Raw genomic sequence first — 57671 nt, 5'->3', positions numbered from 1 at the left:
GCTTTTGTCCAAACCGAAACTGGCCGGAAATCTCAGGACGGAACTGGTTTAGGTTTACCCATTAGTCAAAAATTTGTGCAACTGATGGGAGGAAATATCACTGTTAGTAGTGTGTTGGGTCAGGGAGCAACTTTTAGATTTGATATCGAGATTGAGCTGGCGGAAGCTACACAAGTTGCGGCTCAGCAGTCGGCTAGACGGTTAATTGGCTTGGAACCTAATCAACCTACCTATCGTATTCTAATCGCTGAGGACAAATGGGAGAGTCGTCTAATTTTAGTTAATCTGATCTCACCCTTAGGGTTTGAGGTTCGCGAAGCCAAAAATGGACAGGAAGCAGTTAGTATGTGGGAAACTTGGCAGCCGCACTTAATCTGGATGGACATGCGGATGCCTGTAATGAATGGTTATGAGGCAACTAAAAAGATTAGAGCTTCTTTCCAGCATCAGAAGACAGTAATTATTGCCCTCACTGCTAGTGTCTTTGATAAACAGCGCTCTGTGGTTTTTTCGGCAGGCTGCGATGACTTTGTTAGCAAGCCTTTTCGGGAGGAGGTTATCTTTGAAAAGATGGCTGAGCATTTGGGGGTGCGCTATCTCTACGAAGAATCTTCTCCAGCTACACTTACCCAATCAGGGTTTCCTCATGAACTTAATAGGGAAGATATTACTGTCATGCCTGCTGAGTGGCTAGCACAGTTCCACAAAGCCGCGACCCAACTTGATGAGAAACAAATGTTCAGTTTGCTTGAGGAAGTTGATCAGGACAATGCCTCAATTTCCGTAGCTTTAGCGGAGTTGCTCTATAACTTTCAGTTCGAGAAGCTAGCAAATTTAACTAAACAAGCTAGAGAGTGAATTCCTGGAAACCCAAGAGCCTGAAATTTGCTTTTAACAAAGTATAAATATTCTGTATTATTTACTTTACAGTGGGAAAAACAAGCCTCGTTGACATCTATCGAGTAACTAAAGTAATTATCTATCTGTGTCCAGCATTTAGTCAATGGCTGTGAGAAGATCTTTGCCAAGGTATTGATTAAGACCAACCCATGGCAAAAGCTTCCAATGATTTTAAAATAATGTGCCTTCTACCAAATACTAGGTCAGGAAAAGAGGAATTGGCGTTTAGCGTTTCTTTCCCGAAGATTGATATTCATTAATTTCGAGCAAATAACACTAGCTAATAATAATTTGAAGACTACTGCAAGAAGGAATAGCCTTCCAGAAAAGTCCATTTAATTAATTTCATGAAGAGCAATCAAGACCCAGAAGTAAAAAATACGATTCTCATTGTTGATGATAAACCAGAAAACCTACGTCTTTTATCCCAAATGTTGACGGATTCAGGATACGAGGTGAAGAGAGCTCTTGACGCTTCAACAGCGTTAATGGGAGTGCTGGCATCCCCGCCCGATCTAATTTTACTTGATATCAGAATGCCGGATATGAATGGCTATGAACTTTGTCAAAGGCTGAAGGAAGTAGAGGAAACACGCGAAATTCCTGTAATTTTCTTGAGCGCCCTCAACGAAGTCTTAGATAAAGTGACAGCCTTTCAGGTGGGAGGAGCAGACTATATTACGAAACCATTTCAGATGCAGGAGGTTTTAGCTCGTGTAGAAAATCAACTAACAATCCGAAGACAAAAAGCACTGCTGCAACAGGAAATTTGTGAACGTCAAAGAACTGAAGAAGCACTGCGATATAGTGTAGAGAAATTGCATGCAACTTCTCTACGTTTGGCAGAAGCTCAAAGACTCGCTCATCTAGGAAATTGGGAATTTGATGTACTAACTGAAAAAATTAGCTGGTCAGAGGAATTATCTCGTATCTTCGGCTTGGATCCGACCAAATCGGCACCGACTTGTGGCGAATATCTTCAGCAGGTTCATCCCGATGATCGAGCTTTGGTGGAGCAAAAAATAAGCAACGCTATCGCCAAGGGTAAATCTTACCAAATAGACCATCGAGTTATACAACCGGATGCTTCAATTCGACATATTGAGTGTAGAGGAGAAGTTATTTTGGATGAGCGAGGACAGGTGAAGAAAGTTTTCGGAACTGCAATAGATATTACCCAGCGTAAACGCGTGGAAGAAGCCTTGCTGGAGTCGGAAGCACGAGCACGGGAAAAAGCAACTCAGTTAGGGTTAACTTTGGATAAATTGAAACGTACCCAAGTTCAACTAATTCAAACTGAGAAAATGTCCAGTCTCGGGCAAATGGTTGCTGGTATCGCCCATGAAATCAACAACCCGGTCAGTTTTATCTATGGTAACATTGCTCCTGCCAGAGAATATTTTCAAGAGTTGATCCGGGTAATTAAGGCTTATCAGCAAGCTTACCCAAATCCTACACCAGAAGTTCAGCAGATCACCCAAGAGATAGAGTGGGATTTTCTGGTGGAAGATTGGCAAAAACTGATGAAGTCTATGCAGGTGGGAGCTGAGCGCATCCATGAAATAGTTTGCTCGCTACGGAGCTTTTCTCGACGCAGTGCATCAGAAATTAAGCTGGTAGATATTCATGAGGGCATCGATAATACCCTACTTATTTTGCGGCACCGATTGCGACCAGAGGGCAATCGTCCTGAGATTCAAGTGATTAAAGAATATCGTCAACTACCTCTGATTAACTGTTATTCCTCTCAGTTAAATCAGGTATTTATGAACCTGCTGAGTAATGCTATTGAGGCATTGGAGGATAATTGGGTAGTTGAAGGTTCCAAGTTAGGAATTATGCCAAAGATTACAATCAGTACTGAGGTAAAGTACCAAGAGAATATTCTCGATGCTGATGAGTGCCTCTGGAATTCTTCGATAGTCGTCATTAAGATTACTGACAACGGCCCGGGGGTGAGTAAGGAATTGCAACAACAAATATTTGACCCGTTTTTTACCACTAAGCCTGTGGGTACTGGTACAGGTTTAGGGCTATCGATCAGCCATCAGATTGTGGTTGAAAAACACGGTGGTCAGCTTAGTTGTTTTTCTGTCCCCGGTCAAGGGACAGAGTTTATTGTGGAGATTCCCCTTAATCAGCAAAAATGAGCAGCTCCACTTAAACACTAGCTGTTGGTGATTGACAATACCCAAGATTTGATCAAAGCATTGACCTGTTCCGGCACTTCATCATGGGGGCAGTGTCCAGCCTGGAGATAGTAATCTGTTAACTGAGGATAGTATTTACGAAACTTTGCTCCGCGTTCTTGGGCATTCATCCAAGGATCTGCTTCTCCCCAGAGTAGTAATAAGGGACAACTCATCTGCTGTAAGAGCACGTCAATTTTTTCTCCTTGAGGCGATTTGAAGACAGAAGCAAATACTTTATCAGCCCCAACATCACTAGAAGGACGATAAATTTCTTCTACTAACTGATCTGTTACCGCACTTTGGTCAAGATAAACTTGCTGTAGAGTTTTGCGAATCATTGAGCGTTGCCGCACATATTGAAATAAGAGAAAACTTGCCCAGGGTTGCCCTAAAATTGACTGAGTTAAGTCCCGTAGAAATTTTTGCCACGGATTTGGCTGAGTGGGTACTTTGGTATCTGTGAAAGGACCAGCACTATTGAGCAGCACCAGACCAACGGCAGATGTAGGGCGCTCAGCAGCTACACACAATGAGGCATAACCACCTAAGGAATTTCCTGCTAATACGGTCGGTTGTTGAATGACATTGGTGATAAAGTCAGATAGCTGGTCTCTCCATAAATCACCACCGTATTGCCAATCTGGTTTCGCTGAACGTCCAAATCCTAGCAGGTCAATTGCCCAAACCTCGAAATCTTTACTGAGTTGGGCGATGTTTTTTCGCCAGTGGTCTGTAGAAGCTCCAAAACCGTGAACCAAAAGCAAGGGCGGACGTCCGGATCCTTTCTCTCCAGCGCGTACATAGTAAATAGATTGACCTCGCCACTGCCAGTAAGTGCCAGCCATGGGGGTATTGGCAGCAGTCGGTGTTGCCTGTGTAGTCACGAGACATGTTAAGTAAAGTTAACTTTATTATCTTAGCCTTGTGAGAATCCCAGGAGATAGTCAGGAGAACCGAACTCCTGCCATCTTCTTAATCAACCTGTGTACCTAGGTTTTTTGCTCCAACTAGACTAATTACAGGTTGAATTTACCCTAGAAAAGTCGCTTCTTTTTCAACTGGAGTTACTAAGAAAATCTCTAAGTCAATAGACTATATTAATCTTCTTATCCGTCTCAGTAGCCGGAACACTTCATACATCGTAATATAATACAGGTAGGATACTGGTAAACATAAACACAAAGCTAGGATATTTACCGGTGTTAATGAGCATTAAAAGTAAACAACTGAAACAGAGAGGGTAGAGCATTGTCTGTCGAGACCATTGAGAAGCGTTCTACAACCCCTAAACATGCGCCTCGCTACCGCGTGTTGCTTCATAATGATGACTTCAACTCCATGGAGTATGTAGTGAATGCCTTGCTAACGACGGTAGCAAGTCTCACTCAACCTCAAGCCGTGAGCATCATGATGGAAGCTCATAGTACAGGAATAGCCTTAGTGATTACCTGTGCTCAAGAGCATGCTGAATTTTACTGTGAAACTTTGAAGAACCATGGTTTAATCAGCACGATGGAACCTGACGAATAATAAGAAGTTTTTCATCAGGCGGTCTGGCTTGCGAAGCTCGCTTCGACTCATGGAAAATTAAAAGATCATCTTTTGGTTTTGCTGCTCAGCAAAATCTAACTTTTTTTGAAACCTAATTTAGCGAAATTAGCCCAATCCCCAGCACCAGTGAGACTGGGCTTTTTTATCTTATTCTTGTTGTTGCTCTGGTTACCGATAGCAGCACCAATTTACTTACTGGGTCGCGACCCAAACTTGGTTACTATCCTGACAATGGGATTATTGTTTGGGGAGTTTCTGCTATTAGTCCCTTGGTGGGGCAAAAAAATCTACCGACGAACTCAACTGCTGAACAGTTATGGTTTGCTGAGAACCAGACAAAATCTTCTAGAACTGCTCCAAGGACTGAGTATTGGTCTGGTGATGACGCTTGCTCTGTTCACCTTAGAAGGTTTGTTTGGTTGGCTGGCATTCCAGAAGCCTCAAGTATTGCTACCACAACTGATTTTAGAAGGATTTGCCAGTGCTCTTGGCATTGGCTTGGCTGAGGAGTTAGTTTTTCGAGGCTGGCTATGGGATGAATTACAACGGGATTATCGCCCCCAGATTGCACTATGGACTGACGCCATCATCTTTGCCGCACTACATTTTCTCAAACCACTCTCAGAGATGATTCGCACCTTACCGACATTCCCCGCTTTGTTGTTGCTAGGACTGACGATGGTTTGGGCAAAGCAGTCATCTCAGGGGCGACTGGGGCTGCCTATTGGTTTACATTCTGGTCTTGTTTGGGGTTATTACCTGATTAATGTTGGGCAGATGGTGCAATATTCTGAACAGGTTTCGCCTTGGATTACTGGAGTTGATGGTAATCCCATTGCTGGGTTAATGGGTTTGCTGTTTTTAGGTTTGCTTGCTCTTGGCATCAAGAGGCGGTCAGCTTAAGAACCGGTACTAGTCCCATCAGTTCTTACCCCTTCTCGATCCGGAGTCAAGCACTCATCGTCGCTACACAAGTCCCGACTAAACAGGCTTGATCCAAATTCGCCCCCTTCAAATTCACCTCATCTAAATCAGCACACAGCAGATTTGCTTTTGTGAAGTTAGCACCAGCGAGATTGGCTCCCCGCAAATCTGCCTCTTCCAAATTGGCCTCACTCAAATTAGCCCCTTGTAAATCTGCTTGAGAAAGGTCTGCTCCCTTGAGATTAGCGCTACTAAGATTAGCTCCCCGCAGGTCAGCACCTCGTAAATCAACTCCTTGTAAGTTGACCCCCATCAGATTTGCACCACTAAGAAAAGCCCCTGTAAAAGAAGCTTGAGACAGTTTTGCTCCCATCAAATTAGCGCCGCGAAGATTGCTTCCCCGTAGATCAGCTTTTGTCAAGTCAGCTTGCATTAAGTTCGCCCCCAGCAAGTTGGCCCGCAAGTCAGCCGACTGGAGTTGGGCCCCGAGGAGGTTGGCACCATCCAAACGAGCACCATTCAGATTAGAACCAGATAAATTTGTCCCCACCAGAGTTGCACCAACCAGATTAACTCTCTCTAACTGGCTACCCGAAAGATTCTCATCTTCTAAGTCTGCTCCTGGCAACTGCTTGAGTTTACCCGCCCGAAGTGCCTCTATATCCATCACCATTTCTAAATCCTAATAACTTATCCGAAAATTCCTCTCATAGTGTAGTACCTGTGCTCCTCTGTTTAGGTAGCGGCGAACCGTTTGCTCAGCTTAGCGAACAGAAGAAAGAAATCCTATGTCAATTGTTTACCATTCCCTCAACCTAGATTTTGGATAGTTGCTCATTGGCTTAAAGAAGTATTCAGTTGTCTCCCTGATCAGCATCTAGTAACCACACTCCCGCAGCAATTTTCGGTGTCTTTGCTCGCAAACTCATACCTTGTTGCATTCCCATTACCATCAGCGCCAAAACTTCTACCAGTTTGGGGTCAAAATCTTCCCTACCTTTTGCTTGACATTCAGTTAGCGCCTGAAGCAGGGGATTCTCCACTGACTGGTCATGTTGATAGGCATTAAGCCGTAGCTGGAAATCTGCTAACAGTGCCAGAATTCTCGACTCTAAAGGAATAGCATCATAAGCTAAACCCTCAGGCTTTCCTGAACCGTTCCAGTTTTCTGTTTGATGGGTGATAATCTCAGCCACCGCCTGTAAGCGGGGCATGATCCTTAAAACCGAGGCTTTAGGCAGTGATCCAGCCTGGAGTACGGCTTCTTTTTGGGCATTTGACTTGGGTGGCATTTGTACCTTGACCCTTTGTAAGGGCGCAAGGCGGTGAAGTAAAGCAGCCAGACGTAAGCGTTTGAGTTGCCATGCTGGTAAATCCAGCAACTGCCCCATTGCCTCAGATAAGGCTGTCACTTCAGCGGCTGCATTAGGATTGATCGCATCTGCCTGGTCGATGAGCTGTGCCATGCGTAAGAAGGCTTGCAGCTCGTTAGAAACTAGGTTGTCATCCAAAGCCTGTTCTTGAGGGAGAAAGGCCTCAGCTAGGTTTTCTCCCACTTGGGATAAATCTTGTTGACCGTTTTTGAGATATTCTACTACGCAGTTAACTACTGCTCCGATATCATCTCTTTCCTTAGTCCCAAAAGCAGCGATTTTCTTCTGAACTTGATTATGTAAGGTTTGTTGCAAGTCTGGGTCGTAGTGACCGATGTGAGCGACTGTCAGCTCTACGGTCTCTTTTACCAATTCTGGCTCGAACGTCCAGAAGCCGTAGAATTTGCGCTCTCTGTCGTTTTCTGGAGGCCCTTTAATTCCATAATCTTCATCGGACAATTCTTGACACAACACCATTGCTGTGTATGTCTCAGACAAAATCATCAAGTGCCATTCCTGAGCCACTGGATCCGATGGTTCTAGACCCACCAAGGCCACGTTTTCCCGCTGACTAGTGGGGTGTTGGGCAAAACTTGTATCAAGTGTTGCCATAATTGCTACTTGAGACGACTTGTTAGCTAATTCACCATAGCGCTCCGCCTCTTCGAGATACCACTTACCTTGCTGGAAGGCCACAATCATCACTGGTGCGCTGTCTGATTCTAGAATGAAGTCTTCTAGAGCATGACAAAGAGAAATTAGTGTGTTTTTGTAGTACACCCCAAAATTCAGAGGTCTTTTGTCTCCTTGATGGGCTGTTTCTAGCTTTTGTAAAATAGAGCCTTCCAGCATGATGTGATTTTAACGAGTTGCGGGTTGACAGATTGTAGGTTGGGGGTTGTAGGAAAAGTAGGTTGTGGGTTGTCTTGCCAGCCTACCCCTCCGGGCAACGCTGTGGAAACAACCTTCTAACCTACCCCTCCAAGGAACGCTTCGCGAACTAACTCTTAACCTATGGCGACTAGTTGTTTGTGATGTTTCTGCTTTGGTTCTACAGGCGCTGCTAAAGCTTCTTCTAAGTCCGCGCAGCCTAATCTTTCTTCAAGAATGTTCATTACTTCACGACCAAAGTCATTGGGGTTTTGCTGCCAAGCTTGGAGGCAAACCTCACCGAAGAAAGAACCTAGTGGTTCCGGATTCCAGAGCAGTTTTTTCGCTGTCCAAGGCATCAGACTCATCGGATCGTAGTCTTGATTGAGCATCTTGTTCTCAAAGGCGTACTTCTCCAGGTGAGTGTGGGGTTGTAAACCAATGAAGAAGATCGCTGGTTCTACTTTGTCGGCACCAAAGATCCGCTCCAACTCACGATGATAAGCGATCGTCTGGCGGATAGTTTCCAACCTCTCGTCTATTACATTAAACGAGTAGTTGACTGATACCAAATCATTGAAGCCAGCAGTTTTTAAATCACGGCAGTTCTGCAAGACTGTGCGTAGGTTGTAACCCATTCGCATTTTCCGTACCAGTTCTTGAGAACCGCTAGTAATGCCGATCTCAAAGTAGTTCATGCCAGTCTTGACCATGAGATCACACAGTTCCGGTGTCAGGTTATCTGCACGGATATAGGCGGCCCAGTGGATATCATTCATGCCGGAGTCAATGATTTTTTGCAATAGTTCAGCTGCGTCGTCAATGAACTTGCGCGCAGGTATGAACTGAGCATCTGTAAACCAGAAATTACGGATTCCTTGGTTATAAAGTTGGCGCATTTCTGCCACAACTTGATCAGCGGGGTTGATTCTTACTTGTTTACCTTCTACTACTGTATATATGCAGTAGCAGCAGTTGTGAGGACAGCCTCGCTTGGTTTGGACACCGATATAAAAGTCATCCTCTTGCAAGTAATACTCAAAGCCTGACCAAATGTTTTTGATATAGCCGTAGTCACAAGCGGTTTTTTCTACCGGATTGGGCCACTCGTGAATCATTTGATCCCGTGGCTTAGTCTCACCTACAACATAACAGCGTTCATCTAAAAACTCTTGGCCCTGAATAATTTTTGCTAATAGTGTCTCTCCTTCCCCCACAGAAACAATGGTACCTGGGGGGAGTTTCTTCTCTAGCTGCTCATAGAAAACACTAACTGCCCCACCACCAACCATGGCTAAGGCTTGTGGGTTGTATTTTTGAGCGCGTTTGAGTCCTCGTTTAATCAATCCCAAATTGCGCCAGAGTTCTGTATAGTAAGCCGCCGCTAAGCGCAGTCCTCCCAGGGCGCCCCGTAACTTTACCCAAGGATTTTTTGCGTAGTAAAACTCAAAGGCGTTTTGCAGAGGATTACCAGCTCTACCACCGACTGGCGCGTAAATTTGAATATCGCGCCAGGAAAACACCAACATTGTCGGTTGGAACTCGTCTACGCTGGCGTCGAGGGCGCGGGCAAAATCCAGGGGAGGAATGGTTCCCAAGTCGAAGATACGTTGCTCCACCTTGGGAAAGAGTTTATGAACGTGGTCAGCTAGGTAGACTACGCCTATGGGAAAGATAGGATTACAAGGAAGGCGAACATAGAGAATTTTCTGTTGCATTGTGAACTTTATATTTAATGATTTCTCTATCCGTCTGTAGGTCTTTCGCTCGCCAGCGAAAAATCTAGGCCCATTGAGGAAGCTCAGCCGGCCTTAGCCAGTCACTTCGATCAATAGGGGTTCTCCAGCATGCTGCCGTTGGTATGACGCTGCTGTAATTTTTGTATATTATGAGATTTTTTTCACATAACTTAACTTTAGCAGATTAGGGACTTACCGTGGCATAATCGCGGAGATTGTTTACAACCTTCAGACAAACCCGGTAAGTTTTCCAGGTCAGCAGGTAACTACTTATCATTGTTTTTTAGCAGGATGAGTCTTATCAGTCATGAAAGTTGAGGCGCAATTGTGATCCTCAATTAATTAATATTTTTATTGTTTTATTTTGTAAGTATTTGTAAGCCTTTACAAAAGTCTTCTCACAGTCAAACAAGGTTAGTAGATGACGAGCCTTATCAAAATGTAACGGAGGGATTAGCCGAGAGACATAAAGGGTTTTAGCATTTTGTTACTAAACTCCCATGACAACTTATCTTGAAAACTAGCGATACCTCAGTAAAAGGAGAAAGCTGACAAGATAAGACATCTTCATAGTTAACAAAAATCAAAAAGTCTCTAGTGAAATTGAGTGATAAACAAAAATTACCAATTTGTACTAGAAAGATAAAATCTACTGCTCATCTGCGATGTGAATTTTCCTTAGAAAAGAAATAAAATAAGGAATCATCGGCTCATGCCTAAATAGTTATTATTGATGTGGCTGATCCCTTAAAGTTGGTAGCGAATTTTACACTAAGCTGGGATCGCAGATGATAACTTTAAGAAAGTAATAACAATTGTTAGCTTCAGTACCCTGGCTGTTATGGCTCAAATACTTGATCCCCTCCCCTCCGATAACAAAGATCGCATACTCTGCTGTTATGTAAACGCCACGAGCAATATCCAGGTTGCTCGAATTACCAATATTCCTGATTGGTATTTTGAACGAGTAGTTTTTCCTGGTCAGCGCTTAGTTTTTGAAGCGCTTCCATCAGGTCTGCTAGAAATTCACACAGGCCTGATGGCAACGGCGATTTTCTCAGATAAGATTCCTTGTGTTCGTTTATCTGTGGAGGAAAAAAAACCACCTTCTAGTGGCGACTCTCTTACTCAACAAGTAACTGAGTCTGTAGCTAGTAAGCAAAGCCTGGGGAAGGTCAATAATAAAAACCGATTAACCTCAGAATTTTTAACATACGCCCATATAAACTAATTCTTTCTCAATTTGAGAGTTTCAGAGGGGTTGCCAAATTTGGCAGTCCCTCTTTTTTATCATTCTTTTATTATTAAGGAGTTAAAAGCTAACACAGCATTTTTTGGTATCAACGCGTGAATCTGCCTTCTTTCATCTGGCTGTGGAAAATTGCCGCTTGGTCAATGGGTCTATCACTATTTGCCTACTTCCTAATGGCCATCTCTGGCATTACTCTGTCCTACTTACGACACTCACAGCATCGACGACCAAGCTGGTTGCGACCTGCGCACTATATCACCGGCTGGGTTATGGTATCTCTTGTTTTACTCCTACTTAGCGTAGGTATTGTCGGCACCCTAGGTCATTTCGGAACTTTAGGACACTCACCACACTTAGTTGCTGGTTTATCTGTGGTCTTTTTGGTTTTGCTTTCAGCGGGGTCTTCTACCCAAATTAGTCTGAAGCGACCTTGGGTGCGCACTATTCATGTAGTTACAAATATAGTTCTGTTGGTCGGATTTATCTGGGTCGGGCTTACAGGTTGGAATGTTGTGCAGAAGTATTTACCTTGAGATAATCTCTAGCAAGTAAACACACCGAGAAAATAACCAGAAAATTTATGAGTTAGAGGCTCCGAAATACTTCTTTGCCAAGGGCAAGTGCAAATTTCCATAAATTCAGGGAACATGGTATTTGCAGATGCAAAATTTCTCCATGGCCCAGGTATGAATAAGTTGACTCAAGTAATTGTAAAAGTGGTTGTAGCTGCCGCTGTTGTGGGTTCAGCAACTGCCTGTGATAGATTTCCCTTCCAGGGTCAGAATCAAAGTGCTAACCAAGTAGAACCCGTTCCGGAAGCTACAGAAACGCAAACAGAAACGCAAGGGGAGTCTACGGCTCCTCAGACAACGATTCAACCGGCTGACGAGCAACCTACTAGCCAGCCTTTTACCCAGGCTCCTAGCGGCGGTCAGAACTCTCCGACAACACCAATTGAGCGTGCTAACCAGTCGTCAGCAGCACCTCGTGAGACTACAACCACAACTCAGCCTTTTGATTCAGAACCTGACCAATCAATAAGAGCACTATGGTAGAGTTCTCCTCTGTTTAGTTACTGAACAGTCCACTTAACAATCTTTTGGGGATTGAAGTTGGGATGATTACAGACGGGAGACTTAGAAAGGTTATCCCGCATATTGATTTTGCCTCAATGAACGCAGCAAGTGACATTCTTATCATCGGCGGCGGTGTCATCGGTTTAGCGATCGCCGTAGAACTTAAACTGCGGGACTTTTCAGTCACCGTGATCAGCCGCGACTATCAACAGGCTTCCACTTTAGCCGCAGCAGGCATGCTGGCTCCTCAGGCAGAAGCAATACCTGCTAGTCCCATGCTGGAATTGTGCCTTAGCTCACGATCTTTGTATTCCGAATGGATTAGTAAGATAGAACAACTGACTGGTGTTGCTACCGGCTACTGGCCCTGCGGCATTCTGGCACCAGTTTATCTCAATCCCGAATCTACAGAACTTAGGCAACCTGAGCAGACTTCTACGGCACTTTGGCTAGATAAAGATACGATTCATTTGTATCAAGCTGGTCTTGGTTCCGATGTTGTTGGTGGATGGTGGTACCCAGAAGATGCTCAGGTAGATAACCGGGCATTAGCCAAGGCATTGCGACTAGCAGCACAGGAACTGGGTGTCAATCTCCGCGAAAGTGTGGAAGTGGAGGCAATTGAGCAGCAAAATCGCCTGGTTTCTCGGCTGAGAACCTCTATTGGTGAATTACAAGCAGACCATTATGTTTTAGCAACTGGTGCCTGGTCTAATCAACTGTTACCACTGCCAGTACGACCAATCAAAGGTCAAATGTTATTGGTGCAAGTGCCAGAAGGTAATCGTCAATCCTTACCTTTACAGCGGGTACTCTTTGGGTCTGAAACCTATTTGGTGCCACGTCGAGATGGGCGAATTTTGATTGGTGCGACTAGTGAAGATGTAGGCTGGCACCCTCACAACACTCCAGCAGGAATGCATACCTTGCTAGGGCGAGCAATGCGGTTGTATCCTCAGTTGCAGGATTGGTCAATTCAGGAGTGCTGGTGGGGATTTCGACCCACAACACCAGATGAATTACCAATTCTTGGCATCAGTCCCTGCGAGAATCTTACCTTGGCGACTGGTCACTACCGCAACGGTATTCTCCTGGCCCCAGTAACAGCCAAGCTATTGGCTGACTTAATTGCTCAACAAAAATCTGACCCATTGCTGAGACATTTTCGCTACGACAGGTTTTACAATAAAACTTCCTCAGCCAAGGATAGTTTCATGCTCAGTCCTGCCCTCAGCTCAACACCAACTCAGACCTGTTTACTCAAAGAACTACCTCAAATTGACCAAATCACTATTGCTGGTCGCACCTTCAATTCTCGGCTAATGACTGGTACTGGTAAGTATAGCAGCATCGAAATGATGCAGCAGAGCATTGCCGCCAGTGGTAGTCAAATTGTCACTGTTGCCGTGCGTCGGGTACAAACGAAAGCACCAGGACACGAAGGGTTGGCAGAGGCGCTGGACTGGACGAAGCTGTGGATGCTGCCCAATACAGCTGGTTGTACAACAGCAGAAGAAGCAGTGCGAGTAGCGCGGTTGGGTCGCGAAATGGCGAAGTTATTGGGTCAAGAAGACAATAACTTTGTCAAGTTGGAAGTGATTCCGGATGCGAAATATTTACTGCCTGACCCTATTGGCACCTTACAAGCAGCAGAGCAACTGGTGAAAGAGGGCTTTGCCGTTTTGCCTTACATTAATGCTGATCCCCTGTTGGCTAAACGCTTAGAAGAAGTTGGGTGTGTAACCGTGATGCCCTTAGGCTCACCGATTGGTTCTGGTCAAGGAATCAAGAATGCCGCGAATATCCAAATTATTATTGAGGAGGCTACTGTGCCAGTAGTGGTAGACGCTGGGATCGGTACACCTAGTGAGGCGGCTTATGCCATGGAATTGGGGGCAGATGCTCTTTTAATTAATAGCGCGATTGCTTTGGCACAAAATCCAGTGGCAATGGGCAAAGCCATGGGCATGGCAGCTGAAGCGGGGCGTCTTGCCTATCGAGCCGGTCGAATTCCTTTAAAAGCTTATGCCAGTGCTAGTTCTCCTCTAACTGGCACCGTTAATTGAGTTGGGGTTAAGCCCCTAAAGCTAGAGATAATGATTACATAACTGCTTGGCTTGAGAGTTTCACTAGTATTGCCAATTGCCTAAGTTTAGCTGAAAGCTGGAGACATCAGTTTTTTTACTGCTTAAGGAATCCTCTCTACCTAGGCGTCAGCCAAGCTGTGTTTTGGGTGGAATTCAGGTTACTTTGCTCGTGTTCCCAGCTTCGCCAGATTAAGTTTAAGCTTCGAGAGTTGTAGCCATCGTATCTCTAGTGGCGATCGCCTTTAGTTGATACTACTATCTCTAGATTTCTCGATCTTCCTACCTTTGAGGGTTAAACCAGCACCCAAAGCACCCAATACGACTAAGCCCAAGGCTGAAGTGGGTTCTGGAACAGCAGCAGCTTCTTCCTGATTATCGTAGCGGCTGGTATCAAGTGCTACGTTGTCAAACTGATGTAGAGGCTCTGTCTGATTCCAACTTACTGCCATGAGGTTGGAGAAATCTGTAAATTCCAATGTCTGGAATCCAAAATTCCCATCCAAAGTAAATCTGGTAGCAACCGTTGTCATGTCCTTTCTGATTCCGAAGAAATCAATTACAGGCTTTCCCTGTTGGCCCATGAACAATTCGGAGAAGTCCATTGAAACCAAATCAAAAGCGCCACGATCTTCCTTCATCAGAGTGGTAATGGCACTAAAGGAGTTGTTGGCTAAAGCGGCAGAACCAGCATAGTTAGGATTTTGCTTACCAAAGCTAGCAAATACATTACCGCGAGAGTCACTGCTGCTGAATATAAAACCATCTTCCTTATAGGTAGCAGTAGGAATCAGGTTTACATATTCATTCGTTTCGAGACTTTGAAAATCAATGACCACCGCTTGTGCTTTCTCTACACCGAGAGAACCCACAGCGATAAATGCCAATCCGGCAACAGCCATTGATAACTTCTTCATAAGAATAGAAGTAGTTATAATGCTCATGACTACAAAAAAGTTAAATTTGACATTAGCGGCAATGCACTGGATTCTTTTAAAGTTAAAATCTGTAAATCTACGCTGATTCCTCGGCAGTGTCTACAAGTTAGGCGGGTCGAAAAAGATCAATTATCTAGATTATTCTTAGCAAACCTCCTACTTTCCTGATCTCCTTAGATATTTCTTTATACTTTTTTTCGTAACTATTGCTGGTTGAGTCCGAACTCTTGCTTTTGCCGCCGCTCTCTCAGGAGAGTTTTTGTTAAATCAATCGGAATTAAACTATTAAGTCAGCTAAAAAATATTCCATTTGTTTAGGGGATTTAGTTGACTATAAAATTCCTTAATAGTTCTCAAGCACAATATAGCACAGCGCCTGTGATAGCAGCAAACCAAGGTAGTTTATTTCACAGGAGCAACATATAAACGCAACTCTAAATCAAGTTTCTATGAATTTATTTTCATTGACTTACTTTTTCAGTAAAAAACCAATACCGATTTGGTTCACCCTTAAACCCTACAACTCCCTGAAAAACGATACTACCAGAGCTGACTAAGTATATAACTCTCCTAAAAGAGATACTAATCATTCTTACAACCTTTGACGCAACTTGCGATTCTCTAGTTCCGCTATTTCAGAGGAAATTTTCTTAGTCAGTAAAGTGGTAGGGGCCAAGAGTAGGGTTTATCTCAACAGAAGATTTAGAGGAATTTTAGTTCAGGAGAGGAAAGTATGTAAATCTCTACGGGTTTAGAGCGTACAATCCCTGCCAATTGGTTAATACCAGCTTATCAGCAACGACAGCTTGCCTAGTTGAGCTAGCTAGTATAAGCCTTGTCTCTAATGACTCAGTTACGCATCTTTATCATAATTGTTATTTTGTGTCAATGATATAAATTACCAAAAACCCCACATTTATTAACAGCATCCTTAGTTACAAAAGTGCTAATTATTTGCTGAAAATAGCAGTTAATAATCTTGGAGTCCTCACCAAGAGCACTTTAATGATCAAGATACTTTACTATCTCAATAAGATCAAAAAAGAAAGATGAGCAAAAATACGACTTTAAGTATGTATCCAACATTACTTTTTATCGAAAGTTTGAGACAAACACAATTTAGGCAAGTTCTAATCTGAGATCACAGAAAAAGCCTTACTAAGCTGCGCAATTGTCCCAGAACTGTTTAGCAACTAATTTTGCCGATAGAGAAGATTTTTAATTGACTCTCCCTCTATAAAAAAATCTGGCGTTGTTGAATCGAGGGATGACGGAGAGGGTACAAGCAAGGAAAATAATTGCGGAATTGCTAGGGATTTTCCGCAATTAGGCAACCGCGCAGTTCAGCATTAAGGAGAGTTTGACCATTCGGGAGCAAGAGTGCGATAGTCGTATTGAGCAGCACCTGGATGACAACTGACGCAGCTAGCAGGTCTAACAGTTTCGGCAAACTCAACTTGTGGGTGTAGCGCTTGGAAATATCGGGATTGCGTCAGGTGATAAGGGGTTGATTCTTCTTCCCCAAGGGGACGGGAAAAGTCCCTTACATAGTTCCAAATCAGTAATACGGAAGGTGCAATAATCGGCTCAACCCGGCTGCCGTAGTGTTCATTTAAATTTAGCAGCAGCTGACGCCAAGTGTCCGAGGGCATCACCTCTGGTGGCAAGGCTGCGTGGCAGGTGCCGCAGTTTTCTAAATACAGTTCTTTTCCTAGCTGGTAGCGAGCCGGAACTGGATCTACTGTACCCGTTGGGGTAGCTTGAGCAACAATTTGCGGTCTGCTAGTAGCTCCCAGAGCCAGCTCTATGCCCCACCCCAGTAAAATACTCCAAAAGACTAGCACCAATAACAAAACTACCGGGGAACGCCTTTGCCGATGTCCTTTGGTTAATTGCTTTGGCTTGCGCCGTTGAATTGTTGGCCTCGCACGCTTGGACATACTTAAAGAAAAAATTTAGGGAATTGGCACAGATTGTAGTAACTGCTGAATAATGGTTTGAGATCGACGCCCTCCTGCTGGAATAAGACGATGAGAAAGTACATGGGGTGCCAGGAATTTGACATCATCTGGAATAGCATAATCTCGACCTTCCAGGAAAGCTAGTGCCTGAGCAGTTCTTTGTAGGGCGAGAGTACCGCGAGGACTGACACCTAATGCTACCTCTTGAGAGTCGCGCGAAGCTCTGACTAAGTTAAGGATGTACTGCTGCAAAGAGATATCCACCTTTACTTGATAGCAAGCATGCCTTAACTCTAAAACTTCTTCGGCAGAGATACAGGGTTTTAGTTCCGCAACCGTCATACCTTGTTGATGCCGTTGTAGCATCTGCAGTTCTTCCTCTTCCGTCGGATAACCTAGACTCAAAGACACCATGAATCGATCCATTTGTGCTTCCGGTAAAGGGAAGGTGCCTTGATACTCCACTGGATTTTGGGTAGCAATCACGAAAAACGGCTGGGGTACTCGACGAGAGACGCCATCCACCGTTATCTGCTGTTCCTCCATTACCTCTAGTAGAGCAGACTGAGTACGGGGTGTTGCCCGATTAATTTCATCTGCTAGTAGGATATTGGTAAACGCTGGACCAGAGAGAAATTCAAACTCACGGCTGCCTTGATTCCAGATGTTAGTACCAGTGATATCTGTCGGTAGCAAATCGGGAGTACACTGAATGCGCTGAAACTTGCCATCAAGGGAACGAGCTAAAGATTTAGCCAATAGGGTTTTGCCGACGCCGGGAACATCCTCTAGTAGTGCATGGCCACCAGCCAGCAGCGCCACGATTACCAGGCGAATGGCATCATCTTTACCAACAATAGTGCGACCAAGATTTTCTCTTAGCTGCTCAATACGTTCTCTCATGAGTGGTAGATACCTTCCCTTTTGCCTACTGCCTCTTAAATATTGCCAAGATCTTGTAAAATGTCGCCCTGAGTAATGTTCTTGCTAAAGAAGGAGTGTTTCACTCAACGATATCTTTTTTTCAGGTTTAATTACTAAAAAAGGCTCTGGCTAAGGCACAATCAGCTTGGATTTGAGATTTGAGGGCATCTAGGGAAGCAAATTTTTGTTCTGGTCGCAAAAACTTCTCTAAGCTTACTGTCACTGTTTTTCCATATAAATCTCCAGACCAATCTAATAGGTGAATTTCTACAGTCAAACAAGTGCCATTAACTGTAGGGCGTTCTCCGATATTCATCACGCCAAGTTGTAAGGATTGTGGTGATGATACTAATGAATCCGCTACGCTTACGCAGTAAACACCTTTTCTGGGCAAAAACTTTTCTGGAGGGAGTTCAAGGTTAGCGGTGGGAAAGCCGATTGTTCTGCCGAGCTGTTGTCCTTTGACTACAACTCCAGTTATGGTGTAGGAGCGCCCTAGAAGCTGATTGGCTTTGCCAATATCGCCCTGCTCTAGAGATTGGCGAATTGCAGAGCTGCTAATACGTTCTCCTAAAGTAGTATGCAAAGGTACAATAATTACATCTACGCCGTAGGAAGCAGCGATCGCTTGCAAGTCAGTTGAGGTACCAGCTCGCCGATGCCCAAAGCGGAAATCTTCTCCCACACTCACGCGTTTGACATCTAGCTGTTGAACCAAAATCTTTTCGACAAACTGCTGCGGACTCAAGGAGGCTAATTCTCGGTCAAAGGGCAAGAGTACTAACTGCTCGACACCAAGGATACTTAACTGTTGCACCTTTTCTAAACTTGGTGTTAGTAACTTGCGAGCAACACCGGAAAAAAACTCGCGCGGGTGAGGATTAAAGGTTGCTACCGTAGCATAAGTTTTACTTATATTGATGTCCGCTGGATTTTCTAAGTTTTCCCTAAAGCTGGCTGAGTTAAATCTTTCCAGGGGGGTTTGCCAACTCAGTAGCGGTGAGCCAGTGGTAATTTCAGGTTTACAGGGCTGCAAAATTGGCTGGATAACCTGCTGATGCCCTCGGTGGACGCCATCAAAATTTCCCAGGGCAACTAAAGTCGGTTTTAAAGCAGTAGATAGAGAAGAGGTGACTTGCACGCTTCACATTTTGACATATTTAAGTTGTCAGCGGCTAGTCAAGATGGTTACTTTCGGTAAAGCTTAATCTAAGGGCAAGGAGCTTATACCGAAATTTTTTCCTCTTCGTCGGGAATTGGATTGGCTGCAGAAGGCTCCAATAGCTGAATTGTCATACCTTCACGAGCAATCAGCGTGTTGGGAAATTGAGCTTGAGCTTCTTCGGAAACTCGATCAAGAAAATTATCGTTATGAAGAGGATCGTGGTGGAAAATGACCAATTGTTTGACTTTAGCTGCTTTAGCGACTCTAACTGCTTGCTGCCAGGTAGAGTGTCCCCAACCTACTTTACTCGAACTTTCTGAGTAATATTCTTCATCAGTGTAAGTGGCGTCGTAAATTATCACGTCAGCATTGCGCGCTAACCACAGAACATTTTGATCTAAGCCATCAGCAAAATGTTCTGTGTCAGTAATATAGGCTGCTGAAAGCCCTCGCCAGTTAACACGGTAGCCAATCGCTTCTCCTGGATGGTTGAGTCGAGTATTTTCCACCGTAATCTCGCCAACGGCGATATTTTCGCCAATTTCCACGTCGTAGAATTTTAAATCAGCTTGCATAACTTGCAAGGGGACTGGAAAATTGGGATGATGCATCTGGTCACTGAGGCGCTGCTTAATTGTCGAACCGTTGGGTGCGATCGCTCCGTAAATGTGGAACTGATTTACCTTAACAAAAGCAGGGACAAAGAAAGGAAAGCCTTGAATGTGATCCCAGTGAGAATGGGTAAAAAACATATGGGCTTCCACCGGCATCTGCGATAACAAAGATTGACCTAGAACCCTTAAACCTGTGCCACCATCAAAAATTAGACGTTCACCACCAACCTTCATTTCTATACAAGGTGTATTACCTCCGTACCTAACAGTGTCTGGTCCTGGACAGGCAATACTTCCTCGGACTCCCCAAAACTGAATTGTGAATAAGTTGTTCTTATTAAACATAATTTTTCCTTCCAGGCATTTTTAGGCAGTCCATCAGTAAGTATTACCAAGTTAGTAAGGTTTGACCGGATCTTTGATTTCTAGCTTTTACTTAAGCAAAATTTCCCTAGTGGAAGATTTTCCAGCCATAGACCAGCGCTTTTTTGCTTGGTATAGCAAATTTTCTCACAACGAAAGTCTAACTAGCAGTGACAAAGGGCAATTGATAAATTCAAGATAAGTCAGTTTCTTAGATTTGAGTGTTTTTCACAACTACTTTTCTGTAGAGGCAATCTATCTATCGTTGTCAACTGCGATAATTTTACAAAGCAATAGCTCCCCTATAAGTTTCGGATTCGTAACTCTCATCAGAGATGCCAATCCCTTTTTGTAGGATGCACGAGTTGAGAGTTATCCAACTCTCGCAGTGCTTATATTTATCAAAAGGTTAACAGTTTTGAGCCAGAGATGTCTTGCCCTTTACAGAACAAAAATACATACCTAAATATTATGTTGTCCTTAACTATTACTCTTAACAATGAGCCGTGACGGCTACCATCGTCAGAAAGGTAAAATTTAAGAAATATTGCTGAAAACGTAAGGACACCATGAAAGCAAACGTCGAAATCTACACCTGGAGCAGTTGTCCCTTTTGTCTGCGTGCAAAAGCCTTGCTCGAAGAAAAGGACACTCTTTTTACTGAATACTGCATTGATGGCGATGAGGAAGCAAGGACTCAGATGGCTCAACGAGCCAGAGGGGGTCGCTCTCTACCGCAGATTTTCATCAATGACCGACACATTGGTGGCTGTGATGATCTATATGCCCTTGAAGCCCAGGGAAAATTAGACCCTCTTCTTCAAGAAGGAGCAGCAGCTAACTGACCTCAGTATATCGTAAGGGACGCTTTTGGCTGCGGCTACTACAATCGGCGGGATAATCGATGGTCTAGCCTTGAAAACTAATCACCTTTTGGCGGTTTAATGGAGAAAACGCTCCGAGCGCTCGTCCAACGATTTAAAGGATTTCCGGCGTGAAATTTGCTTTCATCATTGACCCCATCTCCAAGCTTGACCCTGGCCATGATACTAGTGTTGCTCTTATGGAAGCAGCACAGGCTCTAGGTCATGAAGTTTGGGCGACTCAGGCAGAAAAGTTGAGTGTTGTTAACTCTCAAGCATGGGCTCTTGTGGAGCGAATGCAGCTTAAACCAGCTCAACTGGTTGAGGGACGCTGGATGGTAGATGAGCAGTGGTACGCTATTGCAGAAACTGTATTACGACCACTGGAGGAAATGGATGCTGTTTTCCTGCGGACAGACCCACCAGTGACGATACCTTATCTGTATGCCACTTATATCTTGGATTACGTTAATCCAGACAAAACTCTGGTGATTAATAAGCCATCAGGGCTACGGGCAGCCAACGAAAAAATGTATGCCCTTCAGTTTAAGGAAGTAATTCCAGAGACAATTGTCAGCCAAGATAAGCTCTTTATCCAAAAATTTGTTGAGCAACAAGGGGCAGCAGTTCTCAAACCATTGGGGGGCAAAGCAGGAGAGGGAATTCTCTTTCTAGAACCCAATGACCGCAACTTTAATTCGCTAGTGGAGGTAAGTACATTTCGCGGTCGTGAGCCAGTAATGGTTCAAGCTTATCTGAGTGCTGCCAAAGAGGGAGACAAGAGGATTATTCTACTCAATGGCGAACCAATTGGAGCTGTAAATCGCATTCCTACAGGCAAAGAATTTCGCGGCAACATGGCTGTAGGTGGTAGAGTTGCTGCCACTGAGATTACTCCCCAAGAACAGAAAATCTGCGCTATTGTTGGTCCAAAGCTTAAGCAGGATGGCTTGTATTTTGTTGGCATTGATGTAATTGGGGGCTACCTTACAGAAGTTAATGTAACTAGCCCCACTGGCATCCGCGAGATTGACAGATTAAATAATACTTGCTTGGGTAAAGAAGTAATTGCCTGGGTAGAACAAACCAAACGGATCAATGGCTATTGAATAATGAATAATGATATTGGTGTAGCAATTGTTGGCACAGGGTTTGGCCAAAAAATTCATATTCCTGGCTTTCAGGCTCATCCTCGAACCCAAGTAGCTGCTATTTATCACCGAGATATTGCCAAAGCAAAAGCAATTGCCAATACCTATAATATTCCCCATGCTGGCGATCGCCTTGAAGATCTCCTAGCACTACCAGAGGTTAAAGCTGTAAGCATTTCAACACCGCCATTTCTTCACTATGAAATGGCAAAAAAAGTGCTACAAGCGAGAAAGCATCTCTTGCTGGAAAAACCGATGACCCTTAAAGCAGAGGAGACACGGGAACTCTACCGACTAGCCGCAGATGTGGGTGTGGCGGCGATGCCAGATTTTGAGTTTCGCTTTGTTCCAGCGTGGCAGCTACTAGCAGAATATCTGGCAGAAGGCTATGTGGGACAAAAGCGCCTGGTCAAAATTGACTGGCTAGTATCAAGCCGTGCTGACCCTCAACGTACCTGGAATTGGTATGCTCAAAAAGACAAGGGAGGAGGTGCCTTAGGAGCTGTTGCCTCTCACGCTTTTGATTACATTAATTGGTTGTTTGGCCCAGTGCGTCGCTTATGCGCGCAGTTGAGTACAGCCATTCCAGAACGACCAGACCCCAATATGGGTGGTACATTGAAGCCTGTGGATGCTGATGATACTTGTCTACTAATGCTAGAGTTAGCCGATGGCACTCCCTGTCAATTTTGCCTTAGTTCTGTGGCCTATCAAGGAAGAGGACACTTTGTTGAGGTCTACGGCGACGCTGGTACTTTAGTTTTGGGTAGCGACAATCAAAAGGACTATGTGCATGGGTTTCAGCTTTTGGCAGCACCCGCAGGTAAAGCGTTAGCCCCTGTGGAAATACCCAAACGTCTAGCATTCCCTCAAGTTTATACTGATGGACGTCTGGCACCTTTTATCCGGGTTGTTGACCAATGGGTACAAGGAATTGACACGGGTAACGTCATGACGCCTTCACTACGAGAAGGGGTTTATTCGCAGTTGTTGATGGATTTGACCCATCAATCCCATGAAACAGCTAGCTGGGTAGAAGTACCGAATTTATCAGAGTTTCTCGCTGGTAGCGTTTAGTGTGCTTGACCGCTCAGAAGAGAAAATTGGTGAGGGCAAATGGAAAATGTAAAATTGAGCTTTTAATACCAGAATCTGGCTTATAACCTCAGTTTTTCATTAACCATTTAGCAATGTAACCAGTCTCTTTTATGGTTTAAAAATCAAGAAAATAATCACCTCAAGAAGCACGAATTCCCAGGAAAAAACAAGCTCTCTCAAAAAAATGAGAGAGTTTCATAACCTTAGCTTAATAGCCAGCCTGATACCCAATAAGTTATACTGATTTAAGTTCAGTAAGGCTACATTAAGTGAGTATCTTGTCACCGCTCAATTAAACTCACTTTACCAACTTGTTCTCAAGTCCTGCCGACCGACAATGGCCGTTATGGGAGCGATGACTCTTTAGAAAGACAAGTGCTTCATCAGGGCGAAGACTAATTTGAGGGATATCACCTACGATTAGCACCCATCTGTCTGCTACTAACTGCAACTTCCATCTTTCTGTTTTTTGCTGAGGAAGGATCTGGCACTTATTGTGATGATCACATTGGCACACAAAATTCCAATCCTCTGCTTTACCTAATATCTCCTCGATCATATTTAAGCAAACCAAAATTTAGCTTCGTCTACAGCTTCTAATTTCTTAGAAAAACCTGAAGCAGATCAATCTACTCAGTCTTACTTTTACTGAGTGAACCTTAGAAACTTTTTACAACTGACTAAGTAGGTGGGTGTAGAAAAAAAAGCGAACCGCTCAGACAGCAATAGTAGGACACGGGTGTTTGCTTCCAAATCTACCCCGCAAGCTTTTCAACTCCCGACCAAGAGACCACCGTTGACGCCTGTGCATTCTTCCCAACCTACATCTATCTCAGTTTACAGTCTATCTGTTCAAAAGTATTTGATACTACTTAATTGTTAAAGATCGGCTTTTAGCTACTAGTCTTTCTTTGATGTCAGGAAATATTCTTCTCAATCACCATTTCTCTGAGATCTCCTCAAAAGCTAGTCACGCCCTACTCAATGACCCTATTTTATTGGTATACATTTACTAATTTGGCTAGTAGGATAGGATGATTGAGAAGTAACCCTAAGCATCTTGTATCTTGGGGTTGAAGTGGTTAGAAATGCAAGTTGTGCATTGAGGTAGTCACAACCATACTGTTTTCGCGGCACTTGGGAAATAGAGAGCTTATGCATTCTAACTAGCAGTGCTTTATGCCAGTCGGGTTCGAGTTTGACACATAAGTTTTGATATTTCTCGATCTCACTTCAGGGGTTTGTCAAGGTTCCTGCGTTGCTTGAATGTTAACTATTATTTTTTTCAAAGAGCTAGTGCATTCCCGACATTAGGTTTCTGGGGTACAGCATCTTGGCAGGAACTTACAAAATAGTTCAACTGCCTAACTATCAGTTCTATAGTATTTTTAATATCAGATTTTTCGTCTAGTTAAGACTGATCAAGTCAATAGCTTCGGATGCAATATGTCAACCTTCAAAAAAATTACTCACGTTATCTATGATTTGGACGGTTTACTGCTCGGAACAGAATCTTTACATGCACAGGTTAATCGTCAGATGGCTAGCCGCTACGGCAAAACTTTTGACAATTCAGTTAAATTAAAGATAGCCGGAAGAAACGCCCTAGATTCAGCGCAGATTATCGTTGATATGTTAGAGTTGCCTTTAACTGCCGAGGGCTATCTTGAAGAGAGAAACGCACTGATTTATGAGTTATATCCCCAAGCAAAACCACTTCCAGGTGCGGTTCGCTTAACCCAACATCTCTATCAGTATCAAATTCCTCAAGCAGTAGCAACCAGTTCTGCCCGTCGTCCCTTTGAACTAAAAACTACTCATCATCAGGAATGGTTTGCCTTGTTTGAATGTATTGTGCGAGGTGATGACCCCGCTATTAACCAAGGCAAACCAGCACCTGATACTTTCTTGATTGCCGCACAGCGCCTAGGAACCTTACCTGAGCAGTGTTTAGTGCTTGAAGATTCCTTAGCAGGTATGGAAGCTGCTTTAGCGGCGGGAATGTCCGTCGTTGTTGTTCCTGACCATGAGATGGATAAACAACTATATGGACAAGCTCACCAAGTCCTTAATTCTTTGGCTGACTTTGAGCCGCAGTTGTGGCAGTTGCCAGCATTCGATTAAAACCGAGCAGGAACAGCTCTCACCTATTCTCTGTATTTACACCGTAAGGCGTTGCCTAGTTGGGCGATGATTTGAGCTGTTCGGCGATTTTTTGCCCCCTGATCTCCCTTGTCCCTTGTTCTTCATTTATCTCCTGATGTAGAACGCGCGCCGTGAAATCTTTCCGGGGGGTTTTAGCCCCCAGCTACCTTTAGATTTTAGATATGAGAAAAGAACTTCAGTTGTGACTGCTTGTAAAAACCCAAAACTTTATTGGTGTAAGCAGCAGTTGAACCACTACTGTATTGATTCGGGTCGCCAGTCATCCACCAGGAAGCTGCACGTTGTACGGCGACGGACTCATCATTGCTACTGGCATTGTACTGCTCACCAAGTACATCGCGCATCACACACACCAAAATTGCACGGGCAGTTACAGGACTGGCTTCAAATTGCGTTGGTGTTAGTTCCTTTTCGGTGCATTGTTTAGACCAACGAGGAATATTTTCCGGTTTGATTTGCCACTCACTGTAAAGACCGTCGTTTTCAGTCCCAGTTTGTGGTGCTGCTAGTCGCAGTGCTTCCACCAGTGCCGCTACTTGGGCATCGGAAACCGGGCTGTTGGCTGATGAGCGTGTTCTGGTTTGAGGCTTGGGAGCTGCCGGCTGTTCCGAGGGTTGGGCTGCTGTTGGCTGAGAGGGAGTGTCAGGCTGCTGAGTCCCTGCACTGTTACGCTGTTGCTGGTAGAATTGCGCAACTTTCTGGATATAAGATCGGGTGTAATCATTAGGTGGGTTACTATAGCGACTAGCATCACCAGTCATCCACCAGGAAGCTGCACGCTGCACTGCAACAGACTCATTGTTACCACTGGCACTGTACTGATCCTTAAAGACATTACGCATCACGCATACGAGAATTTCACGGGCGGTTATTGGGCGAGCTTCAAACTGCCTGGGCGTAAGTTCCTGTCCAATACATTGTTTAGACCAACGGGGGATATTCTCCGGCTTGATTTGCCAATCACTATACAAACCGTCGTTCTCAGTGCCAGTTTGCGGTGCCGCTAATCGTAGTGCTTCTACAAGTGCGGCTACTTGGGCATCAGACACTTGCTGGGCTTTGACGGGCATTGTCCAAAGGCTAGCGCTGAGTACCGCGCCTCCGAGCAATAACCTGATAGCTTGTTTGACTAACTTTGAACTCATTAGCAGTCCTCAGTTGTAATCTCTTTTAACAGAATTGTTAACCGACATTTAAATTATTACTCTCTTCAAAGTATGTCATGCTATCCGCTGCTATCAACATCTGGGGAAATTTAGTATTTGCTGAAAGTTGATCAGGTGAGCTCAAATACGCGGCTAATGTCAACTAGGGAGTCATCGATGGTACGAGTTAAGCAGCTCATTTTTCCAGAGAAGACATATTATAAAGACGGTGACACGCTCGCTACCAAGCCATGGACACTTGCGCCATGCTATCAGTAGATCATCAACCATATCCCATCTCAACCACCCTTGACGCCAGTAAAGCCTGCACGAGAGGAGTACAAAAACATGCGCGATCAGTTCCAAAGACCTCAGATTACCAACATCACTTCTTGGTTGCTCAGAAATATGATGCTGCTCACCACAAGCGGTGCTGTATTAGCGACATTGTTTTTCAGCATTGGCGTTTGGCGTTCTGGAGCCCGCTTTTTTGACGGAATTAATCAGATTTTCAATGCACCACCAGCAAAACCGCAAGTTGATGTACGCTCCGTGGTAGTTAATCAAGTTCGTGGAGTGAGTGAGCTGACGACTTCTGTTTTTAGCATGGAGGCGGTTGTTCCTACTAGTCAGGAGAGAAGATTAGGAGGCTATTCTGTTGGTAGAACAACACTGCTCTATATTGCTTATGGTGAGGTGCGGGCTGGTGTTGACTTGGGAGAATTAAAACCCGAAAACGTGAGGGTACTCGGTGATACTGTTGAGCTCCGGCTACCAGCGCCTCGTATGCTTGATAGCAAGATTGACGTAACTCGTTCTCAGGTATACGATTATGACCGAGGTTTTCTGAGTTTTGGCCCTGATGTAGCGCCTCAATTGCAAATCTTAGCCCAACAAGAAACGCTCAAAAAAATTACTGCTGCTGCCTGTCGAGAGGGTTTGCTAGAAAAGGCAAATGACCGAGCGCAGATTGTGATCACACAATTATTAAATACTACAGGTTATAAGCAAGTCAACGTGACGACTCAAGCACCTCCACCGGGTACTTGTGCTTCACCAGGAACACAGGAACAAAGTTTAGGTGTAGGGCAGCCTGGAATTTAAAAATTAACACTTTAGCATTCAACCTGGTGATGTCATCCTCGTAACTCAAGCAATTTATCAAAGAAAGAACTTTGATGAGGTTGTAGTTATGACAACCAATTTTAAACACATATTACAGCACTTTGAAGCAACGATATGTGTTTGAAATTGGCAAGAAGCTCTCAAGGATTTTACTTAGAAACTCAGCCCTGGAACTTTGATTAAAAGGTGACTGTTTCTTAGATAGCTTATCATGTTTGATTATCTCTCCGGTGCCAACCTATTCAACCATTGCACTACCTCAGCAATTGGTTGCTTGGGGTCAAAGAACTGCAAAGGAATGTTGTTAAGAGGTTGAGCAGTAATCACACAAATTGCCCCATCAAACTTACTCAAAGCCTCTAGGAATTTCTTGCTAAACCCTACTCCACCTTGCTGGATGGATGTACTGTCATGGAAGAGTAAAATGACACGTTTATCACTCTCTAAGAGATCCCAATAAGCTTGTAGTTCTGTCATTGTTTTAGGTATACCATCATCACACCTCAGGCAGCCGCCCTTAACCATTTCTGTATAAATTTTGGCGGCAGGATTATCACGATCAATAAACTTACTGCCATCTATACAAATTAGTTGAATATTTTCGCTCAAGCTGGGATAGTTGCGAAGTGCAACTGCCAGACTCTGAGGTAATTCCGCAGGGTTAAGGTTGTGGTTTAAGGTGGTGAAACCAACAATAGTGGTTTCTATTAAATCTGGTGAATAATCAGAAATATCTTGAGTATGCCAAGCCTGATAAAAGTCTGGATAGCTCATAGTTTGGGCGCAGTACCAGATGAGTTCGTAACACTGATAAAATCGCTGAGCTTCATTTTTATATATTTCATCCGATAAGTCGTCTTTTAAGGCAACAATAATACGATTTAACTGTTCTTTACGTAAAACCTTTTTCAAGCTATCAGCTGCTTGCCAACCAATAGACTCATCTTTAAGAGACTGGATCAGTTGCACTAAAGCAGCGATCGCTGTTTCGTTCCCAGGGTCAATTTTTCCTAAACTATCAGCTGCTTGCCTAGAGGTATATTTATCTACAGTTGTATCAATCAATTGCATTAGTGCCATAATTGCACTAGGGTTCTTAGAGCCAATTTTCCCTAAGTTATAGGCAGCTTGTTCACGAGTATATTCATTATTAGTCGAATAAAGTAGTTTAACTAAAGCAGAGATTGCTGTAGGATTGCCGGCACCAATTTTTCCTAAACTATCAGCTGTTCGCCTGCGGGTTGATTCATCCTCAATTGAGTCAACTAATTGTACTAAAGCAGAAATTGCTCTGGGATTGCCCGCACCAATTTTTCCTAAACTATCAGCCGCTTGTCTGCGGGTTGATTCATTGTCAGTAGACTCCAGCAGTTGCACTAATGCCCTGATCGCTTGATGATTACCCATAGCAACTTCTCCGAGACTATAGGCTGCTAGCCAAAGGGTTTCTTCATCCTGAGTGGACTCCAGCAGTTGGACTAAAGCGGCGATCGCCTCTGGGTTAACAGTGCTAATTATTTCTAAACTATCAACCGCTTGCCTAGGAATTAATTGCTCTTCAAAAGATTCGCTTGGTGGTACTAAAACAGAGATAATTTCTTGAGAGTTTGCGTCAATTTTCCTTAAGCTATAGGTTGCTCGCCTACGGATAGATTCATTTTTCGTCGATTCCACCAGTTGCTCTAAAGCTGCGATCGCTTCTGGATTTTCTGTACCAATCTTCCCTAAACTATCAGCTGCTTGCCAGCGGATGTATTCACTTTCTGTTGAGGCAATCATTTCTACTAAAGCAGTGATCGCTTTTTGATTTCCGTGGTCAATTCTTCCTAAACTATCAGCCGCTTGCCAACGAATAGATTCATCTTCGGGAACTTCTAAAAGCTGCTCCAAAGCTGTGATCGCGTCTGGGTTACCTGTGCCAATTTTCCCTAATTGATAAACTGCTAACCAACGAGTGTATCCATCTTCAGTTAACTGAAGCAAGCGCACTAACGCCTTAATTACCTTGCTACGATTTGTTTCTGGTAATGTTGCTCTAGCTGCCTTCTCAATCAAATCAAAAAACTTCACCCACTCCTGTTTGGCTGCCTCAAAATCACCAAACCCCCACTTGATAAGTTCTGCAATAATTTCGTCACTTTGGCTACAATCAGCAAACTCGGCAATTCCCGCAGCAGCTAAAAAATAGGCTCGATACTCATAAAATCCCTTGTATCTATAGCCATTAAAACAAAATTCTCCACACCCATCGTCAAACTCCAACAGCGCTTTAATAAACTCTTCCTTACACTTTCTTGCCACATTTTTGCGTCCCAGCCAGAGTAAAATAACCTCTCTCCACTGGGATTCAAAAATGCGGTAAGTGCCTTCCCAGGGAAGGGGAATACCAAGAATAGGAGATGAAAAATCTGGCCCACTCCCAAACTTGTGATTGAAGAAAAACTGCCAATCTTCAATCGCTTGGGCTGCAAAATATTCTTGGAATGTGGGATGATAGAAAGCGTAGAGCTTTTCACCCCAGTGTTTTGCTTCTGCCGCCACTCCTACTTGATTTAACCAGCCTAACTGGAGTGCCAAATCAAACAAACCTTCATCTGGCTTACCCAACACTGAACCAACGAGACTATGGCGCAATCGGAATTTAGTTTTTTCTTGAGTGAGTGCTCGGATCGCCAATTCCCCTAATGCCTTGTTCAACTGTTGCCGCTCGGTTAAAGTTGTAGGAAATCTGTCTTGTTTCCATTCATAAAGTGCTTCGGCAAACTGCTGGTAAAGTCCTGCTTTAGTATTAGGCAATTCTCCTTGTGCTAGAGCCCAAGTACGACACAACAGTGCCAAGCGCAGAGGATTTTTAACTGCATCCTTAATCCGCTCTAATCCTGGTTGATTTAACTGGCTTCTCAACTGCTCAGCTAGTGCTGGTTTGTCCTTAAACCAACTACGAATAAATTGTCCTACCTGATCCGGTGTTTGGGCATCCCCATAGCTAAAGTCTAAATTGCGATAGGTATCAAAGGCTTCTAGAGCATTCTTCGCTGCATCCCAAACATTGAGCCGACAAGTAAGCACGACTCTGGCATCTGCTACCCAACCCATTAACTGTTTAGCAATTGCTTGTAGAGGTTCTCCCCCTGTAGTTGACCCCATCACCATCTCATCAACCGCATCTAACAGCAGCCATACCCGTCCACTGTTAAACAAATCGCCGAGAGCTTCCTGCATGGTTTCTGTGATGCGTACCTTTCGGGTAGCAGCTTTCAGCCAATCCTGAAGCAAGTACTCCTCCAGGGTTTTCTCTTGCAAGTCTGCCAAAGAAATCCAAATTGGCACATCAGAGGTGTGGTTGATCACCCAGGCTGCAATCTTCTGTAAAAGTGTAGTTTTTCCAGCACCTGGTTCTCCCAAAATGGCAATTTTGCGGCTATGTCCCTGGCGTAAAACTTGCTCAAAAAACTCTTCTTGTCTAAAAGTCTGGTTAACTTCATCCTGACTAGAAACAAAATCTGCCCAGACATATAACTGCGAACCCTGTTCTGGGAAAACATCGCTACTACGCCGCACTCGCTGCTTGCGTTCCACTAGTCCCAAGGGTACATAAATCTCATCTAGTTCAAAGGCTACTCCATCCCCAGTCGTTAGGGGATTAGTAGTCAGACGCCCCTGATTTTGAGCTTCTAGCATCCGAGAGGCAACTTGCCGCCAATCGATGTCTAAATCAATCTGTTGAGGCGTTTGAGGCTCTGGAGGAGGCGAACCTGCTTCTGGAGATATTTCTTCTTCAATGTAAGCGATCGCTTGCCAGTCCAAGCCCAATTTTTCGCTGATTTCCACAAAGTTTAAATAATCAACCGGTTTCCCGGTAAAAAACCTGGTGGTGGTGGTGCGAGAGATGCCTAGCTCTATAGCCAGAGAATTTTGGCTAGGAAAGCCATGACTCCTCAGAGCCAGTTTAATTGTGGCAATGCACTCTGGAGCAACTCTGACTGACCGCGACATAGCTTAATCAACAGACATTTGCTCACATCATATCGACTTTCTTTTCACTCAAGTAAAGATCGGCACTTAAGAAGTCAAGCACAACTCAAGCAATCCCAATCGTTATCTGGAGCATTGACCGAGTTTGATGAATATATACAAGGATGATTCCCATCCGAGACTACCAAAGATTAAACGATACAGGAGTTACTCATGAACTTTAAGTACTTGGCACCACTAACCGCAATCTTGTTGACTACAGGCTTTGGACAACAAGTAACACAGGCTCAATCCAGCCAACTAGCTACAGACTCACAGGTTAACAATACTCATTTACCGCACTTTCAGCTCAGCTTCAATCGACAAACTTACTCAGTACCTGCACCACCAGATAGCCTAGGGAGCCCTGACCATCGAGAGCCGGCTGGAGCTCGTGCTGTACAATCCCCTAGGAAGCTGGCATCAATTGCACTGTAATGATTAAACTTCTTCCAGTTGCACCTAAGATGCTGAGACTCTGCTGCTGGCGGTTATCAAATATCTCAGTCTGGAATACAGTTTTAAAGATGCCTTCTAGATTCTCTCGCTAGCAGCGATCGCATTTATTTTAAGATAATCGAAATTTTTCTTCGTCTTGGCAATATCAATGTGAGCAAGCTATCAAACATTTGCCAAAGTTCAGTGGATAATAATAGAAACTTTCAGATAGCAGTTAAATTAACCTGAAACACCATATCGTTAAAGTCTTGGTCACCGCCTCCAAATAGATCCTCAAACCCGAAGGTGTTGTCTCCTAACAGGCGGATGTGGTCAATTCCATCTGGGTTAGCTTCTAAGTAAGGAAAGTAAGCTGAGATGTCAGTCTCTTGCTGATTGCTGGAGTTTTGAGCAAGAAACTCGTCAGAGGTCGCATCAGCAATGAGGTACGGTACTAAAATAGCCCCTGGCTCCAAGTTTACTGAGGACATGCCGTTGCGGTCAAATTCCCATAGACTTCTTTGAATAGCGGCTTTGGCATAATCATCATCACCAGGCAGTAGCTGACCAACTTGACCTTCTTGATTATCAACCCAATACAGACCAACAAAATTATCAAAGGCGGCTTGGCTGTTAACTATCAACTCAGCAGATACCTGACTCCTCAGTTCACGAATATCAATGATTTCTCGTTTCTGCTGGCTTTGAAGCTTTGTTCCTAGCCTGGGAGACTCTTGCGTTAGTTCAACTGTCATTACGAGATCATTGAAGTCAGCATCACCGCCACCTAGCTGATCTTCCCAATTGAGGTTTATGCTCTTCTCATCTAGTTCTGAAGTCTGCAAATAGTTTAAACTACCTTCATTGGCACCAACTAAACCCAAAAACACCTTGGTCGGAGTCTTCCCAGCAGCTAAGTCAGTTACTACGCTGTCTGTACTACTGTTTGGCACTAGGTAAAAACCTAAGCGATCGCCAGTGTCAAATCCTTCTAAGATACGAGTGGGATTAGCAAACCCTGAAGGATTGGCAAGAGCCGAGAAGATTACTTTTCCTCGGTTAAGGGCTTGTGCTAAATAACCAGGTTTTCCCGGAAGTATACCGTTAATTGAACCTTCGTTGTCATCGACCGTAAACAATCCAATCTCGTTAACATTCTCTGCCTGATTCTCAATTAGGGTAAATTTGAGTTTAGCTGGAGAGGAGTTACCAACAATTTCAAAAACCTGATTATCTTTGAGACTAAGCGTTTGTGATGTCAGTAAGTCATCACTCATGCCAGCAACGATAATTGAAAAAGATTGAGTGCTTTTGTTACCACTAGCATCTTGGACTTCTAACTCAACAGTTTGCTCACCGAGGTCATCACTGGTGGGAGTACCTGTTAAACTAGCAGTGCGATCGCCGTTGTCAATCAAGTTGAGCCAAGTAGGTAGAGTTAGGGCGGTTATGTCCAGAAGATCCTCAGCTTCAGGATCCGTGATATTGATGTTGTAGGTGTAGGGGATATCTTCCGTTGCGCTAGTAATCGGGGGACTGGTAAAGCTGGGAGTATCGTTGACTTCAATAATTAATTCATTAGTAGTGCCATCAGTGCCGAAATTACCTAAGCTGTCAGTGGCAGTAACTTCCACCTCATAGATGCCTTCCGTTAAGCTAGGGGCCAGATTATCCTCTAAAGTCCAAGTACCGTCACCGTTGTTAGTCGCACTGTAGCTGGTGCCATCAACAGTTACCTCTACTATGGCGGTGGTATCATCGACTGTACCTGTTATTTGTGGCTCACTGTCGTTAGTACTCAAACTATCCACACTCACCGCAGGCGCAGCCGGATTGATCACGAGTTCATTAATTGAAGCATCAGTGCCAAAATTGCCTAAGCTGTCAGTAGCAGTAACTTCAACTTCATAGGTGCCATCGGTCAAAATAGAGCCAATAGTATCATCTGGTAAAGTCCAAGTGCCATCACCGTCATTGGTAGCGGTGTAATTAGTGTCGTTAACACTGACTGTTACTGTGGCAGTGGGGTCATCAACAACACCTGTTAATGGCGGCGTGCTGTCGCTGGTAGTAAAGGGAGTAACTCCCACTACAGGAGATACAGTGTCGATGGTGTAGAGTTCTCCAGTAAAGTCACCATCGTTGACAGCAACGCCGCCTAACGCCAGGTTTAAGTTATTGTTGATGGAGTTATCATCTACCAGATTTAATCCCAGCGAACCCTCCCCTTCACCAGTGTTCACGGTTACGGTGTAGGTGTTACCACTGATGGGAGTAACTGAGGCAATTGAAGCTTCGGTTATGTTGGTGGGTGCTAGAACAAAGTCTGTTTGATCCACCCCACTAACATCATCGCTAAAAATAACGGTGAAATCTACCGTAGCTGCATTGGTGGAGTTGGGTTCAGCCGGAGTAATTGAAGTAACTACAGTGAAATTTTCGTTGTCTTCAACGTTGACATTGAGGGTGCTAGAAGTGACCAAGGCACCGTTAATTTTAAAGGGAACGTTGTTGGTACTGTTGTATAAGGAATTGGGATTATTTGAGGTAACAGTATGAGTGATAACGCCAGAGTGTATAGCAGTTTCTGCATCTGAGTCATCAAATGCCTGAACTGTCACTGTTTGGGGTTGATACCAATTTTTGATAGTAAACGTTAAAGTGATGCTTGTACCTTGACCAGACCCTAAGTCAAGCTGAGCATCTGGAGTAATAACAATGCTCACGTTGTCAGTCGGTTGGCTGCTCAGGAAAATGGTATATTGGTCAACGGCACCGCCTTCCGCTACGCTGGTACTGCCGTCAGTTTGGGTGATAATAACTTGGGCATTTGGCTCACCTGGAGTTCTGCTGTTGCCGTTAGCTGGATCATTATTGGTATCTTTAGACCAGTTATTATCAGTGGTAATACCTGTGGCATCTTGACCTAAGTACAAGAATGTACCATTACCCCCAATGCCTCCTACAGATGGAGAGGGTGGAGTAGTCTGAATACTGGCATTATTGGGGAGAATATTATAGAACGTGGCTAGGGCATCAGCAGTTGTATAGTTTGAGGGTGTGCTATCTGCTGTGAAGAAGCCGCTTGCTTCACTCATGAGCACTGGCACATCACCGGGATTAGTATTACCAAATGCTCCTCCAGTAGTACCCGATGCCCAAAAATTGAAACCTGTAGTTGAGGGAGCAGCCGTTATGGCATAATCTCCAGTGGCATTGATTGAGGGGATAAGCAGCTTATAGTCGCCATTAGCTGGATCGAAGGTTGTTTTAGGAAACAGATTATCATCGGGATCTCCGGCATTATAAATTACTAGAAAAGTACCGACTGGTAAACTAGCAAAACCAGAACCGCTTAACCGTAGTCGCGCCATGCCGCGATTCGTGTCAGCTAATACGGCATTTTGAATGTTGACTGTAGGATTGCTGCCGTCGCCTAATATTAGAAATTCTACCCATTCTTTACCCCCATTAGTTCCTTGCGACCATTCATTGATAATCAGGGGGTATGGGTTGACAAAAGTAGGAGCATTGCTGGGAATAGTATTAGAGATGTTAGCATCACTAGCTGTGGTTAAAATAGTACTGCCAATTGCAGCGTATTTATCTGAATTATTTTCGCCGAAAGTACTAAACAAGTCAGAGTTTTGCATAGTAAAAATTGTCATGAGAGAGCTGTAGGTTTAAGGGCGCAACTAGATTTTGTACTTGTGCCGAGATTTGACAAAATCAAGAAGAAAAATTGGGGACAGGCAAAAGTTATATAAATCTGTAATTAAAAAGCAAAATTTATACAGTGAGCGATGCTGACTAATGTCAGAGACTGCATAATGCTTGAATTTCTGATTATTATAAAGCCATCGATTTTTTAGTTTAGAAACATTTTTTTCGTGTAGAAAGGATAAAATTACGTAAATCTTGTAATCGGTATGTGGGTAAATTTACGGAGGCAAACTCACAAGATTCTTTGAGAAGTACGAATATAGAAGATTTTTTAACTGAACGAACCATACTTCAAAGGCAAATATTTTTTACCTCTTGATAAATAGCCAATTTTATGATCCGTACTGGACTAGGTTTTACAATAAAAAAAGGCGGCATTTAAGCCACCTAGCACGCTTTACAGAATTTTTAGTTAAGAAAATTTCAATTAAGCACCCGCTGGAACCAAATCAACTTCACTTGCTCCGCCGGTTTCTCCCTCACCAGATGTGATTTGCTCACCATTTACTTCGACTGCTAAAGGTGTGTTGGATAGGTTGACATTGTAGTCAGTTTTGTCATTTGTATATCCAACACTAGCAACCATTTTGCGGCCTTCATCTGTGTAAAGGAAAGCCAACATTTGATTTTTCTGTTTCTCGTTATCGAAAGCCCAAATTACCATGTATTGTTGTCCTTGATAATCAAAAATCTTAGGAGGGCGATTGGGTGTGTAACGACCAGGATTACCAAAGCTGGAATCAAGGAATCCTTGTACGGAATCAGCTTCTACGCTTACGTAAGTTACTTCCGCATCAGAAGTTGCTTCAGAATCTCCCTGGCTTTCATCCACTGGTTCTTCTTTACCACGATTGCGTAAATAATCTACTGCAAATTTAGTACCAACTGCACCAGCTGCAGCGACGCCAGCGCCAATTAGTATGTTGCGAAGTTTATTACTTTTAGCCATGTTTTCACCTTGCAATCATTTCATTCATTTCATTCCGTTTGCTCTTGAGCAAACCTCTTTAAGATATAGTCTTAAAAGGTACTTTTGGCAAGGGAAACTCTTTTTTTTGGGTCGGTGGCTAAAGAGTAATTTGGACTATCAAGAATTGCCCTGCGTTGACAGCTAAATTTCTTAAAGTATTGGCATAAGTTACCTTGATCACCTAGTAGGTTATTTAGCACAATTGCCGCACGCTACTGCTCAAATATGCTTTGATAGCTAAAGATGGATTTTCTTTAAGTATTCTTAACAATTCTTTAAACACAGCGCGATCTCTGCCAGTCTGAGCTAGTTAAGAGGAAACGCAGAAAATTTATAGTGACTCAGATCTTGCTGTAAGTTGTTTTAACCCCAACCTTAGCTCCATGAAGGGCGAGGGAGCTAAGTTCTTCCTTAATCTACTACGCCCTGGGTGTATACTCAAAGCGTCTTAGAGTGTGGTTAAAAGGTTGAGATGACTGAATGCTATATTCAGCGTATCAGCGTCTATCTGTGAAGGTAGTATTTATGACTCAAGAACTAATCGACCTAAGAACTAGCATCTTAGAAGGACGTTATGCAGATGCTTTGGTGATTGTGGATGAGTTAGAGGGAATGAGTAAACAAGCAATCCTCCGTAATCTTGAATCTTTTCTGGTCAGAATGCTGGTTCATTTAATTCAAAACTAAATTGAGCAGCGTTTAACTAATTTTTGGGCAGCATCAATTTCAGATTCTCTCCGACAAATTCAAAAATTAAATCTTATAAATCGCAAAGAAAATAAAATATCTTACTATATCGCTAAAGATCAATGGGATTCTTATCTAGAAGAGGCAATTGAGGCGGCAATTCGTTCTGCAAGTGCGAAAGTTCTCGATGGTGCATATAATTCTTTTCAACTTTCAGAGTTGGTGGATAGGGTCGAGATAATTATAACTGCTCAGAGGTTACTCGATTTAATGTATGAACATTCGCCAAAGGTTTTACTAGCAATTATTGATGATAATTTAGTTCAGTTACCAGGTGGAGAAGAGTGGAAAGAGGGTAGGCGATAAAAGCGGCTCTCTTGCTACTAGTTTGGAGTTGGGTATGCTTTGGTTGATGAAGTTACTTACAAGCTATAGCGATTACATCGAAGGTTTGGCTGTCAGCAAAAGAGGGCAGCATCAATCAAGATTTCTCAAGAATTAGTTCTATCTTGCTATCTCGCAGAACGAGACGCATTCTTGAGGAATGGATGGGCAACTAGTAATAGGTAATTCAGTATAAAAGTACTACTCTAATCAACTGCTATCAGTGATAGTAATTGGTTAACAGCGACGAATAGTTTGGCAAGATAACACTAATCTGAAAACAGCAACCAATAATTTTGTCATTAAAAACCTAAGTTGTTCAATTTCACAACTATAAGTTGACCTCTTAAGTCTCTGTAATACCTATTGTTATGTTGAGGAACTCAGATGAAAATTTCCTTCTAACAAGCATAGGCTGACACAATATGTCACTACAACCATAAATTGTCCAAACCTACAACCATAAGTTGACCAGTTGAGTCCCTGTGATATTTATTATTATGTTCAGTGTCTCGCATCAAAATCTACTTCTAACAAGCATAAGTTGACCAGAAGTAGAAATACTAGGCATAAGTTGGCACAAAGTCGCAACCGTATCCCAGACACAAACCATAAGTAATTAGCCCTAACCAAGTCCCACTTCACTCCGATCAGCGACTTATGAGCTACCTTGCCAATTTTCAATTGCTCATAGCTATGCTATCTCTACTTGCCAACCACTTTGTAATATTTCTCAACAAAAAGCCTTTTAATGTAGAGAAAACTTATTTTAATTTATGGAAATTTTTGCCTATATTCAAAGAACTTACTCAACCTATTAAGTTAATTAGCCACCTGTGTAGCACTCATCAAATCCTCATCAGTTTCAAACCAACTTAAGTGTGAGGAACAAACAGTTAACTCAGGTAGCTCAGAAGAAAGAGGAGACTAGTGGATGCTCCCTGAAGACGAGTTCAAAAACTGGTGTCGCCGCCTTGACCTTTCGGAACTAGCGAGAAGGACTATAGAAGCAATTCGCTCATCCGAACCGTCGCGACTGGTCGGCGGGGGCAGGAAGAACGTTTCAGGACGCTATCCCAGCCGCAAGATGAGGAGAACTATTCAGTTTGAGTCACACCGTAACGAGCTAGCCCATATCTATAAACTAGAACACGACGAAGACGTAATAGAGTATTACGACCAACCTCCCTCCATTGATCTTAATTACTTAAGTAAGACAGGACGAAGAAATCGCCACCTACACACGCCGGACTTTTTCGTCATGCGAAAAAACAGCGCAGGTTGGGAAGAATGTAAGACACAACAGGAGTTACTCAAAAAAGCACAGGAGAGTCCAAATCGTTACCAGCTTGGAGAGCAGGGTAAGTGGCGGTGTCCTCCAGGCGAAGAGTACGCCCACCCACTAGGTTTATACTACTGTTTTCGCTCATCTGCTGAAATTGATTGGATATTCCAGAGAAACTTTGTGTGGCTGGAGGACTACTTCCAAGCCAAGTTACCGCAAGTAGATGAAGAGGTATCTCATGCCATCCTTTCAATTATAGAAGCCGAGCCAGGAATTGTCATGGCAGAGTTACTTAATCGTGTTGAGCAAGCTACAGTAAATGACCTCAATATCCTGATTGCTACTGATCAAGTGTACGTTGACCTCAGTGCAGTTCCCTTGATGCAGCCGGAGCAGGTGCAATTTTTTCTCGATGAAGAAGAAGCTTTTACTTATGCTCAAGTGACCAAGATTGCGCCCCCAGCATCTGGAAGCCAGGTTTGCGCCGTTAAAGTTAGTGTTGGAACATCAGTATCTTGGGACGGTGAAGACTGGCAGATTGTTAATACGGGCAACACATCGATTGGACTATTGAAAGAAAATGGTAAGTTTATCCAACTACCCAACCCAACATTTGAGGATTTAGTTGAGAAAGGACAAATCACTGGTCTTTTAGCCCCAAGCGAATCAAGCCTTAATGCCGAAGTTGAGGAAATACTCCGCAAAGCCAGTAAGAGAGACCGAGAAGAAGCCAATCGTCGCTATAAAGCAATTGAACCCTTCCTCAATGGCAACTCAAGCAACTCATCCACCAAGCCTAATCGCTCTGAACGTCGTTGGATTGCTAGCTACCGCGAAGCCGAAAAGATTTACCAACGAGGTTTCATCGGACTCCTACCAAACCATCGAGGGAAGGGAAACTACCAGCCGAAAATTAGTGAGGCAGTCCGAACTTTTATGGAGGCGTTCATTGAGGACAAGTATGAAACCTTCAAGCAGCAGTCTATTAACCGAGTTTACTCGTCCTTTAAAGAAGAATGCATCCAACAAGGAATTAAGCACCCAAGCTACGAATTATTTCGTCAAACCATTCACGACCGTCCTGCTTATCAGCAGACTCTAAAGCGCAAGGGACATCGAGCCGCCTATCAAGAGGAACCGTTCTACTGGCGCTTAGACAAGGAGAACACGCCTCCCCACGGTGAACGTCCCTTTGAAATCTGCCACATCGACCATACGGAAGCCGATGCCGAGTTAGTCAGCTCAATCATGGCGAATATTAGCGGCAACTTAGAGTCCTTGGATGATAACGACAATCTAGGTCGTCCTTGGGTGAGCTTCTTAATGGACGCCTACTCAAGACGAATACTTGCGGCTTACCTGACTTTCGATCCACCCAGCTACCGCTCCTGCATGATGGTTTTGAGAATTTGCGTCCAACGCTTTGGTCGCCTTCCCCAAATCATCGTAGTGGACAATGGTGCAGAGTTTAACAGCAGCGACTTTGAAACGCTCTTGGCTTACTACCGATGTACTAAGAAGCAAAGACCCTCAGCTAAGGGACGTTTTGGTTCAGTCATTGAGCGCTTTTTTGGAGTTGCTAACCAGGAATTCTGGCACAACTTAATGGGCAACACCCAGATTATGCGAAATGTTCGGCAGGTAACCAAAAGCGTCAATCCGAAAAATCAGGCAATCTGGACACTGGACAAGGTATACGAATACCTCTGTGAGTATGTTTATGAAGTGTACGAAACCTCACCTCATCCTGCCTTAAGGCAGAGTCCCAGAGACGCCTTCAATGCTGGCATAGCCAAAGGAGGTAATCGAGAGCATTTGCTCATTCCTCCAAACGTGTTCCGGCTACTAGCGCTCCCCTCGCCAACAGACCGAGAGGGGAAAAGAAAAGTCACGCGGCAAGGGGTAAAAATTAACCACCTCTACTACTGGCACAAATCCTTCAGTGGGATCAAGGTTCGGGACACAGATGTAGATGTGAAATACGATCCATTTGATATCACCGTGGCTTATGCCTACGTCAACAAAGAGTGGGTGAAATGTTCTTCAGGTTACCTTCAAGAACTCCAGGGTCACTCAGTACGAGAGTCGATGATTGCTGCCGCCGAGTTGAAAAAGCTTAACCAGATTCAAAATCGGCAATTTGGTGAGATCACAGGTAGAAAACTGGCTCAGTTCTTGGTCTCTGTGGAAAAAGAGGAGGTGGCTTTATCGCCACCTTGGAGAGAAGCAAAAAAAGCTGTGCTAGCGCAGCGCAAGCGGGATTTAGAAGTCAAGCAGTTACATGCACTGATTGACTGTGGTTCTGGGGAACAAGATCCTGATTCTTCTTTGAACCTTCTTGAAGAATCCCTCCACAATGAAAGTGAAAGTTTATCCCTGCCCGCAGAGTATCCTCCACTAGAAGATGATGGTTGGGAAAATTGTCAACCTCTGGAGGAATGGTGATGGCAACTGAGCAGGGATTTCCACCAGAATTACTCACTCAATCAGCACAACAGCGGTTAGATTACTTCAAGGCTCCTGACAAAACCGTAATGCACCAGAATCTGGAATTAGCATATAGCCAAGTCCGGCGTGCCATTCGAGAACCAGCAGGAGCCTCGATAATTCTGGTTATGGGTCCATCCGGTGTGGGCAAAACCACCTTACTGCGCTTGGTTGAGAGAAAGATTCTTGAGGAAAGTTTGCCACAAATGGAACTCGACCCTGGTTGGATTCCTATTGTCTGCGTCGAGGCAGTCGCACCAGGTAAAGATACTTTCAGGTGGAGAAACTTCTATAAACGTACCTTGATTGCCATCGACGAACCACTGATTAACGAGAAAATTAGCTATAGCGAAGACGGTATTCGTCGTGATACCGAGGGAAAACTAATTGTTAAGTCAAGGGCAACTGAAGATAGCTTGCGCTTAGCGATGGAACAAGCATTGTCTCACCGTAGACCTTACACTCTAGCGGTAGATGAATTTCAGGATATTGGTAAGATGGCTAGCCAAAAGGTTTTGGAGGCTCACATGGACTGCATTAAGTCAGCCGTGAATACTACCAAAATTCCCTGGACTGGGTTTGGGACTTATCAACTTCTCGACTTCCTCGAACTCAGTCCCCAATTAAGCCGACGTACTCGGATTATTCATCTGCCTCGCTACCGCCTAGAGCAGAATCAGGACATCAAGGAGTTTAAACGCTCTCTAAGACATTTACTGTACCGGATGCCACTGCTAGAAACGCCCATCCTCGTAGAAAAACACTGGGAGTATTTCTACGAACGCAGCATTGGCTGTATTGGTACACTTAAAAACTGGCTGGTACAAGCACTTGACCTTGCTCTTGAAGAAGGCGCAACTACTCTCACTCTCGATCATCTCGAACAAACAGCGAAGTTAACTTCTGAGTGCATACAAATGGCAAAAGATGCGATAGAGGGTGAAGAAAGACTCACCGATAGTAAAGATAATCAAAGCCAATTGCGTGAACTTCTGAACTTGAAACAACAAAAAGTTCGGGAGGAGCAGACTGACTCAGGTAAAGGCGATAAGCAACACAAAAATGGTGGCAAGTTACAGCTTCGGAGGAGGCGGCGAGTGGGTCAACGCAATCCCAAGCGAGATCCAGTAGCAAGTGATCATCATGAAAGTTGATGAATGCACTCAGCTTGAGATGTGGGATTTGCAAAAACTTGCTATCCCACCGCGCAGCCGTCTCTATCATTTAGAACCTATCGGAGTAGGAACACCTGATACAGAAAGCTTAAGCAGTTACCTGAGTCGATTGGCTCAAGAGCATTGTGTGACCTCCCAAAAGCTAATTAGGGGAGAAATCGCTCCACGAATGATGGGACAAAATTACGAATCTCCTCTCATTAAAAAGCATGTCAGTACTCTTTTCAGTAATAGTGATGCCAAGCCAGCCATAAATGGAATGAGGGCAAAGACAAAATCTCTTGTCGAAGCATTAGAACAGTTAACTCAGCGTCCAGATTTAAGCTTCTTAAGCCTTTTGACGTGGAAAGGAGTGATTAAAGAGAGAGGGTTGTTTCGTCAATATCGAGCCTGGTGTCCTCAGTGTAATCAGCAATGGCGACAAGAGAGTAAAGTGATTTATGAACCTTTGCTGTGGTCATTTAAAGAGGTCGATGTTTGTCTGCATCACCACTGTTTGTTAGTTGATGAATGTCCTCACTGTAGTTCTCGTTTACCTGTGATTGCTAATTCCTTACAATTAGGATTTTGTTCTAGATGTAAAGGGTGGCTTGGAAGCGCACAGGGAGAGAGTCCAGTATTAAAAACTGATGAGCTGGAATGGAATAAGTACCAGATAGGAAGTATTGGGGATTTGATTGCGGTTGCTCCTCAATTGGGCTATCAGCCTAAGCTGGAAACTTTGACGAAAAAGTTACAACTTATTTTGTTTGGTTTTGAAAGAGCATTTAGGCAAGATTTGACTCGGTTTATTAAATTAGGCAAGATTATGGAGCAACTGAAGATAGGTTTAGGGCAACATTATAATAAGCCGTTTCATCTGATACAGTTAGTTATTCCCGTTTGCTATCAAGCTGATATATCTCTTGCTCAATTATTTTTAGAAGACTTTAATTCATTAGGCGAAATTTTACTAAGCAATTTTCAGGTCAATTATCGCCTTACTTAACTGATATTGTTAATTTTTGACAGGATGAGCGCTCAATAATTTGTCATTATCACCGGATGTAGGCTCTTGCCGTTACCATTTTTGCACTCCGTCACGGATGGTTCAAACGGTTCCATGATTAAATGCTTGCCCATTGCCTTGCCAATTAACTCCATTAACGCTGTTGTCCGCGCCGCGAAAAATCCCTCGAAGTCGTCTTGGCGCAGACACTCTGGCTCAATGGCATGTGAGCGCAGCATATCATCCAGTTTGTCTGGCGATGTTCCCAACCTCTCAAACTCCTTGAGGTAAACTGAAGGCGCTTTCGAGCCGATTTTTTTATTGGTTTTCGCGCTTAAGGGGGTGCGATTGACCAAGCAGTTGTATTTTTTCGGGTCAATGCCATGCTTTCGACACCACGAAACGGGGAAGATGTGGTGCGATTCTACTTTCTGTTCAAAATAGAGTACGTCATTAATTTCTTCTCCCGTACTCCAATCTACTGCCCCAGAGAGGCGCAAGAGTGCTGATAAGCCCTGGTAGACGGCACCAAAACGTTTTCTGGCGCTCAGGAGTCGCTCTACCGAGAATCTGGCAGAAGTCACCGTCGTGGGCAAGGCACCACCAGCTAACCAAAGGGGTATCTCTACTAAGTCACAAGCGGCTCGCGCTTCCCCGCGCAGATACAGTTCTCCAAACATTCCGGACTGAGTATGGGGTCGAGGTAGACGGTGAACCAGAAAAACTTTCTTGACCTTTTCATTGAAAATAGCTAATTCTGATAGACGAAATTTTATTTCAGCTGCTCAGTCACAATATAGGGAAATTATTCACTAACAATTAGAAATCCCGATAATTAAAGAGAGCATTAAACAGTGCTACGAAGTTTTACCCTGACAATGGTTCTAGGGACAACAATTATTGTTCAATGCGCAGGTCAAGAACCTGAATCAACTAACTCTCAAGAAAAGACTGAAGTAGCCAAACCGATGGAGGCTTCAACACCTAAGACAACTCCACCAGTTAAAGAAACCCAACGACCATCAACTGAATCAGTGCAAACACCAGCAGCTGGGGCAACGGAAGCACTTGATACGGCGGCGGATAAACTGGAACTGGATTGCATTCAAAAAAACTGCAATTGTAGTGACTTTAGCCAGCAAAAGGAGGCACAGGCGGTGCTGGAGGCTTTTCCTGATGACCCCCATGGCTTGGATAGAAATAATGATGGTATAGCCTGCGAAAGTTTGCTTAAGTAAGCAAGATATTTTGTTGGTTAATCAGTCGATAAAAACTTTTGAACACTCCCTATAACCGACACTTAGTCCTCATTTAATCAACTCAAAAAATCAAAAAAGACTATGTATTTATCTCCTCGTGCTGCCCAAGTGCGTAACACTTTGGTCTCTATTTCTAATGGCAGCATTACTCTGATCATTTTGCTGATTGCACCTTTAGGGTTGGCAGCGGTGATTATCAATACGCTGCTGGTTACTATTGCTACTTATGCTGTTTCCAGTATGGCTGACCGAGTAATTGCTTGGTTGTCGCCTTCTGTGCAAGCGGAGTTACTATCTTCGACAAACCCGTCTCAGGGAAGTCTTAGCCGTCGGCAACGGTACTTGTCTTTTCTTCAGAGGCGAAGGCAATGAGAACTCTCTATGTTTCCCAGCAAGGCTGTTATGTGGTTCTTAAGCAAGAAACGCTGATTGTTAAGCAGGGGGAGACGGTTTATGGTCAGGTGCAACTACCACTGACGGAACAAATTTTGATTTTTGGTAAGTCTCAAGTTACTACTCAAGCGATTCGTGCTTGTCTGTGGCGAGATATTCCGATTGCTTATTTGTCTCGCATGGGGTATTGTTACGGTCGGCTGATGTCGATTGAGCGAGGATATCGCCAATTATCCCACTATCAGCAGCAGTTAGTATTAGGCGATCGCCTCAAGACAGCCAGGGCAATCGTCCAGACAAAGTTAAAGAACTCTCGTATCTTACTGCGGCGGCAGTTACGGCGCAATCAGTCTGTCTTACTAGAACAGGTAATTCAAAGTTTAGAGCATCTGGCAACTCAGGCAAGTCTTGCTGACTCGATTGAACGGTTGATGGGGTTTGAGGGTGCGGGTGCGGCGCAGTATTTCTCGGCTTTTGGGGAGTGCTTGAGGCATTCAGAATTTGTGTTTACAGGACGCAGCCGCCGTCCTCCTGGGAATCCGGTGAATGCCATGCTGAGTTTTGGTTATCAGATTCTCTGGAATCATTTGCTAGCGCTAATTGAGATTCAGGGATTAGACCCTTATCAAGCGTCTTTGCACCAGGGAACCGAACGCCATGCAGCCTTAGCTAGCGATTTGGTTGAGGAGTTTCGCGCACCGTTGGTGGATTCTTTGGTGCTATGGCTAGTTAATCGTCACATTGTCGATCCTCAGAAGGATTTTGTCTATCGTGATGGCGGTTGTTTTCTCAATGAAAGTGGACGCAAAACTTTCCTCAAAGCATTTGTAGGACGAATGGAGGAAGAAATTTTGACTGATTCAGGAGAAAAGCAGCCTAAATGGGATTTACTCAACCAGCAGGTTAAGGCATATAAGCAGTTTGTCTATAATCCCAGCCATCTATATCAGCCATATCAGAACCGCTGAGTCATGTTGTTTTATGTGGTGACTTATGACATTCCTGATGATAAGCGGCGCAAGAAGGTGTCTGATGTATTGGAGGGTTATGGTAAACGAGTTCAATATTCGGTTTTTGAGTGTGTGTTGACTAAGACTAAATATGATGAACTGCAAACAAGACTGAGGAAAATTATCAAATTCTCAGAAGATAGTGTGCGATTTTATCCCCTGTCTCGCCATACTCTAAGCCAGATAGTGACTTGGGGAGGAGAACCCATCACTCAACTCCCCGGTTCGACGATTATTTAATTCTAAGTTCGGATTTTCTTAGCACTTTGACCAGTAAGAGAACCGCCTAATTGCCATGAAGCAAAAAAGACGGGGAGAATTTGCCATGAAAACTCAGGGTTACACTCTCATCGAGCTGATTATAGTTTTTTTTCTCACGGGAATACTTGCAGCGATCGCAGCACCTTCTTGGTATTCTTTTCTACAACGGCAACAAATACGTAGTGCTGCTGGTCAATTGCAATCAGCTTTGCAGTTAGCTAAGTCGGAAGCTACTAAAAACTCAGTGCGCTATGCAGTTACGGTTTGCTCTAGTTCTTCCAATTCTCAGCAATCAGACTGGATTAAATACAGCATTCACCCTTATTCAAAAAGTCCGGCTCTATTTACAACTATTGAGCCTGTTTCCTTGGTTAAATCTACTGTTAGAAGTTCGCCAAGGCGATACAACTTATCAAAAGAGTACTTGGGGGATTGTTATACAGCTTACCTCGGATTATTCCCTGATGACGGTTATACTCTAGGATTTTTCTATCTCTCTCAAGGTAAGCATAAGTATATTCACCGCGTTGGGTTTAATACTCTGATTGGCAATGTTGCGAGTTGTCCTGTCGTTTCGCTAGAGCAAGCTAAGTGTCGGTAAGTTTGAGATATGCTTTGCCAGGATTCAGGTTACTTAGCTTAGAGGGGCAATGTCAGGAATTCTTGACCAAATGCGAAGGTCAGCCAAAATGGCTGAAACACTGATGATTTGGTTCTGAACCTCGCCGCCTTATCCTGTAATGGTTTCAGCGATTTTTAAGCCAGGTTTTTCGTGAATTGTAGCGACAAAATTCCTGAACCTCGCAAATGGCCTCTGGAATCCAGGCAGAGTATAGGGTTAAAATCGAGGGGTCCCCACTCGCTGGGGAAACTAATTGAATGGAAACACTTAGCGCCTCTTTGACAGCAGAATGTGGCTCATGGTCCCCACTCGCTGGGGAAACTAATTGAATGGAAACGTGTGGGCTAATGGGGATGCACCGAGAATGGAGCCTAGAGTCCCCACTCGCTGGGGAAACTAATTGAATGGAAACACTAACTTTCAATTCTTGACATTTGTTGTTGGCATAAATGTCCCCACTCGCTGGGGAAACTAATTGAATGGAAACAGTGTCAAATTCATCTCAGGATTAGCGACTATGGCAAACTGTCCCCACTCGCTGGGGAAACTAATTGAATGGAAACACTTACGAGAACTCTCAAGGTAATTGCATCTAATTCCTGTCCCCACTCGCTGGGGAAACTAATTGAATGGAAACACCAGCTAAATGTAAATCTAAATTAGTATCGTTAATTGTCCCCACTCGCTGGGGAAACTAATTGAATGGAAACCTGATGTCTAAAGAATCAGAGAAAAAACGATAATTAGTCCCCACTCGCTGGGGAAACTAATTGAATGGAAACTGGAATCATTGGAATATTGACGAGTGTTCTATTAAAGAGTCCCCACTCGCTGGGGAAACTAATTGAATGGAAACAATGTATAGTTTGTGTATAGTTGCTTTCAAACTATAGTCCCCACTCGCTGGGGAAACTAATTGAATGGAAACACCCTTTCGAGGGTCTGTTCTTAAGATCTCTTTTAAAGAGTCCCCACTCGCTGGGGAAACTAATTGAATGGAAACTGTTTAATAATCACACTAGCCAGCAAACCTACAAAAGTCCCCACTCGCTGGGGAAACTAATTGAATGGAAACTAGTAGTGAGTAGATGAGTCATTATGGTCAATGATGGTCCCCACTCGCTGGGGAAACTAATTGAATGGAAACACGAATCATCTCATTATCAGGTAGATTTCCAAAAAGTCCCCACTCGCTGGGGAAACTAATTGAATGGAAACATCCAGATTTTTACCTTAACTCTTATATATATATGGGTCCCCACTCGCTGGGGAAACTAATTGAATGGAAACCTTGTTTCAGTGGTTAGAGCGGTCTTTTGGTAGAGGTCCCCACTCGCTGGGGAAACTAATTGAATGGAAACGCTAAATCGTTAGCAATCTTACCTTCTACTGAGTAACCGAGTCCCCACTCGCTGGGGAAACTAATTGAATGGAAACTATCCGTTAATCGAAAGGGATACATTATTTGAAGAAGTCCCCACTCGCTGGGGAAACTAATTGAATGGAAACCTCATATAACCATGAAAATGACCAACCATATCCATAAAGTCCCCACTCGCTGGGGAAACTAATTGAATGGAAACTCTCTTGCTTTTCTACGAAAGCTTCTAGATTATTGTCCCCACTCGCTGGGGAAACTAATTGAATGGAAACGCTTGGATTTCCGCGTAGCCGCTGCTACCAATTTTTTGTCCCCACTCGCTGGGGAAACTAATTGAATGGAAACACATAACATCCAACCCTAGCATATATACCTTCAGAGGTCCCCACTCGCTGGGGAAACTAATTGAATGGAAACGTTGAGCAGATATTGATAACCTATCCTTATCGATATCTCTCAAACGTTCTTAACAAAGTACCAACATGCGAATCCCCCTAGTTGTGGATTTTTTTGTAGCACAAAGCCCACCAACTCCTATACCTACCCCGACATCTACCCCAACTCCATCTCTTGAGGTGCAACTGCTGACCAAGCAGCTAGAGCTATTACAAGACGCTAATACCCAGATGGCAAGCAGTTTTCAAGCCTTTGTTAGCGCCTTGAATCTCTCGTTTATTGTCATCGGACTTGTCCTAGGAATTTTAGGAGTTATTGGGGCTTTTTTCTACGGAAAAACTATCAGCGAAGTCAAGCAAACTGTGGGGATGGTAGCTACACGAGAAGTAGAGCGCATTGTTTCAGTAACCATCAAAGACCGCGTTGATTATCTCCAGAGAGTTCTCGAACAAGAAGAAGTAATTGGTTGGGTCAGTGTTGACTATCTTTTGCCCACAGGTCAAGGAACTTTACCACCAAAAGAGTTTCAGTTTCTCAAAGCCAGAGGATTTCAAGATGTTCAATTTAGATATAAAGCAGATAAAGTAAATCGCCGCAGTCACATTTTAGTCCTGGATTTAGTTAATCATCAATTTACTGAAGAAGAAGTAGCTTTAATTGTTAGACAAATTGCCGACAATTTTTATCCAAAATCAATTCTAGTTGTCTACGTAGACTATCGGATTAGTGCAGTTGACGAACTACTCAAAAACAAGAGATTCTACAGTGCTCCTGCCAACACTCCAATTACATTGATGGGAACTGTAGTAAATTCTGCCTACATGGCCTATGCTTTGCGCCGTGCAGACGATACATAAAAAATTATCCTTTCTCTAACTTTCTCCAGTATTTTTCGGTAGAGGCCAAAGTGGAAGGTAGTTTTGGCTAGATGTGCCAGTACGCAAACGATTCAGATACTCTTGGCGTGGGTTGTGAGTCGCCCCGAATACCGTCACCACTTGGTAACGCTCAAAATCAGCAACCCACACAGGTGAAGGAGTTGTCCCTCGTGTAAAAGTCTGATTATTAATTGTGTAATTGTCCTTATCTTTACCGCCACACAAACTCTTAGCAAAAGTATAATTTGAAGTTTCCAAGTGATGGAAATACTCGTGTAATATGTCTAGGGCGTAAGACTTAGTATCGCTGTTATTTCCACAAACAACTACAATCTGGAAAGTATTATCTACAGCTTCTGCCCACTGGTGAGAACTCACTGGTTCAACAGGATCAAGTTTAGGTGAGCGATAATTAATCTTCTTTGTAGTTATTGAAGCTAGTGCCTTGTATAAATCCTCTAACCGTTGCTGAAATATTGCTTTGAACTCCTCAAGAGTAGATGGCAACTGCCAGAAGATATCATTTCTATTGGGAGTTAAACTAGAGCCACGATACCAAGGTGCTGATTGACGAGAATAGCACGGACGTCTCGCACCCTGACCAATGCCACCTAAATGAAACATCAACCAAGTCAGATTTTTGAATAATTGAGCAACAGAAGTTTGCTTATCTTCTGGTATTTCTGACGAATAAGCTAGCGTCAAAATACCCTTGGCTTGACCAGATGGCTTATTTTTTCCTTCATAATTCAATTGAGGCTCTTTTTGAGTTACTTTTCCTTCTAAAATCCCAACTCTTACCCATCCCTGATGCTTGAGTTTCAAGGAACCAAATAAAGTCGCTTCCCACTGTTGTACCTCCCTCGCTGGCAAAACCCCTCGGGCAAAGGTACGAAACCAATAGCGCAGCATTGACTTAAAGGCAACAGGACGGACTTCGGCATCAGCGATTATGTCGGGTTTCAGATTGCCTTTTCTGTCAGTCAGGTAAGGCTTAAAAACACTTTGAAATTTCTGACGACCATGAATAAGCTGACCTTTTAGATTAAACTCTATTTGGAAAAACCCTCGATAACAACTTTCTTGGTCTATCAGACGCATTTCCCCATAGCCAGTGTTAACTTGAGAACCAATGCCCTCTTGTAAACCAGCTACTAGCCACTGTTTGACTTTTTCTAAGATTTGGCTGTCATTGCATCCACTAGCCAGACGCAAACCAATTAGGAACTTGGGTTCTTTGAGAGACAAGAAGGGGTTAGGATTTGGCTTGTAATCCAGTTGGTCGTTATCGCTCCAATTCCAGATATTATTGACCATATCAACTGCCACAAATTCGGCTTGATTGGGTAATGGAGGTAGGGGATAAGCATCGAAAAAGATAACTTTACCTGAGCGTTCATGCTCGTTTTTCGTCTCTATTGAACCAAAATAGGGAGCAACTCTTTTTTCAGCTTCTTTCCAGTCCACCCCCTGATTATTCATCATAAATTCTCGAATCCCTTGGCATCGAGCAACACCCCGCAAGGTACTAGAAGGAATGTAGGGAATACCTAAAGCATCAAAAGCAGGCAGCAGAATACTTTCTGGTCCTCGATGTCCACCCACACGAATTCGCCAAGGACACTTGACTTTAAAGGTATTTTCCTCCCCAGCAATTAGCTGAGTGCGTTTGCTGAGTTGAGTTAAGCGATCGCGATAAGTTTTTGCCTTCTCCTGTGCCATTTGCAAAATTTGAACTTTAGTTGCATCCTTATAGGTGTCGTCAGAGTCATAAGGGCGCATCCAGCGCAGATATTCCACAAAACTAACAAAGCTACCCTTGGGATCGGGCTTTGGTTCATTTTTCGGATCAAGCCAAGGTGATGGGGGCATTTTTCTAATTATTTTCCTTGATATCTTGATAAATAGCTGTTGCCCAGAAGCTAAACTCTTGAGCTAAAGCTAGTCCTAAACCTGTTAGTCCTAAATATTCATCTGTGTCTAGATCTGTTAGTTCCCTTAGCCCTTCATCGCTATCTAAATTTCTAGTATTTGGAGACTTTGCCAGTTTTTTTAGACAGGCAAAGTATTGCTTGACTACTTCTTGCTTACCTTCTTGATTTTTCAAGGCTTTTTCTTCAGCCTTAAGGCGCATCATGCCCCAGGTAGAAAGATAAGTATAAAGTTCAACAGCTTGACCTTTTTGTTGTCTCAGGCGTTCATTTTTGGCTTGTTTTTCAGATTCTGAGTCGTTGGCTTCTGGGTTGAAGCGTGAGCGTAACTTAGTTAAAGTCTCATAAACGGGTGTGGCGATGGTGCGTGGATCAAATGTCATCATTGATTTCCCTAATTAGATGCTGTGTTAGCTAGCCAATACTGGACAAAGCCGCGTCCCAAGCTTTCCTGTCCGCCAATTTGGAGAATTTGATTCTCTTGCGTCTTGAGTATGTCTTCAAAGCTGGTACGAGATGCCTTAGCTGTACCATTCGCTTGATACGTGGTTCCCCAAGGAAAGTACATTAAAGTATCTGGCGGAATTGCTTCTTCGTAGCGGAATCCATCCTCAACCGATTTGTGTTGATTTAGCTTTACTTTTACCTGTCGCCAGAGACTCATCTGGATTAGTGTGGCACAGTGTTGATCAGGCAAGACGAGCACTCGCTTAATCGAACTGGCTTCTGGTGTTTGCGGAACAAATTTTTGCCAATCTTGCTCTTGCCAAGTTTGTAGCTTACTGCCTTGGATAATCGCATCCTTAAGGTAAATAGGAGACTTCTTGGGCAAATTCGTGCTGTAATCAGCAGGGATTGTTACACCAGAATTAAACTTCGCCCAGCGTTGTAATAGCAAAGGGCAACTAACCCAAACCACTCCATGACTAAAAGATGGCACAGGTAGCCACAAAATTGAACCATCTCCAACCCAAATGTCCCCTTGTTCTAACTGAGTTAACTTCTTATCGGTTTCGGCTTCGTAATACTCCAAAAAATTCTTATCTTGCGTATCTTTTAACTCTGGCCCAAAGAGTTGCACTTGTTTAATGCGCTTCTCAACTGGTTCTCTACCAACACTAGCCCGCAATCGCCCCCGAATGGTACTCGAAGGAATGTAGGGCAAATTGGTGTGGGACTCGCGGGCAATTCCCACTAAATTACCTTCCTGAGTTGTTCCCCCAGTGTGCAGGGGAGAAAGCAAGTATAAATAGATGTAGTCAATGTTCATCTTTAGTTGGGTTGGTAAGGAATCCAAAGCAATTGTGAGTAACCTAACTGCCGCCAGCGGTGAACTCGCTTCGATTTCTGGGGGCTGTCTTGAAACAAAGGCTTGCCCTCAAACTCTCGATGCGGGTAGTTGAGGTAATAGACACTACCAGCTGGGGCAGCATAAACTTGAGGGGCGGGAATACTGGTTTTGTTGTACTGCCTGCGATAGCTAATTGGTACAGGTTTGTCTGTGGCTACACTGACTAATGGCCCCCGGCGTTGAGAGTTGTTGCATCCAGAGGCAAGATGCCATTCCCAAGGCCATGCCTGACACAGAGGAATACCCTTGTCTTGACGTTCCAAATCCCCTGGTGGTGCCTCTCTACGTTCAAAGACGCCGGGAGTAACCAGGTAGGCTAAAGATTTTTGGTCTTGGGCAAAATTAGCGTCAGATAAATGCTTGAGGTTATTCCACTGACTGGCTAGCCCAGGTGCTTGTTCTAAGAGTACCCGATGACCTTCCCCTCCCAGTCGCAAGATAGCACGTTCAGGGATTTCGATCTCTTGTGAGCAGTTGATCGCAATGGCTAAACTCCATCTATCCTTAAGCCGAATCCCGTTTTCCACAAAATAACCGTCAGCATCTTGCACCGAACGCGTACCGGATTCAATCGTGTTATGGGGACGGGTTTCAACTGTCCAAGGTTTGCTTGACTTTTCGTCTTTTTTCTCCAACTTCTCTGGCGCAATTTTGCCAGTCTTCAGGTAATCTAGAATTACCTCATAGGGTAAATACTGATAAAATTCAGCTTTCTGTGCCCCCTCCTGGTTTCTGGGACTGCGTACCCAAGAAGCCCTGACTAAAGGTTGTGGTCGCTTTGGGTCAGTTCTAAGCAAACCTCTGAGGTGATGGTTTTCATCCCATGGCAGAGGAACTAGGGGCGCAATCGGCTTAACTGTGTCGTAGGCTAGGGGAGTAGGCAAGTACAAAGTCTGCTGGTCATAGCAGAGAAAGGGACCAATCAGATTAATTTCAACACTCTGTTGTACTAAGCCCCGTAACGCCCCAGCAATGGCGTAACCGTTGGGAGGAAATACACTGCCTGCCCAAGCCCGTTCCCCAGGGGAGAAGGGTTTGGCATCTCGGAATAGTAAGATATCGAGGGGGGTAAGAGTGTACCAATTCATGCTCATTGTCCCTGCCATTTCTTGAGGGTAATTTGGCGATTGCGCAGTAGGAAAGCCGTGAGTTTAAGCCAGTTTTGAATTTCACTATCCTGCTGGCATGGAAGAGTGGTTGAGGTTAAATTCCCTAGGTAGTCGGCTAACTGCTGTTGGAAGTTCTCTTGGGCTGATTGATTACCTTGGAAGATGTCACGGCGACTGCAAAAGGCAATAGTCCAAGCCTCAATTGCTTTCGGTATCGGTGCTGGGTGTTGTCTCCACAGTTGCGCCGCCTGCTCAAACAGTGCACTATCAATAGCTGAGGCTTCATGGTTGAGCAAAGCACGCCACTGGTTGAAGAGAGCAAATTTACTGGTTGCTTGAAGAACGTTACCGTTGCCAAAAAGAACCCGCACTTGCACAGCATCTTTTTTGCCCTTGTCACACTTATGCTGTTTGGCGCTTGCCTCAGCTTGCCAAAGATTCTCTAGTGCGATCGCTAATGGTACAGAATGGTGAGCAATGACAATACCAAAGCTGAGGGTGGCTTGGTGTCCCATGGTAAAGAGGGGACGCTTCGCCAGCAGTGGCTTATCCTTTGTGTCTGTAGGGATTTGCCCGTTATCCCACTGCCAGTAATCGCCTTGATTCTTAAATCTTTGGGTAGTGTCTGGGTAAGGGTCATCTGCCCCTCGAAAACACTCACGGATATCCCACAGCCAACTATCCCACTCCCAGAGGTTAGTATAGGCCAGGACATCATCTCCGCCGCTGTAAATTAGGCGTCCCGCATAGCGGCGTTCAGTCAGGTAAGGAACGAGTTGGTTGGAAAAGTCTAATAAGGCGCGGCTGAGGGCGTTGTGGGTACTTGGCCCCATGCGCTTTTTGAGCTGCTGGAGTTGCTTAAAGGCATTGTTAATTGCTTGGATATCTGGGTCAGAGGCGGGGGAATTACTCGAACCCTTTGGCATATAGTCTTGGTACTTTAGCAATTTTTCGCCATTAAGCCACTCGCCCATGCCGTCTCCATCCCCGGCTGCCAGCACATACCAATCCGTGGGATTATTACCAGGGGTAAAATACTCGTTAATTTTATTGCTGACTTTGATTAGTTCCTGGTGTTTTGCCCGTTTTTGGTCTTCGCGGGTCAAGGGTTGCTGAGGATTTTCGCTTTTGGGGTGGAAGTCATCAATTAACCAGCCAGCATTGAGGAGTCGGGAATTAGGCCAATTCTCATTTTCGTCTACAAAAGGAATGCCCCAAGGTAGATTTGCCGGGGGTTCATCCCAATTTTCATCGCTGTGATGTGTCCAGTTGAATGTCTGTTGAACATCTTGGCAAGCTTCGACAAAGTAACCAAGATGTTCCGGGTGAGTACGCAACCAACCAATGACACCGGAACTCAAATCGGGGTAAAACTCAGTTAATCTTTCCTCCCACCTCTTCGGCTGCTGGGGAAATAGCATTTGCGGCAAAACTCTGTGCAATCCCCGTTTGAGGGTTTCGCTAGCGTTGAGTTCTTCAATCCCGTCAAAAAGTCCCGCGTCTCGCTGCCAATACCTATCAGTATCACCTTCAGTGACGGGTTTATAGTTGTTCTCCCCTTGAGTTGGTTCTTGATGGGGTTCAGGATAGACAACCGACCCCAGACCAGAGATGGTAGAACGGGGTAAGAAGGCTGTCGGTATTCTCCACACCCGACAACTTTTAACCGTGGAAGCGGCAAATCTTAATTGGTCAAAAAGATAAGGCCACCAAGACCCTACATTAACGCTAACGGATGGGTCTTTTTGGTAAACTGCCTGAATAAACTGGTTTTCTTCTGGCTGAAATAGTTGGTAGTTATCTTCAAGGTGGCAAACGCGATTGAGTTGTTCTAACCAAGGCTGTAAGGAGGCTTCCTGTGCCATTGAGACTGGCGGCTGAATCAGAGGTTGACCTTGAAGACCAATAGGCAAGGCACTCCAATAGGTTTGCCATTGATGTTTAAGCCAGCCGTTCCAGGTGCGACTTTCCGGCTTTAACCCTCGCGTCCATCTTCTGTCTTCTAATTCCTGAAACACCAGCTTGCCAATTTTTGACCACTCCTTTCGTAGGGTTTGTCGGGCAATACGCATCGCATCATCGACTTGTTCCGCAGGAAGTAGCACGACAATCACATTAGGAAAGCCAGCGGTAAGTAAGGCACAATCTCTCGGTTGGTTCACCCAAGGCTGAAACTCAGACCACTTTTGCCTCAACCAGTGGTCAATCAGGGGCTGTTGATAGAGGCTAGGATAAATTAGGCTATCAGGGCCATAGATATTCGCCAACTTCCAGCAAATCTTGGCGCTGAGGTAGTGCAGTACCCAAGAACCTGCCCAAAAATCTCGCATTTTGCGACTGGCTTTAATCAGTTCCTGGACAGGGGAAAAGCTGAAGGTGGCTAGATACGGATGAGATTGAGACTCCCTAGAAGTTGATTGACGTTCATAACCTGTTAAAGCACCAGCCATCGCCGCAGTGAGACTAGCATGACTCCACAGGGAAGCATCAGGCAGGATAGTTGCTGCTGGCATTAGCAGGGATTCTTCACCCTGGGTTTGGCTAAATGCTTGGGGTAAGCAACGCCACAGCCACCAAAAAAGCTGCTTGGTGTCTATCTCTGTCCTAGCAGCAGGCGGGAATTCCTCATCAGTTTTACCCTTTTGTTTTAGACTGTCGTATAAGGAATTACCCAAAGATAAGGGTAATTCTTTTCCAGATAGCAGATGGGTGACTGTTAGTGGTTGAGATTTGGTTGTTAGCTGAGTGATTTTGGCAGCGGCATTGAGAACGGCACGGTCACTAGCTTCACTAATCAGGTGGGCGTCTGATGCTGTAGGTGATGACAACTCTGGTGATTGCCTAATTATTGCTTCTAGAGCCTCGAAAAAGGGTTCTGCCCCATTTCCCGTGTGTTCCTTTAAAGCATTGAGGTTAAGCTGGTAAAGCAACCCTCGGATTTTAGCTTGCCAGAAGGTATCGGACACAGGTGATATTCTCTTGACGTGATTGGTTTTGGCGCGAGGGTGACTTGCTTAACTGATAAAACCCGGAGAACTCACATCTTTTAGGTGAGTTAGATTCTTCTAGACAAATGGCTTTAGCAGTTATATCTATTTGAGGCTTTCAAGATTTATTTCTTGTTATCCGGATTGTTTTGTGAGTTAATTCGTGGTTAAGATGTCCTATGTTGAAAAGCAGATAGCAGAAGGGAAGAAAGGGAACTTCTTCTTTTTCCACTTAAGGTGCAAGCCCCTGCATTTATTAAAAACGGAGCGTCCCAATTCTCGCCAAAGTATGATTGCATCTAGGTTTGAGGGGAATTTTCAGACGTTCATCGACACCACTCGCTAAATTGCCCAAACCCTCTGTTTTTCGTTGAGTGGTGTCGATGCCTTACACAGAGGGAGGTTGAGGTATGTGTTTGACTCAATTTCGGGGAGGATGCATTATAATTTCGTCAGTGGTGTCGATTT

The 57671-nt window shown here is 44.1% G+C and carries 42 protein-coding genes, 1 pseudogene and 1 CRISPR repeat array (1 of these 44 cut by a window edge); of the genes and pseudogenes, 24 read left to right on the top strand and 19 right to left on the bottom strand.

What is annotated here, in order from left to right; all coding sequences use genetic code 11:
- Both ACT7WV_RS16735 and ACT7WV_RS16730 read left to right on the top strand, forming a co-directional pair.
- On the top strand, positions 1-858 hold the end of the coding sequence (locus tag ACT7WV_RS16735) for a GAF domain-containing protein (RefSeq protein WP_445103961.1). It extends 2490 nt beyond the left edge of the window; 858 of the gene's 3348 nt are visible here — the last part of the coding sequence; its start codon lies beyond the left edge, outside the window; it ends in the stop codon at positions 856-858.
- 389 nt (positions 859-1247) lie between these two features.
- Positions 1248-3050, top strand: coding sequence for a hybrid sensor histidine kinase/response regulator (locus tag ACT7WV_RS16730; RefSeq protein ID WP_445103960.1), 1803 nt, complete (start codon positions 1248-1250; stop codon positions 3048-3050).
- A gap of 17 nt (positions 3051-3067) precedes the next feature.
- On the opposite strand, the gene ACT7WV_RS16725 is transcribed toward ACT7WV_RS16730, so the two are convergent.
- The gene (locus tag ACT7WV_RS16725) at positions 3068-3937 is read right to left on the bottom strand and encodes an alpha/beta fold hydrolase (RefSeq protein WP_445105676.1); all 870 of its coding nucleotides are present in this window, start codon (positions 3935-3937) and stop codon (positions 3068-3070) included.
- Between the two features lie 403 nt (positions 3938-4340).
- Here ACT7WV_RS16725 and clpS point away from each other — a divergent pair, with 403 nt between their 5' ends.
- A complete protein-coding gene (gene clpS, locus ACT7WV_RS16720; protein ID WP_445103959.1) occupies positions 4341-4622 on the top strand; it encodes an ATP-dependent Clp protease adapter ClpS in 282 nt (93 codons plus the stop codon).
- 105 nt (positions 4623-4727) lie between these two features.
- Positions 4728-5546, top strand: a complete 819-nt coding sequence (locus tag ACT7WV_RS16715; protein ID WP_445103958.1) for a CPBP family intramembrane glutamic endopeptidase — start codon at positions 4728-4730, stop codon at positions 5544-5546.
- 46 nt (positions 5547-5592) lie between these two features.
- Here the strand turns inward: ACT7WV_RS16715 and ACT7WV_RS16710 are convergent, their stop codons facing one another.
- The 3 genes from ACT7WV_RS16710 to ACT7WV_RS16700 all read right to left on the bottom strand — a co-directional run bounded on the left by ACT7WV_RS16710 (position 5593) and on the right by ACT7WV_RS16700 (position 9528).
- A complete protein-coding gene (locus tag ACT7WV_RS16710; RefSeq protein ID WP_445105675.1) occupies positions 5593-6234 on the bottom strand; it encodes a pentapeptide repeat-containing protein in 642 nt (213 codons plus the stop codon).
- A gap of 187 nt (positions 6235-6421) precedes the next feature.
- Positions 6422-7792, bottom strand: a complete 1371-nt coding sequence (locus ACT7WV_RS16705; RefSeq protein ID WP_445103957.1) for a DICT sensory domain-containing protein — start codon at positions 7790-7792, stop codon at positions 6422-6424.
- Positions 7793-7947: 155 nt separating this feature from the next.
- Positions 7948-9528 (bottom strand): photosystem II high light acclimation radical SAM protein, encoded by a 1581-nt coding sequence (locus ACT7WV_RS16700; RefSeq protein WP_445103956.1) that lies wholly within the window; start codon positions 9526-9528, stop codon positions 7948-7950.
- 862 nt (positions 9529-10390) lie between these two features.
- Here ACT7WV_RS16700 and ACT7WV_RS16695 point away from each other — a divergent pair.
- The 4 genes from ACT7WV_RS16695 to thiO all read left to right on the top strand — a co-directional run bounded on the left by ACT7WV_RS16695 (position 10391) and on the right by thiO (position 13943).
- The gene (locus ACT7WV_RS16695; protein ID WP_445103955.1) at positions 10391-10780 is read left to right on the top strand and encodes a DUF1830 domain-containing protein; all 390 of its coding nucleotides are present in this window, start codon (positions 10391-10393) and stop codon (positions 10778-10780) included.
- 116 nt (positions 10781-10896) lie between these two features.
- Complete coding sequence (locus tag ACT7WV_RS16690; RefSeq protein WP_445103954.1) at positions 10897-11334, top strand: DUF4079 domain-containing protein; 438 nt, start codon at positions 10897-10899, stop codon at positions 11332-11334.
- 114 nt (positions 11335-11448) lie between these two features.
- Positions 11449-11856, top strand: a complete 408-nt coding sequence (locus tag ACT7WV_RS16685) for a hypothetical protein (protein WP_445103953.1) — start codon at positions 11449-11451, stop codon at positions 11854-11856.
- A 116-nt stretch (positions 11857-11972) separates the two neighbouring features.
- Entirely contained in the window at positions 11973-13943 is a 1971-nt protein-coding gene (gene thiO, locus ACT7WV_RS25885) for a glycine oxidase ThiO (RefSeq protein ID WP_463424178.1), read from the top strand.
- A gap of 263 nt (positions 13944-14206) precedes the next feature.
- Here thiO and ACT7WV_RS16670 read toward each other — a convergent pair whose 3' ends face one another.
- The 5 genes from ACT7WV_RS16670 to ACT7WV_RS16650 form a co-directional block, all read right to left on the bottom strand.
- Positions 14207-14878, bottom strand: a complete 672-nt coding sequence (locus tag ACT7WV_RS16670) for a PEP-CTERM sorting domain-containing protein (RefSeq protein ID WP_445103952.1) — start codon at positions 14876-14878, stop codon at positions 14207-14209.
- Positions 14879-16248: 1370 nt separating this feature from the next.
- Complete coding sequence (locus ACT7WV_RS16665; RefSeq protein WP_445103951.1) at positions 16249-16839, bottom strand: diheme cytochrome C; 591 nt, start codon at positions 16837-16839, stop codon at positions 16249-16251.
- A 15-nt stretch (positions 16840-16854) separates the two neighbouring features.
- Positions 16855-17763, bottom strand: coding sequence for an AAA family ATPase (locus tag ACT7WV_RS16660; protein WP_445103950.1), 909 nt, complete (start codon positions 17761-17763; stop codon positions 16855-16857).
- A 127-nt stretch (positions 17764-17890) separates the two neighbouring features.
- On the bottom strand, positions 17891-18925 hold the full coding sequence (locus ACT7WV_RS16655; RefSeq protein ID WP_445103949.1) for a bifunctional riboflavin kinase/FAD synthetase: 1035 nt from the start codon (positions 18923-18925) through the stop codon (positions 17891-17893).
- Between the two features lie 83 nt (positions 18926-19008).
- Entirely contained in the window at positions 19009-19908 is a 900-nt protein-coding gene (locus ACT7WV_RS16650) for an MBL fold metallo-hydrolase (RefSeq protein ID WP_445103948.1), read from the bottom strand.
- A gap of 587 nt (positions 19909-20495) precedes the next feature.
- Between ACT7WV_RS16650 and grxC the strand changes: the two genes are divergently transcribed.
- From grxC to ACT7WV_RS16630, 4 genes are all read left to right on the top strand, one after another.
- Complete coding sequence (gene grxC, locus ACT7WV_RS16645; protein WP_445103947.1) at positions 20496-20771, top strand: glutaredoxin 3; 276 nt, start codon at positions 20496-20498, stop codon at positions 20769-20771.
- Positions 20772-20920: 149 nt separating this feature from the next.
- Complete coding sequence (gene gshB / locus ACT7WV_RS16640) at positions 20921-21898, top strand: glutathione synthase (protein ID WP_445103946.1); 978 nt, start codon at positions 20921-20923, stop codon at positions 21896-21898.
- A gap of 3 nt (positions 21899-21901) precedes the next feature.
- On the top strand, positions 21902-23017 hold the full coding sequence (locus tag ACT7WV_RS16635) for a Gfo/Idh/MocA family protein (protein WP_445103945.1): 1116 nt from the start codon (positions 21902-21904) through the stop codon (positions 23015-23017).
- 1467 nt (positions 23018-24484) lie between these two features.
- The gene (locus ACT7WV_RS16630; RefSeq protein ID WP_445103944.1) at positions 24485-25162 is read left to right on the top strand and encodes an HAD-IA family hydrolase; all 678 of its coding nucleotides are present in this window, start codon (positions 24485-24487) and stop codon (positions 25160-25162) included.
- A 197-nt stretch (positions 25163-25359) separates the two neighbouring features.
- On the opposite strand, the gene ACT7WV_RS16625 is transcribed toward ACT7WV_RS16630, so the two are convergent.
- Complete coding sequence (locus tag ACT7WV_RS16625; protein WP_445103943.1) at positions 25360-26349, bottom strand: hypothetical protein; 990 nt, start codon at positions 26347-26349, stop codon at positions 25360-25362.
- Between the two features lie 348 nt (positions 26350-26697).
- On the opposite strand from ACT7WV_RS16625, the gene ACT7WV_RS16620 reads away from it, so the two are divergent.
- Positions 26698-27453: a DUF4230 domain-containing protein gene (locus ACT7WV_RS16620; protein ID WP_445103942.1), complete on the top strand. Its 756-nt coding sequence runs from the start codon at positions 26698-26700 to the stop codon at positions 27451-27453.
- Positions 27454-27693: 240 nt separating this feature from the next.
- On the opposite strand, the gene ACT7WV_RS16615 is transcribed toward ACT7WV_RS16620, so the two are convergent.
- Positions 27694-31470, bottom strand: coding sequence for a HEAT repeat domain-containing protein (locus tag ACT7WV_RS16615; protein ID WP_445103941.1), 3777 nt, complete (start codon positions 31468-31470; stop codon positions 27694-27696).
- 192 nt (positions 31471-31662) lie between these two features.
- On the opposite strand from ACT7WV_RS16615, the gene ACT7WV_RS16610 reads away from it, so the two are divergent.
- Positions 31663-31926 (top strand): hypothetical protein, encoded by a 264-nt coding sequence (locus ACT7WV_RS16610; RefSeq protein ID WP_445103940.1) that lies wholly within the window; start codon positions 31663-31665, stop codon positions 31924-31926.
- Between the two features lie 224 nt (positions 31927-32150).
- Here ACT7WV_RS16610 and ACT7WV_RS16605 read toward each other — a convergent pair whose 3' ends face one another.
- Complete coding sequence (locus tag ACT7WV_RS16605) at positions 32151-35594, bottom strand: DUF4114 domain-containing protein (protein ID WP_445103939.1); 3444 nt, start codon at positions 35592-35594, stop codon at positions 32151-32153.
- Between the two features lie 482 nt (positions 35595-36076).
- The gene (locus tag ACT7WV_RS16600) at positions 36077-36598 is read right to left on the bottom strand and encodes a hypothetical protein (protein WP_445103938.1); all 522 of its coding nucleotides are present in this window, start codon (positions 36596-36598) and stop codon (positions 36077-36079) included.
- 546 nt (positions 36599-37144) lie between these two features.
- Here ACT7WV_RS16600 and ACT7WV_RS25880 point away from each other — a divergent pair.
- The 4 genes and pseudogenes from ACT7WV_RS25880 to ACT7WV_RS16580 all read left to right on the top strand — a co-directional run bounded on the left by ACT7WV_RS25880 (position 37145) and on the right by ACT7WV_RS16580 (position 43625).
- A pseudogene (locus tag ACT7WV_RS25880) lies at positions 37145-37672 on the top strand (hypothetical protein).
- Positions 37673-38624: 952 nt separating this feature from the next.
- The gene (locus ACT7WV_RS16590; RefSeq protein WP_445103936.1) at positions 38625-41420 is read left to right on the top strand and encodes a DDE-type integrase/transposase/recombinase; all 2796 of its coding nucleotides are present in this window, start codon (positions 38625-38627) and stop codon (positions 41418-41420) included.
- Entirely contained in the window at positions 41420-42616 is a 1197-nt protein-coding gene (locus ACT7WV_RS16585; RefSeq protein WP_445103935.1) for an AAA family ATPase, read from the top strand. The genes ACT7WV_RS16590 and ACT7WV_RS16585 overlap by 1 nt, the downstream gene beginning before the upstream one ends.
- On the top strand, positions 42606-43625 hold the full coding sequence (locus ACT7WV_RS16580; RefSeq protein WP_445103934.1) for a TniQ family protein: 1020 nt from the start codon (positions 42606-42608) through the stop codon (positions 43623-43625). The genes ACT7WV_RS16585 and ACT7WV_RS16580 overlap by 11 nt, the downstream gene beginning before the upstream one ends.
- Positions 43626-43657: 32 nt before the next feature.
- On the opposite strand, the gene ACT7WV_RS16575 is transcribed toward ACT7WV_RS16580, so the two are convergent.
- A complete protein-coding gene (locus tag ACT7WV_RS16575; protein WP_445103933.1) occupies positions 43658-44305 on the bottom strand; it encodes a hypothetical protein in 648 nt (215 codons plus the stop codon).
- 174 nt (positions 44306-44479) lie between these two features.
- Here ACT7WV_RS16575 and ACT7WV_RS16570 point away from each other — a divergent pair, with 174 nt between their 5' ends.
- From ACT7WV_RS16570 to ACT7WV_RS16545, 6 genes are all read left to right on the top strand, one after another.
- The gene (locus ACT7WV_RS16570; protein ID WP_445103932.1) at positions 44480-44863 is read left to right on the top strand and encodes an excalibur calcium-binding domain-containing protein; all 384 of its coding nucleotides are present in this window, start codon (positions 44480-44482) and stop codon (positions 44861-44863) included.
- Positions 44864-44965: 102 nt separating this feature from the next.
- Positions 44966-45256, top strand: coding sequence for a CRISPR-associated protein Csx18 (csx18, locus tag ACT7WV_RS16565; RefSeq protein WP_445103931.1), 291 nt, complete (start codon positions 44966-44968; stop codon positions 45254-45256).
- The gene (cas1, locus tag ACT7WV_RS16560) at positions 45253-46245 is read left to right on the top strand and encodes a CRISPR-associated endonuclease Cas1 (RefSeq protein ID WP_445103930.1); all 993 of its coding nucleotides are present in this window, start codon (positions 45253-45255) and stop codon (positions 46243-46245) included. The genes csx18 and cas1 overlap by 4 nt, the downstream gene beginning before the upstream one ends.
- Before the next feature lie 3 nt (positions 46246-46248).
- The gene (cas2, locus tag ACT7WV_RS16555) at positions 46249-46527 is read left to right on the top strand and encodes a CRISPR-associated endonuclease Cas2 (RefSeq protein ID WP_445103929.1); all 279 of its coding nucleotides are present in this window, start codon (positions 46249-46251) and stop codon (positions 46525-46527) included.
- A 55-nt stretch (positions 46528-46582) separates the two neighbouring features.
- A complete protein-coding gene (locus ACT7WV_RS16550) occupies positions 46583-47149 on the top strand; it encodes a GspH/FimT family pseudopilin (RefSeq protein WP_445103928.1) in 567 nt (188 codons plus the stop codon).
- Positions 47150-47399: 250 nt separating this feature from the next.
- A CRISPR array of direct repeats spans positions 47400-48968; the repeat unit is 36 nt; unit sequence GTCCCCACTCGCTGGGGAAACTAATTGAATGGAAAC.
- A gap of 65 nt (positions 48969-49033) precedes the next feature.
- Positions 49034-49804 carry a hypothetical protein gene (locus ACT7WV_RS16545; RefSeq protein ID WP_445103927.1) on the top strand — a complete coding sequence of 257 codons (771 nt, stop codon included), beginning with the start codon at positions 49034-49036 and terminating at the stop codon, positions 49802-49804.
- A gap of 15 nt (positions 49805-49819) precedes the next feature.
- On the opposite strand, the gene cmr6 is transcribed toward ACT7WV_RS16545, so the two are convergent.
- The 5 genes from cmr6 to cas10 are packed head-to-tail and all read right to left on the bottom strand — an operon-like array spanning position 49820 to position 57182.
- Positions 49820-51697 carry a type III-B CRISPR module RAMP protein Cmr6 gene (gene cmr6, locus ACT7WV_RS16540; protein ID WP_445103926.1) on the bottom strand — a complete coding sequence of 626 codons (1878 nt, stop codon included), beginning with the start codon at positions 51695-51697 and terminating at the stop codon, positions 49820-49822.
- Between the two features lie 4 nt (positions 51698-51701).
- On the bottom strand, positions 51702-52139 hold the full coding sequence (locus ACT7WV_RS16535; RefSeq protein ID WP_463424265.1) for a hypothetical protein: 438 nt from the start codon (positions 52137-52139) through the stop codon (positions 51702-51704).
- 11 nt (positions 52140-52150) lie between these two features.
- The gene (gene cmr4 / locus ACT7WV_RS16530; protein WP_445103924.1) at positions 52151-53026 is read right to left on the bottom strand and encodes a type III-B CRISPR module RAMP protein Cmr4; all 876 of its coding nucleotides are present in this window, start codon (positions 53024-53026) and stop codon (positions 52151-52153) included.
- A 2-nt stretch (positions 53027-53028) separates the two neighbouring features.
- On the bottom strand, positions 53029-54195 hold the full coding sequence (locus tag ACT7WV_RS16525) for a type III-B CRISPR module-associated Cmr3 family protein (RefSeq protein WP_445103923.1): 1167 nt from the start codon (positions 54193-54195) through the stop codon (positions 53029-53031).
- 2 nt (positions 54196-54197) lie between these two features.
- Positions 54198-57182, bottom strand: a complete 2985-nt coding sequence (gene cas10 / locus ACT7WV_RS16520) for a type III-B CRISPR-associated protein Cas10/Cmr2 (protein ID WP_445103922.1) — start codon at positions 57180-57182, stop codon at positions 54198-54200.
- Positions 57183-57671 lie beyond the last annotated feature (489 nt).

Source organism: Symploca atlantica LB2515 (assembly GCF_052546295.1).
This window is presented reverse-complemented; position numbering and strand designations above follow the sequence as displayed.

What these genes read in the sequence shown, in the direction of transcription:
- ACT7WV_RS16705 (WP_445103957.1), bottom strand. Translation starts at nt 7,792, where the DNA reads ATGCTGGAAGGCTCTATTTTACAAAAGCTAGAAACAGCCCATCAAGGA.
- grxC (WP_445103947.1), top strand. Translation starts at nt 20,496, where the DNA reads ATGAAAGCAAACGTCGAAATCTACACCTGGAGCAGTTGTCCCTTTTGT.
- ACT7WV_RS16600 (WP_445103938.1), bottom strand. Translation starts at nt 36,598, where the DNA reads ATGGCTAAAAGTAATAAACTTCGCAACATACTAATTGGCGCTGGCGTC.
- ACT7WV_RS16615 (WP_445103941.1), bottom strand. Translation starts at nt 31,470, where the DNA reads ATGTCGCGGTCAGTCAGAGTTGCTCCAGAGTGCATTGCCACAATTAAA.
- ACT7WV_RS16635 (WP_445103945.1), top strand. Translation starts at nt 21,902, where the DNA reads ATGAATAATGATATTGGTGTAGCAATTGTTGGCACAGGGTTTGGCCAA.
- ACT7WV_RS16620 (WP_445103942.1), top strand. Translation starts at nt 26,698, where the DNA reads ATGCGCGATCAGTTCCAAAGACCTCAGATTACCAACATCACTTCTTGG.
- ACT7WV_RS16610 (WP_445103940.1), top strand. Translation starts at nt 31,663, where the DNA reads ATGAACTTTAAGTACTTGGCACCACTAACCGCAATCTTGTTGACTACA.
- ACT7WV_RS16725 (WP_445105676.1), bottom strand. Translation starts at nt 3,937, where the DNA reads ATGGCTGGCACTTACTGGCAGTGGCGAGGTCAATCTATTTACTATGTA.
- ACT7WV_RS16535 (WP_463424265.1), bottom strand. Translation starts at nt 52,139, where the DNA reads ATGACATTTGATCCACGCACCATCGCCACACCCGTTTATGAGACTTTA.
- ACT7WV_RS16660 (WP_445103950.1), bottom strand. Translation starts at nt 17,763, where the DNA reads ATGAGAGAACGTATTGAGCAGCTAAGAGAAAATCTTGGTCGCACTATT.
- csx18 (WP_445103931.1), top strand. Translation starts at nt 44,966, where the DNA reads ATGTATTTATCTCCTCGTGCTGCCCAAGTGCGTAACACTTTGGTCTCT.
- ACT7WV_RS16630 (WP_445103944.1), top strand. Translation starts at nt 24,485, where the DNA reads ATGTCAACCTTCAAAAAAATTACTCACGTTATCTATGATTTGGACGGT.
- ACT7WV_RS16700 (WP_445103956.1), bottom strand. Translation starts at nt 9,528, where the DNA reads ATGCAACAGAAAATTCTCTATGTTCGCCTTCCTTGTAATCCTATCTTT.
- ACT7WV_RS16650 (WP_445103948.1), bottom strand. Translation starts at nt 19,908, where the DNA reads ATGTTTAATAAGAACAACTTATTCACAATTCAGTTTTGGGGAGTCCGA.
- cmr6 (WP_445103926.1), bottom strand. Translation starts at nt 51,697, where the DNA reads ATGCCCCCATCACCTTGGCTTGATCCGAAAAATGAACCAAAGCCCGAT.
- ACT7WV_RS16585 (WP_445103935.1), top strand. Translation starts at nt 41,420, where the DNA reads ATGGCAACTGAGCAGGGATTTCCACCAGAATTACTCACTCAATCAGCA.
- thiO (WP_463424178.1), top strand. Translation starts at nt 11,973, where the DNA reads ATGAACGCAGCAAGTGACATTCTTATCATCGGCGGCGGTGTCATCGGT.
- ACT7WV_RS16730 (WP_445103960.1), top strand. Translation starts at nt 1,248, where the DNA reads ATGAAGAGCAATCAAGACCCAGAAGTAAAAAATACGATTCTCATTGTT.
- ACT7WV_RS16710 (WP_445105675.1), bottom strand. Translation starts at nt 6,234, where the DNA reads ATGGATATAGAGGCACTTCGGGCGGGTAAACTCAAGCAGTTGCCAGGA.
- ACT7WV_RS16685 (WP_445103953.1), top strand. Translation starts at nt 11,449, where the DNA reads ATGGTATTTGCAGATGCAAAATTTCTCCATGGCCCAGGTATGAATAAG.
- ACT7WV_RS16580 (WP_445103934.1), top strand. Translation starts at nt 42,606, where the DNA reads ATGAAAGTTGATGAATGCACTCAGCTTGAGATGTGGGATTTGCAAAAA.
- cas1 (WP_445103930.1), top strand. Translation starts at nt 45,253, where the DNA reads ATGAGAACTCTCTATGTTTCCCAGCAAGGCTGTTATGTGGTTCTTAAG.
- ACT7WV_RS16545 (WP_445103927.1), top strand. Translation starts at nt 49,034, where the DNA reads ATGCGAATCCCCCTAGTTGTGGATTTTTTTGTAGCACAAAGCCCACCA.
- ACT7WV_RS16625 (WP_445103943.1), bottom strand. Translation starts at nt 26,349, where the DNA reads ATGAGTTCAAAGTTAGTCAAACAAGCTATCAGGTTATTGCTCGGAGGC.
- ACT7WV_RS16575 (WP_445103933.1), bottom strand. Translation starts at nt 44,305, where the DNA reads ATGTTTGGAGAACTGTATCTGCGCGGGGAAGCGCGAGCCGCTTGTGAC.
- ACT7WV_RS16605 (WP_445103939.1), bottom strand. Translation starts at nt 35,594, where the DNA reads ATGACAATTTTTACTATGCAAAACTCTGACTTGTTTAGTACTTTCGGC.
- ACT7WV_RS16590 (WP_445103936.1), top strand. Translation starts at nt 38,625, where the DNA reads ATGCTCCCTGAAGACGAGTTCAAAAACTGGTGTCGCCGCCTTGACCTT.
- ACT7WV_RS16695 (WP_445103955.1), top strand. Translation starts at nt 10,391, where the DNA reads ATGGCTCAAATACTTGATCCCCTCCCCTCCGATAACAAAGATCGCATA.
- ACT7WV_RS16670 (WP_445103952.1), bottom strand. Translation starts at nt 14,878, where the DNA reads ATGAAGAAGTTATCAATGGCTGTTGCCGGATTGGCATTTATCGCTGTG.
- ACT7WV_RS16525 (WP_445103923.1), bottom strand. Translation starts at nt 54,195, where the DNA reads ATGAATTGGTACACTCTTACCCCCCTCGATATCTTACTATTCCGAGAT.
- cas2 (WP_445103929.1), top strand. Translation starts at nt 46,249, where the DNA reads ATGTTGTTTTATGTGGTGACTTATGACATTCCTGATGATAAGCGGCGC.
- cmr4 (WP_445103924.1), bottom strand. Translation starts at nt 53,026, where the DNA reads ATGAACATTGACTACATCTATTTATACTTGCTTTCTCCCCTGCACACT.
- ACT7WV_RS16550 (WP_445103928.1), top strand. Translation starts at nt 46,583, where the DNA reads ATGAAGCAAAAAAGACGGGGAGAATTTGCCATGAAAACTCAGGGTTAC.
- ACT7WV_RS16665 (WP_445103951.1), bottom strand. Translation starts at nt 16,839, where the DNA reads ATGTCCAAGCGTGCGAGGCCAACAATTCAACGGCGCAAGCCAAAGCAA.